We start from the raw sequence: 57671 nt of genomic DNA on the forward strand, positions 1-57671 counted from the left end.
TCCACCCGCACCGGCTCGTCCCTGCCCGGCGCGATCACTCCGCGCACTTCCTGCGCCATGGTGCTGCCCTTTCGTCGGCGGCCATCTGTCCCTGTCCCGACCCTACGCGCGACTGATCGGTAACGGCACACAACAAGGCAGGTCATCGCCCGGAACGCCGCCTTGCGGCCAAGCGCCGCGCACGCCGACGTAGCCTGAACGCCCCACCCCGACGGCCCCCGAGGAGCCCCGTGAGCAACGCAGAGACGGCCGCTGTCCCATCCCCGTGGCGCCTTCTGCTCGGTTATGTACGACCGCACCGCTGGGCGCTGCTCGCGGGGGCGCTGCTCTCCTTGGTCACCGGCGCCACGGGACTGCTGCTGCCGCTGGTGGCGCGGGGGCTGATCGAGGACCTCGCCGAGGACCGTGCGATCACGGGTGCGCTGCTCGCGCTGTCGGGGCTGGTGATCGCCAACGCGGCGGTGGGCGCGCTGGGTTCGTACGTGTTGCGGCGCACGGCCGAGTCGGTGGTGCTCGGGGCGCGGCGCGCGCTGTCGTCGTATCTGCTGCGGCTGCGGATCACGGCGGTGGACCGCAGCGAGCCCGGTGACCTGATGGCGCGCATCACCTCGGACACGACCTTGCTGCGGGAGGTCACCACCGACTCGCTGGTCGGCCTGGGCACCGGCGGGCTCACGCTCGTGGCGACGGTGGTGCTGATGGCGGTGGTCGACCCGGTGCTGCTCGGGGTGACGCTGGCCGTGATCCTGGGGGCGGGCACGGTCCTCGGGGTGATCGTGCCGCGCATCAACCGGGCCAGTCGCCAGGCGCAGGACGCGGTCGGTGTGATGGGAGCCTCGCTGGAGCGGGTGCTGGGCGCGCTGCGCACGGTGAAGGCGTCGGGCGCCGAGGACCGTGAGGAGCGGGCGCTGCACGCGGCGGCCGAGGAGTCGTGGCGGCAGAGCGTGCGGGCCGCCAAGTGGTCGGCGGCCGCGGGCAACACGGCCGGCCTGGCGATGCAGACCGCGTTCATCACGGTGCTGGCGGTGGGCGGGGCGCGGGTCGCGACCGGTGCGATCAGCATCGCGACGCTGGTGGCGTTCCTGCTGTACGTCTTCTATCTGATGTCGCCCATCCAGCAGGTCATCGGCGCGGTCATCCAGTACCAGGCGGGCTCCGCCGCCCTCAGCCGCATCCAGGAGGCGCTCGGGCTGCCCGCCGAACCGGCGGCCCGGACGGCACCGCTGCCGTCGTCCGCCGCCGAACCCGCCTCGCTCGCCTTCAGCGACGTCCGCTTCCGGTACGCCGAGGACCTGCCGTACGTCCATCACGGCGTGACCTTCGAGGTCCCGGCCCGGGGCATGACCGCGTTCGTCGGCCCGTCCGGCGCCGGCAAGACGACGGTGTTCTCCCTCATCGAGCGGTTCTACGACCCCGAGTCCGGCACGATCACCCTGGACGGCCGCGCCCTCACCGACTGGGAGCTGCCCCGGCTGCGGTCCGCCATCGGCTACGTCGAGCAGGACGCCCCCGTGCTGTCGGGCACCCTGCGCGACAACCTGCTGCTGGGCAACCCGGAGGCCGACGACGAGACCGTGCGGCGCGTGCTGAAGACGACCCGGCTCGACGACCTGGTCGGCCGGCTGCCCCAGGGCCTGGACACGCTGGTCGGGCATCGCGGGACCAAGCTGTCCGGCGGGGAGCGCCAGCGGGTGGCCATCGCCCGCGCTCTGCTGCGCAGCCCCCGCCTGCTGCTGCTCGACGAGGCGACCTCCCAGCTGGACGCGGTGAACGAGGCGGCCCTGCGCGACACCGTCGCCGACGTCGCCAGGACGACCACCGTCCTCTGCGTCGCCCACCGTCTGTCGACGGTCACCTCGGCCGACCGGATCGTCGTCATGGACGCGGGCCGGGTCCGCGCGGTGGGCACGCACCGTGAACTCGTGGCGGCCGATCCGCTGTACGCGGAACTGGCCGCGACCCAGTTCCTCGCGACGGCCGAGTGAGGACGCGGAGTTCTGCCGCGCGGGACGGTGGGGCGGGCCGTCTGCGCTTGCCGAGCCCGGTGGGGCGGAGGAGTCTCGAAGTGAGGGCCCTGCGGGCCCGTCCCCCTCGGTCCGCTGCCCTTCGAGGAGGTCACCATGGGCACTGCGGCAGGCTCCGCCTTCGACACCGAGACACTGCGCAGAGGCATAGAAGGACACACGTCGGCAGCACTGCTGTCGCTCTACGCCGAGGACGCGGAGCTGCGCGTCGTCGACCGCAACACCCAGCCCAGCCGTCCCAAGGTGCTGCACGGCCGTGACGAGATCGCCGAGATGCTCGACGACGTCTACAGCCGTGACATGTCGCACCAGTTGGAGGACTGCGTCGTGCAGGGCGATCGCGCCGCCTTCAGCGAGTCCTGCGAGTACCCGGACGGAGTGCGCGTCCTGGCCGAGTCGATGGTCACGCTGCGCGACGGCAAGATCGTCGAACAGACGATGATCCAGGCCTGGGACGAGTAGGCAGGAGGTTCACCCCGGCGCCGGGGCGGGCGCGTCCGGCTCGGCCTCCGCGGCCAGGACCAGCTTCCGCAGCAGGTCGGCCAGTGGGCGCCGCTCTGCTGCGGACAGCACGGAGAGCAGGCCGGTCTCGCCCGCTTCCTCCGTCGCCGCGTGCCGCTCGAACGCGGCGTGCCCGGCTTCGGTGAGCCGCACCCGCACGCGCCGCCGGTCACCGGTCTCGTGCGTACGGACGATCAGGCTTCGAAAGGCACCGCCGTGGGTCGGCCCCGGCTGGTCAAGGGGCAGGACGTCAAGCCGGGCGGCGTCGTGATCGACACGGGCCATCACGCGGGCGACGTCGGCGACGGCGACGTCGACTCGGCCGTGGAGCGGGCCTCGCTGATCACCCCGGTGCCGGGCGGCGTCAGTCCCCTGACGATCGCGTGACGATCGCGACGCTTGTGGAGCAGACCGTGGAGGCGGCCGCCCGACAGCTCGGGGTTCTCCGTCAGTAGCCGATCCTGACCCCGGTGACGGTGTGCCTGTCGGTGCGTCCGCCGGTGGCGGCGCCGAAGCCGACGAGCACGTTCTTCGGCAGGCCGACCACCCGGTCGAGGACCCGCTTGCCGTCGACGCTGACCACCAGGTGGCTGGTGCTCGTCACGTTCACGTCGATCGTGTGCGAGCCGGTGCGCAGGGCGGGGACGGCGGTGGAGGTGGCGACGTAGTTGGGCCGTCCGCTGGAGCTGCCGGTCGCGAGGCCCACGAAGTTGTTCGACGGTTCGGTGCCGTTGCGGTACGTGTCCAGGGCCACGGCGATCCCCCGCAGCCCGGCGTAGCCCAGTCCGGCGCCTCCCCCGCCGAGCGCCCTGGGGGTCGTCTTCGAGGCGTCGAGCAGCAGCAGGGCGAGTCCGTCGGCGCCGGTGCCGCCGCCGATGGTCGCGGTGAAGCGGGTGCGCAGGCGGGCGGAGGGGACGGGAGTGCCCTGGATGCCCGTGCCGCGGCTGCTCCGTGTGGCCGGGGTGAGCACCAGGCTGGTGCCGGACAGGGTGGCGGCTCCGTTGTAGGTCCAGCCGTTGGGGCCGGGCGGCGGGACGGCGTAGGAGGCGGCGGTGACGGCCACGTCCCGCACGGTGTGGATGTCGTTCCTCGCGCCCGTGCCGCCGGTGAAGGCGACGAAGGCGGTCGGGGGCAGCGAGTTCACGGTCGTCCTGAGCAGTTGTGCGCCGTCCATCGAGACGGTGATCGTCCTGCCGGTGACGGACAGGGCGACGGCGTGCGGTCCCGAGCGCAGGTCCGGTACGGCGGTGGTGGTGGAGGCGTACGTGAGGGAGGTGCCGCGGCCCGCGATGGCGATGCCGACGAAGTTCGCGGACGGGTCGCTGCCGTTGCGGTGGGTGTCGACGGTGACCGCCACGCCCGGCAGGCCGGTCCAGCCGAGGCCGCCGCCCGCGGCGCCGAGGGCGGCGGGGGTGGCCTTGGCGGGGTCGACGAGGGCGAAGGTGAGGCCGTCGGCGCCGGTGCCGCCGCCGACGACGGTGGTGAACGTCGTGTTCAGGCCGTCGGTGAGGACAGGCACCGGGAAGACCGCGGAGCCCGCCTGCCAGGCGGTGGCCTGGGTGAGCTGGAGGTCGTCACCGGCGAGGTGGGCGGAGCCGTTGAGCTGCCAGCCGCCCGCGCCGGGGGCGGGCAGGGTGACGCCCGTGCCGGCGGTGCCGCTGCCGGTGAGCGCCTCGTTGTGGGGGCCGGTGCCGTCGTCGGCGGTGAGTTCGTAGATGCCGCTGACCGCGCCGACGGAGGTCGGGGAGAAGGTGACGGCCTGGTGGATGACGTCCTCGGGGCCGATGACCTGGCCCTCGCTGAGCGGGTTGCTGACGTGGAAGGGGGCCGCGGGGGCCTTCGCCTTGGTGATGGTCAGCGGGATGTTGCCGGTGTTGCTGATGTCGAAGGTCTTCGTGACGGACCGGCCGACCTTCACCTGGCCGAAGTCGGTGGAGGTGGGGGTGATCGTGAGACGGGCCTCGCCGACGACGGAGTTGCCGGTCAGGCCGACGGTGACGGTGCCGGCCCTGCGGGTGCCGTTCTGGCTGGTGACCGACAGCGTCCCGGTGTGGTCGCCGGCCTCGGCCGGCGCGTACGTCACCTGGACGGTGACGGACTGCTTCGGCTGGACGACCGTGCCGGCGGCGGGCAGTCCCTCGGCGGTGAAGGGGGCGTCCGGCGCGGTGGCCGCGGTGATGGTCTCGGGTGCGGTGCCGGTGTTGGTGAAGGTGACGCCGAGGGTCTTGTCGGTCGTCGTGGGCACCATGCCGAAGTCCAGCGCTTCCGGGGAGGCGACCAGTCCGGGCCAGGTGCCGTAGCCGGTCAGGCCGAGGCCTGTGGTGCCGATGTCGGTGGAGAAGTTCAGGACGGCGTTGTCGGGTCCGGGTGAGGTGGGTGAGAAGGACACCGGCAGGGAGTAGCTCTCGCCGGTGCGCAGGGTGCGGGGCAGTCCGGTGGGCGCGGCGGAGAAGGCGCTGCCCGCCGGGGTGTCCACGGCGTTGATGGTGACGTCGCGGGTCGCCGTGACCGTCGCCGTGGCCCGGCCGGTGTCGCCGACGGGTACGTCGCCGAAGTCCACGGTGTCGCCGATCAGCGCCGCGTTGGAGGGCCGGCCGAAGGCGATCAGGTGTCCGTCGCGGGTGCCGACGTAGACGCGGCCGCCGTCGGTGGCGGGCACGGAGAACTTGGAGGCGATGCCGATGGGGGCGGACCACAGGCGCTTGAGGGTGCCGTCGACGGGGGTCGCCTCGTAGGCGCGCAGCTGCCCGTTGGCGCCGCTCGCGCCGTCGGAGTACACCGCCCAGACGACCGCGGAGCCGGGGGTGGTGCCGGTGGAGGTGATCACCGGGGAGCCCGAGGTGTAGCCGAAGGTCTCCGTGCTGCGGCCGGTGTTGGTGAGCGCGGGCAGGCCGGCGCCGGTGACGCCGTACTTGAACGCGCGCAGCGGGCCGCGGCTGCCGATCGTGTACACATAGCCGCCCTGGCCGCCGTAGACCCCGGGATGGCCCCAGACGCCCTCGTACGGGCCGAAGTTGCCGAGGGCCTTGTCGGTGCCGCCCGGGCCCTGCTTGCGGCCGCCGAGGTGGTCGCGGTCGTGGAGGAACAGGCGGCCGTCCTTGCCGATCTGCACCAGCAGGTGGGGGTACTGGGCGGTGCCGAAGACGTCGTCGGGCAGGGCGACCGGGCCGCCCGAGCCGAGGTCGGTGTCGTTCTGGTCGAGGACGGGGGCGTTGGCGGGGCTGAAGAAGTCCTGCGCGGACATCGTGCCGTCGCTGTTGACGCCGATACGGACGACGGACTCGGCGAGCTGGCCGGGGGGCCGTGAACCGGGGCCGGGCGCCGGGGAGATGCCGTTGCCGGTGGAGAACAGGATCCGGCCGGGCCCGTCGGAGACCAGGCCGCCGCCGCTCATCCAGATGCCGGCCATGCCGTTGGCGGCGGAGTCCTCGGTGGCCCACAGCCTGGTCCTGCGGTTCGAGGTGTTGACGCCCAGGACGTAGCCGACGTACGGGTTGCGGTCGCAGTGGGAGGCGAAGGCCGCGTACACGGAACCGCCCATCAGCAGCAGACCGGGGCGCTGCATCGCGGTGTAGGCGTTGAAGGGACGGCCCGGGTCGTTCGTCGGGGAGCCGGTGACCTTCACCGGCCAGCCGGTGCGCTCGGCGCCGGTGGTGGGGTTCAGGGCGTGGACGTACCAGTTGGGGTGCTGGACGTCGGCGCCGTCGTTCTTCTTGGAGGTGAGATATACGGAGTTGGTGGCCGGGTCGTACACGGGTGTCCCGGTGACGCCGATGTTCGGGACCAGGTCGCCGCAGCCGATGGCGGAGGCGGGCCAGGCGGGGCCCAGGTTCCTCGTCCACTTGATGGCGCCGGAGGCCGAGTCGATGCCGTACACCTTGTTGTTCTCGGTGGCGACGACGACCGTCTTCCCGATGACCAGGGGCTGGGCGTAGATCTGGCCGTCGACGGTGGTGGAGAACTGCCGGCCGAAGTCGGAGCTGGTGACCTGGTCGGGGGCGAGTCCGGGTTCGTTGGGGTCCCAGCCGGTGCGGTAGTTGTCCTCGGAGATCGTCGTCACGTCGGCGGCGTGCGCGGTGCCGGGAGCGGCCAGGGCCGGGGCGGTGACACCGGACGCCAGCAGACAGGCCGTCACCAGCGAGGCCAGGAGCCCCGGTCGGCGTCCGCCGCCGAACCTGTTCCGCATGTGCCGCTCCGCCCGGTTCCGTGGGCGGGGCCGTCCCGCCGACCGTCATGGTCGGCGGGACGGTGCGATTTACTGATGATTCCCGGCGGGTCCGGGGGCGTGGTCCACCCGGACGGGGCAAACCCGGGCCGTCAGGTCAGCGTCCACTTCTGGTTGTCGCCGCTGCCGCAGGTCCACAGCACCATCGGGGTGCGGTTGGCCGTGCCCGCGCCGGAGGCGTCGAGGCAGAGGCCGGCGTGGACGTTGGTCAGCGTGCCGTCCGCGTTGACGTTCCACTTCTGGTTGTTCTGGCCGTTGCAGTCCCAGATGACGACCTTGGTGCCGTTGGTGGTGCCCAGGTTGTAGGCGTCCAGGCACTTGTTGCCGTACACCACGAGTTCCTTGCGGGAGGTGTACGTCCAGGCCTGGTTGGTGCCGCCGTTGCAGTCCCACAGCTCGGCCTGGGTGCCGTTGGTGATGGTGTTGTTGAAGACGTCGAGGCAGCGTCCGGACTGCTTGCCGACGACCAGCGTGCCGTTCGTGCCGGGCAGCGGCCGGACGGTGATGTCGGCGAGGGTCGGGGCGCCGGTGAAGGTGAGGGTGTTCGACGAGCCCTTCGACAGGGCGACCTGGAGGGTGATCGTGCCCTGCGCGGAGCCCGTGGGCGGGAAGGAGACCGTCGTCGCGGTCTGGCCGTTGACCTTCAGGGTCGCGGTGCGGGCGGTGGAGGAGGTGTTGGTGTAGGCGACGTCGACGACCTTCAGGCCGGTGTTCCCGGCCACCACGCCGGAGAAGCCCGACGTGCCGGTGTACGTGCTGCCCGAGGCCTCGGTGCCGCCGGTGACGGTGAGCATCACCGAGCCGCCCGCCGGGACGTTCGCCGTGTAACTCGTGCTGTGGGTGCCGACGTCGGCGCGGGCCCACAGGTCGCGGACGGTCGCGGCGGCGTTGGTCAGGCCCAGGTCGGACCAGCGGACGGTGATGTTCTGCGCGGCGGAGGTGCGGTTGAGCAGGACGACCGCGCGCTTGCCGGTGCCGGCGAGGACCTTGCCGTAGACCTGTGCTCCGGCGGTGTCCTCGGCGACCTTGACGCCCTGCAGGCCGCGCGGGTCCTGGTCGACGGCGATGACCTCGGGGTTCTTGAGGATGGCGGCGGTTTCGGCCGTCATGGTCGCCAGGTTGTTGCCGGCGAGGAGCGGGGCGCCTGAGATGGCCCACAGGTTCATGTGGGTGCGGTTCTGGGCGGCGGTGAAGCCGTCCATGCCGACCATCAGCATGTCGGGGTCGTTGTAGTAGCCGGTGTGCTGGGCGGTGGGGTGCAGGCCCTGGTCGAAGTTGGACAGCAGGCTCGTCATCGAGGGCTTGTTGCCCCAGTAGATGATGTCGGTGCTGGTCCGGAACATCGGGGCGAGGCCGGGCGCCCAGTTCCAGGTGTTCTGGTAGCCCCAGTTGCAGATGGAGAGGGTGAGCGGACGTCCGGTGGTGGCGGTGGCCTTGGCGACGGCGTCGCTGATCGCCTTGTACGTCGTCGCCGCGTCGAGGCCCTCGGCGTCGCCGCCGCACCAGTCGACCTTCACGAAGTCGAAGCCCCACTTGGAGAACTGGAGCATGTCCTGCTCGTAGTGGCCCTCGCTGCCGCTGCCCGGTGCGGCGGGGCGGCCGGTCGGGAAGTAGTAGCCGCAGCCGTCCTTGCCGGCGTCGGTGTAGATGCCGGCCTTGAGGCCCTTGCTGTGGATGTAGTCGGCGATGGCGCTCATGCCGCCGGGCCACTCGGCCTCGTCGATGGTGATGTTGCCCGCGCTGTCACGCGTGCCCTGCCACCAGCCCTCGTCGATGTTGATGTACTTGTACCCGGCCGCAGGCAGGCCCGCCGCGACGAACGCGTCGACCTGCTGCTTGATGACGTTGTAGTCGATCTTGGCGGCGAAGCTGTTCCAGGACGCCCAGCCCATGGGCGCGGTCGGCACGGGGATCTGCCGCGCGGTCGCGGCCTGGGCCGGACCGGCCTGGACGAACACGATGGCCGCGGTCGCGGTCAGCAGCAGGGCGAGAGCGCGGGCGACGGCGTCTCTGCAGCGCCGGACGAGGCCGGGGCGGCGCGGGGGTGGGGGGTTCATGCGGCTCCTTCGACCGGGGCGAGCCCCGGTTCTCCTTCAGCGGCTGGGGGGTTCGGTGGCTTCCAGGACATGCGATGCATTCGAAATACCGAACGGGGATCGGCGAACCGAACGTGCTGCGCGCCGAAAGTAGAGCCGCGGGAGGGGGAAGTCAACGGCTGGGACAGGAGTCAAGTGGCCGTTTTTGCACGGTGGTTCGCCCCGCCGTCCGCTCGGCGCCTCCATACTGTCGGTCGTGCGAGTGGCGATCATGACAGCGGGCTCCCGGGGCGATGTCGCCCCCTTCACCGGACTGGGGCACGCGCTCGTGCGCGCGGGCCACGAGGTCACCCTGGTCACCCACGCGCGGTTCGCGCCGCTGGTGACCGGTTCGGGGGTGGGCTTCCACCCGCTGCCGGTCGATCCGCGGGAGGAACTGGAGTCGGAGCGGGGCCGGGGGCTGCACCGCAGCTCCACCGGTGCGGGCAAGTTGTTGCGGTTGGCGCGGATGGGGCGGGCGCTGGTGGGCCGCATGACCGACGACCTCGTGGCCGCCGCCCGGGCGAGCGACGCCCTCCTGCTCTCCGCCTCGGTGGCCCCGCTGGGGCACACCATCGCCGAGGGACTGTCGCTGCCGAGCCTCGGCCTCTACCTCCAGCCCGTCGCCCCCACCGGGGAGTTCAGGCCGCCGATGCTCGGAGGCGGCTCCTGGGGCGCGCTCGGCAACCGGCTCGCCGGGCACGGTGTGGAGCTCGCCGTGGAGCAGGCCTTCGCCCCGGCCCTGCCCGCCGTCCGCGCGCGACTGGGGCTGCCCGCCGCCCGACGCTTCGGCAGGGGGCTGCGGGCGCGCGAACGCCGGGACGGACCCGTCCTGCACGGGTTCAGCGCCCACATGGTGCCCCGGCCCCGCGACTGGCGGCCCGGCCTCGACGTCGTCGGCTACTGGTGGGCGTACGACCGCGAAACCCGACTCCCGCCCGCAGTACGGGATTTCCTGGACGCCGGTCCGCCGCCGGTGTTCGTCGGTCTGGGCAGTGCGACCGTGCCCGATCCGCAGCGGCTCGGCGCCGAGATCGTACGGGCGCTGCGGCAGGCCGGGCTGCGCGGGGTGATCCAGCGGGGCTGGGCCGGCCTCTCCGCCGACGGCGACGACATGCTGACCGTCGACGAGGTCCCCCACGCCCTCCTCTTCCCGGAGACGGCCGCGGTGGTCCACCACTGCGGCGCGGGCACGACGGCGGCCGGAGTACGGGCCGGGGTGCCCGCCGTGCCGGTACCGGTCCAGTTCGACGAGGGTTTCTGGGCGGACCGGCTGGTGGCTCTGGGGGTGGCCCCGCGGGTGGTCCCGTTGCGCCGGCTCACCGCGGACGCGCTGACCGCGGCGCTGATGCGGGTGACCCGGGAGCCCGCCTTCCGGGAGCGGGCACGGGAGGTGGGGGCGCGGGTGCGGGCGGAGGACGGGGCCGGGCGGGTGGTGGAGGCAGTGGAGCGGATGGGGTGACGGAGCGGCTGCCGTTGCATGGCCCGTCCGGGGCGAATTCCGTTGTCGGTGGACTCGGACGGCGGGTCCAGCGGGGGCATGACCGATCACCCGGGCCCACTGGGCGCAGCCGGAGTCCGGACGGGGGCGGTGGGCGGCCGGCCGGCTGAACCGACGGGCAGCGGCGCGCGCGTCAGGACTCGCAGGAGTCGCGCGGCTCCCACTCCGGGGGCCGCAGGATCCCCAGCAGCTGCCGGACCAGTTCGTCCACGACTTCGTCCAGGGTCGCGTCCACCCAGCCGGCGCTCCAGTCGTGGAGGAGGCCGTTGACGCTGCCGATGAAGGCCGTCGCCGCGAGGCGGTAGTCACGGGGGGCCGCCTCGCCGCGGGCGGCGGCCTCCGAGGCCTCGGCGCAGATGAGCTCGATCCAGCGGGAGCGGCGGGCCAGGCGCTGCTCCTCCAGGCGGGGGCTGACGCCGACGATCTCGACGAAGGTGATGCGGATGCGGCGCGGGTCGGCGGTGACATTGCCGGCGTAGGCGCGGAAGATCGCGGTGACCCGGTCGGCGAGCGGCAGGTCCTGGGCGGCGGCGAACGCGGCCACGACCGCCTCCTCGGCCCAGTCGTTGACCTGGAGGTGCAGCGCCGCCAGGACGTCCTCCAGGGTGCGGAACTCCTCGTAGAACTGGCGCGTCGACAGGCCGGCCGCATCGCTGAGCGCCGCGACCGTCGTACCCCGGTAGCCGGGGGTGTCGCCGAACAGTTGCAGCGCCGCGTCCAGGAATCTCCGGCGCCGCTCGGCCTGCCGCTCCTCGGCGGACTTGCCGGCGTAACGGCCGGTCGGCGCCTTCAGCCTGCCCACCATGACCCTCCCTCGTCGCTCCGTCGGTCAATTTTGTCGTGTCCGCGGTCTTGTGGCGAAGGGCGCTCCTTCCTTACTTTCCAGTAAGTCCATTCTGAACGAAGCCGTGTTCAGATTCGGGCCCTCCTTCCCCATGCCCCCCGCACCCGCCCGCAGAGGAGAGAGCAGCCATGGCTGCCTTGAGAACCAGGCACCTTTGCTCGATAGCCGCCGCCCTCGTCCTGACCGTCACCGCGCCGGCGACCGCCGCCACGGCAGCCACCTCCGCGGACGCCGCCGCGCAGCGCGAGGTGCTGTTGGTCGCCAACAACTGGGACGGCACGGCCGATGTCATCAAGTCCTCCGGGGACTTCGCGAAGATCGGCCGGATCAACGTCATCCCCGACAAGGACCAGCGGATGGCGGAGATCAACGCCGACCCGATCCGGTGGATCGCCTTCATGACGATCCGCAACAGCGTCGGCGAGGGCCACGACCAGTTCGTCGACGACATGTACTCCACGCCGGACGGCTCGTCGGTGGTCGTCTCCCGGCCCAGCTTCGCCGACGTCGTCTCGATCAACGTGTCGACGGGAGCCATCAACTGGCGCTTCCCGGTGTCCGGTTACCGCTCCGACCACATGGCCGTCTCCCCCGACGGCACCCGGGTCGCGGTCTCCGCCTCGACGTCGAACACCGTGCACGTGCTGGACATCAACACCGGCAAGCAGCTCGGTTCGTACTCCACGGGCGACAAGCCGCACGAGAACATCTTCAGCAGGGACGGCAAGTACATCTGGACCATGTCGATCGGTGAGGTGAACACCGCGCTCGACGCGCCCTGGCTGGACTGGACGAAGGGCGACCGGCGTATCACCGTCGTCGACGCGACCACCTACCAGCAGGTCAAGACCATCGACATGCGCCAGCGGCTGGACGCGATCGGCCTCACGGACTACTCGGACGCCGTCCGCCCGGCCGTCTTCTCCCCGGACGAGTCCAAGCTGTACTTCCAGGTCTCCTTCTTCAACGGCTTCTTCGAGTACGACATCGCCACCGACAGGATCACCCGGACGAAGACCCTGCCGAAGAACCCGGCGACCAGCGACGACCGCACCACGTTCGTCAACGACTCGCGCCACCACGGCCTGTCGATGAGCCCCGACGGCAGCAAGCTGTGCGTCGCGGGGACGATGGACGACTACGCGACGGTCGTCAACCGCACCACCCTCCAGGAGGGCCCGCTCGTCACCGCCTCCAAGCCCTACTGGGCCACGGTCAGCGGCGACGGCAAGAGCTGTGTCGTCTCCGAGAGCGGCGCGGACCAGGTCACGGCGATCGACTTCGCCACCGGGAACAAGCTCGTGTCGGTCCCGGTGGGTGACCACCCGCAGCGCGTCCGGCTGGGCCATGTGGCCGCCGACTGGACGGGCCCCGGCAACTGACTCAGCCGAACCGCTCCTCGATGACCTTCAGGGCGCGTCCCGCCCCGTCCTCCGTCGCCATGTGCCGCGCGGCGGCCTCGGCGGACGGCGCGCAGGACGGCCGGCGTACGACACGGTCGAGCGCGTCGGCGAGTTCCTCGGCCGTCAGGGACGCGAACCGCAGGGGCGCGGTGGCGGCGCCCAGCCCGGCCAGCCGTGCCGCCCAGAACGGCTGGTCCGCCGTCACCGGGACCGGCACCGCGGGCACCCCGGCGCGCAGTCCGGCCGCCGAGGTGCCCGCTCCCGCGTGGTGGACCACTGCGGCCACCCGTGGGAAGAGCAGCGCGTGGGGCACCTCCCCCACGGTCAGCACGTCGTCGCCGTCGGCGGCGAGCCCGGCGCTGCCGGTCTGGAGGATGCCCCGCAGACCTGCGGCGCGCAGGGCCCGTACGGCGATCGCGCTCAGCCGTTCCCCGTGCCCGGCCGCCATGCTGCCGAAGCCGACGAAGACGGGCGGCGGCCCGGCGCCGAGGAAGTCCTCGACGGCGGAGGGCAGTTGCTGGTCGGGGTCGTGGTACGGCCACCAGGTGCCGACGATCTCCAGACCGGGGCGCCAGTCGGCAGGGCGGGGGACGAGGGCGGTGCTGAAGCCGTGCAGGACGGGCCAGTGGGCCCGCTCCTGGCGCCGGCGTGCGGCGGCCGGTGTGCGTGGGGGCAGCTCCAGGCGGCGGCGCAGCTCGGTGACGGCCGGGGTGTAGACGCGGTCGGCCATGCGCAGGGAGAGGCGGCCGGCGGCGCGGTTGCCGTGGCGGCCCAGCGAGCGGGTGCCGGTGACGACCGGCGGGAAGTCGCCGGTGGGGGTGGTGGGCTGGAGATAGGCACCGACGCTCGGGATGCCGGTGGCCTCGGTGAGGTGCCAGCCCAGCGGGGCGGTGGTGGTCGACAACAGGAGCAGGTCCGTGTCCGGGGTCACCGCGTCGGCGACGCCCTGGCCCAGCCCGGTCACGAACACGGCAGCGGCGCGGAGGAGTTGACGGCGGCCGGACACATCGCCCTCGGGGCGTCCGGGCAGGCCGCGGAACTCGAGCCCCGCCTCTCGCACCAGGGGGGGCGAACGCCTCCGTCGCCGCGAGCGCGACGTCGTGTCCCGCGCGCCGCAGCTCAGCGCCCAGACCGGTGTACGGGGCGACGTCACCTCGCGAACCGGCGGCGGCGATCAGGATCCTCACGGCTGTTGTTCCTCCTCTGACGGCAGACGGGCCGCGTTGGCGTGCACGGCCTTGCACAAGTAGGCGGCGAGGCCGGGGCGTTGCAGCGACGGGGGCACCACCAGCGCGAAGGCGCGCGGGTCGGCGGCGAAGTCGTCGGCAATGCGCCGGTGCATGGCGGGCGGGCAGTCGGTGAACCAGCGCGTGATGTGGCCGCGGTGCCGCTCGGCGAGGTCCAGGGCGCGCTCACCGTCGGCGGGCTCCCCGGCGTCGAAGACGTCGAGCAGCTCGGCGCGCCACTCGGCGGCCTCGGCCATCAGCCGCCGCCAGTCCTCCTTGGTATGGGCGGCGGCGCGGGCCATTGCCTCGCGCTGTCCGGCCGATTCCGCCCACTCAGCCGGGCCTCGGTGGCGTAGCTGAGGTCGAAGGTGATGTCGCCGAAGACCTCGAAGCGTTCCTCGGGGGTCAGGGACACCCCGGTCTGCTGGACCTCGATGGCCCGCTCGGCGACCTCCGCCAGCCGCCGCAGCCGGGCGATCTCCTCGCTCAGCTGCCGTTGCCGAGCCCGCAGGTGTTCGAGGACGTTGGCCTGCGGGTCCTTGAGGATGGCGGCGATCTCGTCGAGGGAGAAGCCGAGTTCACGGTAGAAGAGGATCTGCTGGAGCCGGGCCAGGTCGGCGTCGTCGTAGAGCCGGTATCCGGCCCGGCTGCGGCCGCCGGGGGTCAGCAGGCCCGTCCGGTCGTAGTGGTGCAGCGTGCGCACCGTCACGCCGGCGAAGTCCGCGACCTGCCGCACGGAGTAACTCATCCGCCTGCCCTTTCGTCGGGGTACAGCGTCAACCCTGACGCAAGGGGAGGGTCAAGCGGCGGCTATTTGATCTTCTGGGCGACCCAGGCCGACAGTTCCGACCGGGCGGCGGCCAGCAGGGTCGCGGTCGGTGCGGTCGCCCCGTTGGTCACCAGCGCGTAGTGGACCGTGCCCGCGTCCGGTGCGCTGAGCAGCAGCCGTCGGCTGCCCGTGCCGCCGGGTTCCAGGGCCGCGGCGATCTTCGTGGTGGTCGTGTACGCCGGTGGGCCGTACACCGTGCCGAGGTCGGAGACCACGGTGGTGGACGCGGTCGGGAAGGTGGCGGGCAGGTGCAGTTCGGTGGGTGCGCTGCCGCCGTTGGAGCGCCACACCAGCAGGCCGTACTGGCCGGAGCCGACGAGTTGCGCCACGTTCGGCAGGGAGCTCGGCACCGGGTTCCAGGTGAGGGTCGTGGAGCCGTCGCGGGAGCGGTCCTCGTAGGTGAAGGCGAGGGTCGTGCCGCTGGTGGCGCTCGGGTAGATCCGGTCGAGGAGGCGGGCGTCCTGGCGCAGTGTCACCTTGCCTGTGTCGTCGAGACGTACGGCGGAGAGGTCCTCGTCGTTCCAGGCGTCGCCGGTGGTGAGCACCTTGTCGGGGTTGCCGTTCATCAGCTCGTGGTGGCGGCCGTTGTAGATGTCCCACTGCCACTGGTTGCCGGAGAGCACGGGTCCCGAGGTGGCCGGTGTCGTCCACCAACTCGCGCCCTTCACCCGGGAGTCGAGGGCCTGGTACATGGCTTTGAGGACGGTCGGCGCCTTGTCCGAGACCGTGCCCGCGAGGGGGTGGCCGAACTCGCTGACCACGGCCGTCGTCCCGGCAGCCGACGCCCGGTCGCGGACCGTGCCGAAGTCGGTGACGTACTGGCCGTCGGCCGCCTTGCCCCACATCAGGATCCCGGAGATGGCCTTCTGGTCGTAGAAATGGGTGTTGAAGACGTAGCGGGAGCCGAGGGTGCCCGCGTCGAGGAGGCCGCCCTCCTCCTTGCTGACGTTGCCGTTCCAGAAGAGGTTCGGTTCGACGAGGGCGGGCTTGTCCTGCCAGCCGGCCGCGTCCATCCGGGCCCGGAACTTCACGTAGAAGGGCCACAGCAGGTCGCGTTCCCAGGTGCGGCTGTTCTGGCCGGAGTCGTAGGTGCCGGCGTAGGGCTCGTTGTAGGGGTCGAAGCCGAGGACGCCCGCGAACTGCTCGGCGGTCAGGTTCTGCTTGACGTAGGTCATCGTCCGCTGGGCGGTGGTGAGGAAGGCGTCCTGGAGGCCGTACGCGTTGTGCCAGAAGTCGTGCTGGGCGGCCTTCACCGCGCCGTTCTGGGTGATGTTCTGGCCCCAGAGGAAGCAGATCCCGCAGGACTCGTCGGGGTAGTTGCCGAGGTCGACCGCCCACTGGGGGGCGCCGTCGCCCGTGTACCAGCTGTCGGGGTCGAAGAGGTACCGGGAGTACAGGTCCTGGTGGAAGTCGGGGTAGACGCGGATGCCGGCGTCGAGGAAGGCGCGCATCTGGTCGGTGGCGGCGGCCAGGTAGGTGGTGTCGACCTGGCCGCGCACCGGTTCGGCGTAGGCCCAGGAGAGCAGGAAGCGGACGGAGTTGCCGCCGCCGAGGGCGCGCAGGGCGGTCGCCGACTTCCTGGCGTCGGCGGCCGAGGCGAAGGGCAGGCCCTTGTTCTCGGCGAGCTTGGTCTCGCCGGAGACGTTGTAGCCGCGCAGCACGACCTCGCGGCCGGCGGCGTCGACGAAGCGACCGCCCGACACGGTGAGCGGACTGCCGTCGAACGGGAGGGAGTCGGGGACGGTGGCGGCGGTGGCGGTCGGGGTACCCGCCACCGTCAGGAATCCGCAGAGGATGACCAGAACAGCGAGCAAACGTGCCCGAATATTCGGCATGTCCACTACAGTCCGGCCATTTCCGGACACCGTCAATACCACCTGACCCCGGAGTAAGTTGACTAGCAGTCACCTCAGCCGCCCCGAGTCGCCTCAACTGCCCGTCCGGCCCGTCACGTTCAGCAGGTACTCCTTCCGGTTGAGCGGGTTGTGGTCGGTGCGCGGGCGCTCGGGGACCGTGCCGTGGACGACGGGCGCGTAGTGGTCGAAGGCGCTCTCCAGCTCGCCCTCGCCCCGGGTCAGCCCGGGCATCCGCTGTCCGAGGGCGTGCACCCGGGCGGCGGGCACCGCGCCCTCCAGCACGCACAGCGCGCCCCGGGTCTGCGTCGTACGCGGTACGGCCCGCAGCGCGGCGAGCACCGGCAGCAGCGCGCCGAGGGTGTCCGCCGGGGCCTCGATCCGGAAGTGGTGCATCGGCTCGTACACCCGCGTCCCCGCCCTCCGCAGCGCCTCGATCAGGACCAGCGGGGTCAGGCCACGGAAGTCGTAGCCGGTGCTGGACATGCTCTTGTCGAAGCCCTGGTGGGCGTGGCTCTGGCGGGGCGAGTAGCCGGAGTGCGTCATGGTGACCGCGCAGTCGGTGACCTGCCAGCCGTGCAGCCCCTGGCCGAGCGTCTCGCGGACGGTGTCCTCGACCGCCTTGAAGAACGCGTACGGCATGGAGCCCAGCTCCACCTCCAGGCCGAAGGTCACGCCGGTACCGGGTGGGGCGGGGTCGACGCGCAGGCCGACGGTGGCGAGGAAGGGATTCCCGCCCTTCTTGTTGAACTCGACGGCCGCTCCCGGGCCGGCCGGCCGCTCGACGCACAGGGGTGTCGTCTCCCGGAAGGTGACGTCGAGGCCGTACTCGTCGGCGAGGGTCGCCTGGACGACCTCTTTCTGCACCTCCCCGTAGAGGGACACGGAGGTCTCCTGGCGGACCTCGTCGTGCCGCAGGCCGATCAGCGGATCCTGTTCGGCCAGCTGGGTGAGGGCGAGATGCAGCGAGCGAGGGTCGGTGTCCGGGCCGGGCACGACGACCGTCTCCAGGGTGGGCGGCGCGAAGACCTGGCCGGGCGCGGTGCGCGGTACGCCGACGCTGTCGCCGATCCTCACCTCGGCGAGGCCCCACAGGCGGGCGATGCGGCCCGCCGCAACCGCCTCGTCCCGGACGTCGGTGCCGTGGTCGAAGACGCTGATCGCGGTGACCTTGCCCTCCCGGCCGCCGAAGAGGACGCGGTCGCGGGTGCGCAGGGTGCCCGAGAAGAGGCGCGCGTAGGCGATCTTCTCCCCCGCCGGGCCCCGCTCCACCTTGAAGACGGTGCCGGAGAGCGGGCCCTCGGGGTCCCCGTCGGCCGGAGGCAGCAGTTCCTTGATGCCGGCGATCAGCTCGGGCACGCCCGCGCCGGTCATCGCCGAGCCGAAGTACACCGGGTGGACGAGGCCGGCGCGGGTCTGCGCGACGAGGGCCGCGTGCAGGCGCTCCGGTGTGAGGGAGCCGTCGACGTACGCGGTCAGGAGGTCGTCGTCGTGGTCGGCGAGGACGTCGGGGGCGGGGCGGCCGGGCCGGAAGGCGGCCTGGCGCGTGCCGAGTCCCGTGGCCGTGCCCATCGGGACGACCGGCGCAGAGAGCCGGCCGGAGAGTTCCCGCAGAACACCCTCCTGGCGTGCCCCGCGTCGGTCGATCTTGTTGACGAAGACCAGCGTGGGGATGCGCAGCCGCCGCAGCGTGCGCATCAGGACGCGGGTCTGCGCCTGCACGCCCTCCACCGCCGAGACGACGAGGACCGCGCCGTCGAGCACGCCGAGGACGCGCTCCACCTCGGCGATGAAGTCCGGGTGGCCGGGGGTGTCGAGGAGGTTGACGGTGATGTCGTCGACCGGGAAGGAGACGACGGCCGACTTGATGGTGATGCCGCGCTGCCGCTCCAGCGCGAGGGTGTCCGTCTGTGTGCTGCCGGCGTCGACGCTGCCGATCTCGTCGATGATGCCGGCGGAGTGCAGCAGCCGCTCGGTGAGGCTGGTCTTACCGGCGTCGACGTGGGCGAGGATCCCGAGGTTGAGCAAGTGCACGAAGCGTCATGTCCTTCGGAGTGGGGGTCGTTCCTTCCTGGGGGGACATGAACGCAGTGCGCATCTGTGCTCCTGGATCTTCCGGGAATGGGTCCTGGGCAGTGCAACAGACGGGCGGGCCCAGCGGCAACGGATTAACGTTCAAACAAGCCGGTCCAGTAGCCGTGGCCGGAAAGGAGCGGACCGTGCGTGAGATTCTCCCGGTGCTGAACGGGTGGTACGCGGCCGGTGTGCCGTTCGGGCTGGCCACCGTCGTCGCCGTCAGCCGCAGCGCGCCGCGCGATCCGGGCGCGGCCATGGCGGTCGGGCCGGACGACGAGGTCGTGGGCAGTGTCTCCGGGGGGTGTGTCGAGGGCGCGGTGTTCGAGCTGGCCCAGGAGGTGGTGGCGAGCGGGGAGGCCCGGCTGGAGTCCTTCGGGTACAGCGACGAGGACGCCTTCGCGGTCGGGCTCACCTGCGGCGGCGAGATCACCCTGCTGGTGCGGCCGGTCACGCCCGCGCTCGACCCATCGTTCGGCGCGGTCGCCCGGTCGGTGGCGGCGGGCGAGCCGGTGACCGTGGCGACGGTGACGGACGGGCCCGCCCCACGCGGCGCCACCCTCGCGGTCTGGCCACAGCGCACGTCCGGCACGCTGGGCGCGAGCGGTCTGGACGTGGCGGTCACCGCCGACGCGCGCGGCGAACTCGCCCTCGGCGCCACGGGCGTACGGCACTACGGGCCGCGCGGTCAGCGGCGGGAGGACGCCGTCTCGGTGTTCCTGCACTCCTTCGCTCCGCCGCCGCGGATGCTGGTGTTCGGCGCGATCGACTACGCCGCGGCAGTGGCCCGGATCGGGGACTTCCTCGGCTACCGGGTCACGGTGTGTGACGCGCGGCCGGTCTTCGCCACCCCGAAACGTTTCCCCGGAGGCGTCGAGGTGGTCGTGGAGTGGCCGCACCGCTATCTGCGCGACACGGCCACCGACGAGCGCACGGTGATCTGTGTGCTGACCCACGACCCGAAGTTCGACGTGCCGCTGCTGGAGGTGGCGCTGCGCCGGCCGGCCGCGTACATCGGGGCGATGGGCAGCCGCCGCACCCACAACGACCGCCGGCGCCGGCTGGTGGAGGCGGGGCTGACGGACCGTGAACTGTCCCGGCTGCGCTCACCGGTCGGCCTCGACCTGGGGGCGCGCACGCCGGAGGAGGTGGCCGTGTCGGTGGCCGCCGAGATCGTCGCGCTGCGCTGGGGCGGCAGTGGGGCGCCGCTGACGGCGATGCAGGGGGCGATCCACCCCGCGTCGTGAGGCCGCCACCCGTCAGGCCCCGTCCTCCCGGTGATCCGCGATGATCTGCTCCAAGTGGCGCAGAGCCGCCGCGGTCCGGGCCGGGTGGTCGCGGAAGAAGGGGTCGTCCGGCACGGGCAGCGAGCTCGCCAGCGCCCAGCCGCGACCGCGCGCCCAGGTGGCGTCGTCGGCGCCGACCGCCTCCCGGAACACCCCGCGCGCCTCGGCGGGCAGGAACTTCCAGGCGGGCAGCAGATCCACCGCCGGGTCGGCCACGGCGAGCGTCCCGAAGTCGATGACCGCGCCGAGCCGGCCGTCGCGCAGGAGGAGGTTGCCGGCGTCGAGGTCGCCGTGGATCCACACGGGCGGCTTCTGCCAGGCGGGCGCGGCGAGGGCCGCCTCCCACACCTCGGTCACCGCGTCGGTGTCGACCAGCCCGGTCCCCTTCAGCGCCTCGATCTTGGGCCGCACGCGTGCCTCCACGGCGATGGAGTCGCGGGGGTCGCCCAGGGGCACGCCCCGGAAGGCGTTGCTCTGCTCGGGTCCGGGGCCGCCGCCGGCGTCGCAGGTCTGGAGGGCGGTCAGGAATCCGGCGAGGTCGAGGGCGGTGCGCACCGGGTCGGCGAGGGCCTCGGTGGTCGCGGTCTCCCCTTCCAGCCAGCGGTACACCGACCAGGGGTACGGGTAGCCCTGGCCGGGGACGCCCTGGGCGACCGGTTCGGAGACCGGCAGCGGAAGGTGCGGGGCGAGGTGCGGCAGCCAGCGGTGTTCGCGGGCGACCTGGCCGGTCCAGTGCGCGTAGCGCGGCAGCCGTACGGACAGGTCGTCGCCGAGGCGGAAGGTGGCGTTGTCCATACCGGACTGCGGGACCGGTGCGACGGGGAGATGGGCCCACTGCGGGAACTGGGCGGCGAGCAGACGGCGGACGAGCGGCGTGTCGATCAGCACATGGTCCATGTCAGCGGGCGCAGGGGTCGGGCGTCCACCGAATTACCGTGTGGGGGCGGGGAGTTCAGCGGGGCGGGAGCCGGTGCAGGACGACGTCCGTGAGCCGGCCGTCGTCCACCTCGGCCGTCAGGTAGGTGCAGTGCGGCTGGCGGCGGCGGTCGGTCGGGGAGCCCGGGTTGAGCAGGCGCAGTCCGCCGGGGGCGGTGGTGTCCCAGGGGATGTGGCTGTGGCCGAAGACGAGGACGTCGAGATCGGGGAAGCGGGCGGCGCAGCGCGCCTCGCGGCCCTGGGCCGGCCCGGTCTCGTGGACGACCCCGAAGCGCAGTCCCCCGAGGTCGGCGCAGGCGACCTCGGGGAGGCGGGCGCGCAGATCGGGGCCGTCGTTGTTGCCGTACACGGCGAGGAGCCGGCGGCTGCGGCTCTCCAGCAGGTCGAGGGTGGCCGTGTCGACCCAGTCCCCGGCGTGGATCACGACGTCGGCGCGCGGGAGTTCGTCGAGCAGCGGGGCGGGGAGCGCCTTGGCGCGCTTGGGGAGGTGGGTGTCGGACAGCAGCAGGAGGCGCACGCCCCCAGCGTACGAGGGCCGCTGTGCATCCACCCGTGGGGACGGAGGGTGCGGCGGCGACGGCGGGGATAGCATCGGGCCACGCACCCGCCGCCCGCCCACGGCAAGCGGCCACGCACACGGCAAGCGACCAGAGGGGGCCAGGAGCCCGATGCCGGTCAAGGTCAGCGTCATCGTCCCCGTCTACAACCCCGGTCCCTACATCGAGGACTGCGTCGCGTCGCTGCTGCGGCAGTCGCTGCCCCCGGACGAGTACGAAGTGATCTTCGTCGACGACGGGTCCACCGACGCCACCCCCGCCCGGCTCGACACGCTCGCCGCCGAGGATCCCCGGGTGCGCGTCATCCACCAGGAGAACTCCGGCTGGTCGGGCAAGCCCCGCAACGTCGGCATCGACGCCTCCAGCGGCACGTACGTCATGTTCGTCGACAACGACGACTACCTGGGCGACGAGGCGCTGGAGCGGATGTACGACTACGGCGTCGCCCACGACGCGGACGTGGTCGTCGGCAAGATGGCCGGCCGGGGCCGGGGCGTGCCGGTGGAGCTGTTCCGGGTGAACCGCCCTCGCGCCACCGTGGAGAACGCGCCCCTGATCGACAGCCTCACCCCGCACAAGATGGTCCGCCGGGCGTTCCTGGACCGCACCGGCCTGCGCTTCCCGGAGGGGCGGCGCCGCCTGGAGGACCACGTCTTCGTCACCGAGGCCTTTCTGCGCGCGCACAGCGTGGCGGTGCTCAGCGACTACGTCTGCTACTACCACGTGCGGCGGGACGACGCCTCCAACGCGGGCTTCCAGCGCTTCGATCCGGTGGGGTACTTCAAGAACCTCCGGGAGGCCCTCGACGTCGTCGAGCGGTACACCGAGCCGGGGCCGCTGCGCGACAGGCTGTTCCGGCGCTGGCTGCGCGTGGAGATGGTCGAACGGCTGCGCGGCCGGCGCTTCCTCGCCCTGCCCGAGGACTACCGGCGGCAGCTGTTCGACGAGATCCACGCGGTCGTCGTCGAGCGGTTCGGGCCGGGCGTGGCGGCGCCGATGCAGCCCACCCAGCGGGTGGTCGCCGCGCTGGCCGCCGACGGCCGGTACGACGACGTCGTCGACTTCGCGCGGTGGGAGGCGGGGGTCGGAGCCGTCGCGGTCCCGGAGGCCGTGGAGTGGTGCGACGGTGTGCTGCGCGTCGCCTTCGCCGCCGAGCTGACGCACGAGGGCGAGCCGATGACCTTCCCGGCGGCCTCGGGCTCCCCGCGGTGGCCCCCGCGGGACGTGGCCGAGGCGGTGCGCTGGCTGGGCACGGACGTCGTCGGCAGGTTCGGGCGGGCCGTGCCGGACGTGCTGTTGCGGGAGCGGGCCAGCGCGGCCCAGTACTTCCAGCCCGTGGAGGTCGTCCGGGAGACCGTTCCGGCCGGGGACGGCAGCCGGGTCCGGCTGGTGCTGCGGGCGACGGTCACGGTCGATCCGGCGGGCGCGGTCAGCGGCGGGCCGCCGGGCGAGGGCCTGTGGGACGTCCTCGTCCGCGTCCGCCTGGGCGGCTGGACGAAGGACGTCCGGCTGGGCCCGGCCCCCCGGCAGGACCGGCCCGCCCCGTACGCCGGTGTCGTCGCCGGCCGTGTGGTGCTGCCGTACTGGACGGACCGGCACGCGAGTCTCGCGCTGGACGTGGGCCGGGCGGGCCGGCGGCTGGGACTGGGCCGGCTCACCCCCGGGGACGTCACCGTGGACGGGGACCGGCTGCGCGCGACCCTGCCGCTGTACGTGCCCGAGGCCACCGGAGTGCTGCTGCGGCTGACGGCCCGGGGCGGCTCGCACGAGGTGCTCGCCGGTCTCTCCCCCGGCGGGCACCTGGAGGCCGCCCTGCCCATGGCCGACCTTGCGGGAAGGACGTGGCGGACGGAGCTCTGCCTCACCCCCGAGACCCCCGAGACGTCCGGGACCCGCGAGCCGCTCGGAACGCAGGAGCCGCGCTTCCACCCGCTGCCCGTGGCGCTGCGCGTCGGCACGGACGGCGTGCGCCCGGTGCGGGCGCCCACGCCGGGAAAGGTCCGGCGACTGGCCCGCAGGGCGCGGCGGGCGCTCCGCCGGCTCCTGCGCGGGGTGGCGTCCCGAGTCACGGCACGGAGGGGGTGACGGGCGTGCGTCCTCTGGGGATCGACGGGGCCTGGGTGCTGGAGCCCGAGGTCTTTCCCGACGAGCGGGGCAGCTTCCACGAGTGGTACCGCGCCCGGGAGTTGCGCGAGGCCACCGGGTACGGCCTGGACCTGGCCCAGGCCAACTGCTCCGTCTCCCGCCGTGGTGTCCTGCGCGGGGTGCACTTCGCCGATGTGCCGCCGGGGCAGGCCAAGTACGTCACCTGCGTGCGCGGCGCCGTCCTCGACGTGGTCGTCGACCTCCGGATGGGCTCGCCGGGGTTCGGGCGGTGGGAGACGGTGCCGCTGGACGACGACGCCCGGCACGCCGTGTTCCTCGCGGAGGGCCTGGGTCACGCCTTCCTGGCCCTCACCGACGACGCCACCGTGGTGTACCTGTGCTCGACCGGGTACGCGCCCGAGCGCGAGCACCAGGTGCACCCGCTCGACCCCGATCTGGGCATCGTCTGGCCCGAGGGCCTGCGGCCGGCGCTGTCGCCGAAGGACGCCCGGGCACCGTCGCTCGCCCAGGCACAGGCGTCGGGGCTGCTGCCGTCGTACGCGGCCTGTCTGGAGCGGTACGAGCGGCTCAGGGGACTCGGCGGCTGAGCCGGCGGAACTCAGTCGCCGGGGGTGATCCGGTCCAGCGCGCCGCGCAGCGGTTCCCAGCCGTGGGAGCGGCCGAGGCCCCGGTTGCGGGCCCGGATCAGCGGGCGCCAGAACCCCGCGCGCAGGAGCTTCTCGGGCGGGACCGCCCGCACCCGCTCCAGGACCGTCTCGGGCACCTTCTGCGGGTCGGGCACGTCGTACTCGGCGACGATCTCGCCGTACTTCTGGCGCAGCACGGGGTTGCGCGGGTCGGCGCCGAAGACGACCAGCTGGCCGGTGGGCTGGGTGTCGACGAGGACGGTGACGAGGTCGGGGCGGTGACGGGCCAGGATCTCGGTGAGTTTGTAGACGTCGCCGGTCCAGGCGGTGGTGTGCCGGTCGCGGGCGGCCTCGTCGACGCTGCGGGGCAGCATGTCGTCGAGGACGATCACGCTCGACCAGGCGGAGTGCTTCTCGATGCTGATGAAGTCGCGCAGCGCGTACTCGAACAGGTGCATGCCGTCGATGAAGGACAGGTCGAGGGTGGTGCGGCGCCAGTGGCCGAGGGGGTGACGGCCCCGGCGCAGGTTGCGCAGCGGGTGGCGGCCGCCCTTGAGGTGCGCGAGGGGGTTCCGGCGGGCGAAGAAGTCGTCGCTGGTGGCCTTGACCAGGTGGACGTCGCAGCGGATCTCGGAGGTCACCTTGAACGCGGGGTCGACGGCGATGCTGGGGACGCGGGACAGCCGCAGGCTGCGTCCGTCGTTGACGCCGATCTCGAGGTAGTTGCGGTTGGCGGTGACCTTGTGCAGTTCCCGCAGGAACTCGTGGCGTTTCACTGACGGACTCCTCGGTTCTCCTTGCGGATCAGGGGCAGGGCCTCGTGCAGGGCGGCGCGCCAGTCGCGCAGGGGTTCCAGGCCCACCTCCCGCCACCGGCCGTGGGCGAGGACGCTGTACGCGGGGCGGGGCGCGGGCCGGGGGTGGGCGTCGCTGGTCGTGGGGCGCACCCGGTCGGGGTCGGCGTCGATGGTCCGGAAGACCTCGCGGGCCAGCTCGTACCAGGTGGCCTCGCCGGACGCGGTGGCGTGGAGGACTCCGCCCGCCGCGGGGCCGACGCGCGGGCCGAGGTCGGCGATCCGGGCGGCGACGTCCGCGCTCCAGGTGGGCTGTCCGCGCTGGTCGTCGACGACGTCGAGGGTGTCGTGGCGGGCCTGGAGGTCGAGCATCGTCCGGACGAAGCTGCGGCCGTGGACGCCGTAGAGCCAGGCGGTGCGGACGATCGCGCAGGCGCCGGGCAGTTCGGTGAGGACGGCGCGTTCGCCGGCCAGTTTGGTGCGGCCGTAGGCGGTGCGCGGTGCGGGTGGATGGTCCTCGGGGTACGGGGTGGAGCGGGCGTCGCCGGCGAAGACGTAGTCGGTGGAGACATGGATCAGCCGGGCGCCGTGCGCGGCGCAGGCGCGGGCGAGCAGCCGGGGGCCGTCGCCGTTGATCCGCAGGGCGCGCGTCTCGTCGATCTCGGCGGCGTCGACGGCGGTGTAGGCGGCGCAGTTGACCACGAGGTCGGGGCGGTGCTCCGGGAACGCCCGCTCGACGGCGTCGGGCCGGGTGACGTCCAGGCCCGCGTGGTCCAGCCCGGTCACGTCCTCGCCGCGCCGGGCCAGCTCCTCGACCGTGTCCCGGCCGAGCATCCCGCCTGCCCCCGTCACCAGCCATCTCATGTCGTTCCCGCTCCCCGCTTCAGGGGCTCCCACCAGTCGCGGTGGTCCCGGTACCAGGTGACCGTGTCGGCGAGGCCGGCCGCGAAGCCGTGGCGGGGGCGGTAGCCGAGTTCGGTGCGGGCCTTGGTCCAGTCGACGCAGTAGCGCAGGTCGTGGCCCTTGCGGTCCTCGACGTACTCGACCCGGTCCCAGCCGGCCCCGCAGGCCTCCAGCAGCAGGCCGGTCAGCTCGCGGTTGCTCAGTTCGGTGCCGCCGCCGAGGTTGTAGACCTCGCCGGGCCGGCCCTTCGTCCGGACCAGGTCGACGCCCCGGCAGTGGTCCTCGACGTGCAGCCAGTCGCGGACGTTGCGGCCGTCGCCGTAGAGCGGGACCTTCGCGCCGTCCAGGAGGTTCGTCACGAACAGCGGGACGAGCTTCTCGGGGAACTGGCGCGGGCCGTAGTTGTTCGAGCAGCGGGTGACACGGACGTCCAGGCCGTGGGTGCGGTGGTGGGCCAGGGCGATCAGGTCGGAGGCGGCCTTGGAGGCGGAGTACGGCGAGGTGGGGTTGAGCGGGTGGTCCTCGGGCCAGGCGCCGGTCTCGATCGAGCCGTAGACCTCGTCGGTGGACACGTGCACGAACGGTCCGACGCCGTGCCGCAGGGCCGCGTCCAGCAGGGTCTGGGTGCCGAGGACGTTGGTGCGGACGAACGCGCCCGCGCCCTCGATCGAGCGGTCGACGTGGGACTCGGCGGCGAAGTGCACCACCTGGTCGGCGCCGGCCATCAGCTTGTCGACGAGGGCCGCGTCGCAGATGTCGCCGTGCACGAACTCCAGGCGGGGGTGGCCGAGCGGCAGGTTGGTGAGGGTGCCGGCGTAGGTGAGCTTGTCCAGGACGGTGATGACCCCTGGTTCTCCGGCGTCTTCGGCGTCCTCGGCGAGGAGACCGCGGACGTAGGTGGAGCCGATGAAGCCGGCCGCTCCGGTGACGAGGAGGTTCATGTGTGGATCTGCACCTTGCTGTGGTCGCCGAGGACGAGCCGGTGGGCACTGGGCACGGCGGGCGCCGGAGTGACCTCGACGTGCCGGCCGATCAGGGAGTTCTCGATGCGGCCCACCCCGTCGATCGAGGAGTCGCGCAGCACGATGGAGAACTCCAGCTCGCTGTCGGTGATCCGGCAGTTCTCCGCGACCGAGGTGAAGGGGCCGACGTAGGAGTCGCGGACCTCGGTGCCGGCGCCGATGACGACGGGCCCGACCAGGCGGGAGTTCACCACGCGGGCGCCCGCCTCCACGACCACCCGGCCGACGGTCTCGGAGGCCTCGTCGACCTCGCCGTCGATACGGCGGTCGAGGTGCTCCAGGACGGTCCGGTTGACCTCCAGCATGTCGCCGACGTTCCCGGTGTCCTTCCAGTAGCCCTTGATGATCGTGGAGCGCACGTCGGCGCCCGAGTCGATCAGGTGCTGGAGGGCGTGGGTGATCTCCAGTTCGCCGCGCCGGGACGGCCCGATCGCCCGCACCGCCTCGTGGATCACCGGCGTGAACAGGTACACACCGACGAGGGCGAGGTCGCTCTTGGGCTGCTCGGGCTTCTCCTCCAGGCCGACGACCTGCCCGGCGGCGTCGAGTTCGGCGACGCCGAAGGCGTGGGGGTCGGCGACGCGGGTGAGCAGGATCTGGGCGTCGGGCCGGGTGCGGCGGAACGCGTCGACGAGGTCGGTGATGCCGCCGACGATGAAGTTGTCGCCGAGGTACATCACGAAGTCGTCGTCGCCGAGGTAGTCGCGGGCGATCAGGACCGCGTGGGCGATGCCGAGGGGCCGCTCCTGCGGGATGTAGGTGACGTCCAGGCCGAACCGTGAGCCGTCGCCGACGGCGGCGCGTATCTCGTCGGCGGTGTCACCGACGATCACTCCGGCCTCGGTGACGCCGGCGGCGGCGAGGGACTCCAGGCCGTAGAACAGGACGGCCTTGTTGGCGACCGGCACGAGCTGTTTGGCCGAGGTGTGCGTGATCGGCCGCAGTCGTGTCCCGGCGCCGCCGGACAGCACGAGAGCCTTCATTCGGTTCACCCTAGCCCCGGTTGTCCGGTTCGGAACCCATGGAATTGTCTAGATGGTCACTTGTGCAGGAAGCCGTTCAGTCCTCACCCCTGACGATGTTCCTCTCCGGGCCCGACTGCGTGCCGGGCGGAGTCCCGGGGACCTCCACGGCCGGTATGCAGGTCCGCAGTGCCGCGTTGCCGCGGCGCAGGCGGCGGGCCCTGGCCCAGCCGGTCTCGGGTCGGCGGGTGGCTGGCTTCTCGTCGAGGTGCGCGGTCACGGTGTGTCATCGCCTTTCTTCTGTCACAGTCAGCGGACACCGGGGCCGCCGCTGCCGAACGAGCCGCTGGAGCCGCGGTCCCACCGCGGGCGGCTCTGGTCGTCGCTGTCCCGGCCGCCGGTGGGCCGCAGGTCGTGCGGGGTGAGGCGCTCGCCGTCCTCCGGCCGCGGCATCTCGTTCGGCTCGCGCGCCCGATGGCTCTGGCCGACCGGGCCGGACTCGGGCATCCGCGGCTGTTCATGGGGCCGTGGCGGCGCGGGCTCGCGCCTGCGGACGCGGTAGCCCAGCCGGAAGGCCCAGAGCAGGCCGAGGACGAGTGCGACGCCCACGACGACGAGGACGACGGAGGCCAGCGCGGACCCCCCGGAGGCGGCCAGGTGGGCGGTGGCGTAGGTGTCCATGGGCGCCGGGTACCCCGCCCGCGCCCGGGGACACGTGGCAGGCGCTCGGCTCACGTGTCCAGGGGGAGCTCGCTCCACACCTGCTTGCCGCCGCTGACCGGTACCGTTCCCCACGCGTCGGACACGGCCTCCACGAGGAGGATGCCGCGGCCGCCGGTCGCCTCCCAGCTCAGACTCGTCGGTTTGACGGGGGAGCGGGGCGAGGCGTCGGTGACGGCGATGCGCAGCCGGTGGTTGACCAGGGTGAGGTCGAGGCGGACCCGTCCGTCGGTGTGCACGAGGGCGTTGGTGACGAGTTCGGTGATGACGAGCAGGGCGGCGTCCATCGCGTCGGCGGGCACGCCCCAGGCGCGCAGGGTGCGGCGGGAGAAGCGGCGGGCGTGCCGGGCCGCCTCGGGCACCCGCCACACCGTCCAGCCCTCCCGCAGGGGCCGTACGGCCATGCCGTCGTAGCGCAGGAGGAGCAGGGCGACGTCGTCTCCGCGGTGGGCGTTGCCGAGGAGATCGTCGGCGACCAGGCCGAGGTGGGCGGGGTCGGAGAGGGCGAGGCCCTCGGCGAGGCGTTCCAGACCGGTGTCGATGTCGGACTCGGCGGACTCCACCAGCCCGTCGGTGGTCAGGGCGAGGATGGTGCCGGGCAGCAGCCGCAGCGGGGTCATCGGGAAGTCGGCCTGGGTGACCACGCCGAGCGGGGGGCCGCCGTCGGACTCGACGATCTCGGTTGTGCCGTCCGGGTGGCGCAGGACGGGTGGCGGGTGCCCGGCCCGTACGCACCAGGCGGTGCCGGCCTCCGTGTCGAGGTCGACGTAGCAGCAGGTGGCGAAGAGGTCGGTCTCCATGTCCATCAGGAGCCGGTTGGCGTGGGAGACCACCACGTCCGGCGGGTGTCCTTCGGCGGCGTAGGCGCGCAGGGCGGTGCGCATCTGGCCCATGAGGGTGGCGGCGGCGGTGCTGTGGCCCTGGACGTCGCCGATGACGAGGGCGACGTGGTGGTCGGGCAGCGGGATCACGTCGTACCAGTCGCCGCCGACCTCCAGGCCCGCGGTGGCGGGCAGGTAGCGGGCGACGGCGACCGCGCCGGGGAGTTTGGGCAGGCGGCGGGGCAGGAGCTGGCGCTGGAGCATACCGACGAGTTCGTGTTCGGCGTCGAAGGCGTGGGCGCGCAGCAGGGCCTGCCCGACGAGGCCGGCGGAGGCGGTGAGCAGGGCGCGTTCGTCGGGCCCGAAGTCGTGCGGGGTGTCCCAGCCGATGAGGCAGGCGCCGGCCATACGGCCCGCGGCGGGCAGCGGCAGAACGGCGAGCCCGCCGGGGCCGACCTCGGCGAGGGCGGGTTCCAGGGCGGTTCCCGCGGGCCAGATCTGGGCGCGGCCCTCGCGCAGCGCCGCGGCGAGGGTGGGCATGGCGCGCACGGGCGCGTCGGGCCACTCGGAGCGCCACTCCAGCCGCCACAGCTCGGGCCAGGCCTCGGGTTCGGGCGGGTCGAGGACGGTGACGACGAGCCGTTCGTTCTCCAGCTCGGCGAGCGCGATCCGGTCGGCCTGGAGGGGGGCGCGCAGGGCGGAGACCACGGCCTGGCTGACGTCGCGGACCGTACCGGCGGTGGCGAGCGCGGCGGCGAGGTGCTGGACGCGCGCCACGTCGGTGATGTCGGGACGCAGGGTCGAGACGTCGGCGACGGTGCCGAGGAGGCGCGCCGGGTGGCCGGCGCCTCCGGGCACGAGCCGGCCGCGCAGTCGGAGCCATCGGGGCGGGCCGGCGGGCTGCAGCACCCGGAACTCCAGCTCGCGGTCGCCGATCGACATGTGCCCGGCCTCGACCACGGACATCAGCGAGGGCAGGTCCTCCGGGACGGTGTGGCCGAGCAGGGTCTCCACCCGGCCGTCGAACGCGGCCCGGTTCAGTCCGAACAGCTCGAGGATCTCGTCGCCGACCTCGACGCGTCCGCTGTCCATGGCGAGGCTGAAGGCGTTGGCGTGCAGCTCCTCGCCCTCGGCCGGGGCGGCGGAGGCGGGGAGGGCGACGGCCTCGGCGACGAGGGCCAGGCACTCGCGGTCGTCGGGGTCGAAGCCGCCGGGGCTCTCGCTGACGGCGAGGAGGCAGCCGCCCACGCCGTCGTGCACGGGCAGGGCCGCGAGATGGATGTCCTGGGCGGGCATCCGACGCGATTCGGCCGAGTCGGCGATTTCCTCGGGGCCGAGCCACACGGGCCGTCCGGCGCGGTGGGCGTCGGCGGCCGGGGAGCGCCCGTCGACGGGGTAGCTCTCGCGCAGCCCGTAGAGGACGCGCGGGACACCGGCCGACTCGAGCAGGCAGAGCAGGTCGCCGTCGTCGCCGGGCGTGTAGACGGCGGCGAGGGACGCGCCCGTGAAGACGAGCGCCTGTTCGAGGACGCGTCGCACCCGTTCGGGTGAGGCGGGATCGGCTGCGATCGTTTTGAGGGCAACTTCGGCACGCAGCGTTCTCGTTCTGCGCTCCGCAGCACCCTGACTGACCACGTCCGTATTACAGCGCTTATGAGACGTTCGCGCAGCCCCTGTGACTGTTCCATGGAGTCCGGAGGGTGCGGCGCCGGTACGGCGCGGCACGCATCGACCGAGGGGCGCCGGGCGCGCGCGACGGGATGCAGCGGGGTGCCGGCCCGACGCCGTTCGCCGTGCGCGCGGGGGCGGCAGGGGGCAGATTTGGACCCTGGGACCGTGCGGCCGGGCGAGGAGGTGGTCGCCGTGTCCGACGGACGCAGGTCCGGCCGGCCGACGGCGACCGTCGGAACCCCGGTCGGCCATCCGCTGCTGTCGTTGGCGCTGACGGGGATGATGGACGCGGTCGGGGCGCACTCCGGGGCGGTCTACCTGCGCCTGGGTGACGAGCCGGTGCTGGAGATGGCGGTGATGGCGGGGCTGCCCCGGGCGTTCGCGGCGCCCTGGGAGCGGGTGGGGCTGAGCGCGCCGATCCCGGTCGCGGAGGCGGTGCGCGAGCGGCGGCTGGTGTGGGTGGGCGGTGAGGTGGCCATGGCCCGCCGCTATCCGCGGATCGCCGTCGCCTTGCCGTACCCGTTCGCGCTGGCCGCGCTGCCGGTGGCGACCGTGTCCAAGGTGTACGGCGCGGTCTTCGTGACCTGGCCGGGTTCGCATCCGCCGGAGCTGTCCGACCGGGAGCGGCGGGAGCTGGAGTCGGCTTGTGCGCGGCTCGGGGTGCGGCTGGAGCGGGCGGCGGCGGAGAACCGTGCGGTGCGTGCCGAGACCGATCCGCTGGAGGCCGGCCCCCTGGGCGGCGTCTCCGGCACCCTCGGCACGGTGGAGGCGGCGCGGATGGTGGCCCGGCTGCCGTACGGGCTGTGCTCGCTCGATCTGAGGGGGCGGGTGGGCTTCGCCAACGCGGCGGTGGCCGAGCTGCTGGGCGTCCCGGTGAGCGGGCTGCTGGGCACGCAGCTGTGGGCGTCGGTGCCCTGGCTCAACGATCCGATGTACGAGGAGCGGTACCGGGCCGCGCTGCTCAGCCAGGACGCCACGTCGTTCGTGGCGCTGCGCCCGCCCTCCGAGTGGTTGTCGTTCCGGCTGTATCCGAGCACCACCGGGATCAGCGTGCGGGTCAGCCGGGCCCGGGCCGTGTCCGAGGCTAGGGCGACCGGGCCGGGGAAGGGGGACGCGCCGACCCAGCTGGTGTCGATGTCGCAGGCGCTGAGTCTGGCCGGGGCGCTGACCGAGACGGTGAGCGTGCAGGACGTGGTGCGGCTGGTGGCGGACGAGATCGCCCCGGCCGTGGGCAGTCGGGCCCTGGCGCTGCTCGATGCGCGGGCGGGTCGGGTGCATGTGCTGGGACACGACGGCTATCCCGATCCGCGTGTGGTGGAGCAGTTCGACGGGATGCCGCTGAGCACCCCGACGCCGGACGCGCACGCCGTCGCGCACGGGGTGCCGGCGTTCTTCGACTCGCGGCAGCGGCTCGAGCACCTCTATCCGGCCCGGCGCACCACTCGCGACGGCTTCGCGGCCTGGGCGTACCTGCCGCTGATCGCCTCCGGCCGTCCGGTGGGGGCGTGCGTCCTGGCCTATGCCGAGCCGCGCACGTTCTCCACGCACGAGCGGGCGGTGCTGACCAGTATGGCCGGGCTGATCGCGCAGGCCCTGGACCGGGCGCTGCTCTACGACACCAAGCACCGGCTCGCCCACGGACTGCAGGCGGCCCTGCTTCCGCACTCGCTGCCGGCGCTGCCCGGCATCGAGGCGACGGCCCGCTATCTGCCCGCCACCCGGGGCATGGAGATCGGCGGCGACTTCTACGACTTGGTGCCCTCGCGGCCGCTGCCCGTGGCGGTGATCGGCGACGTACAGGGTCACAACGTGACCGCGGCCGGGCTGATGGGGCAGATCCGTACCGCCGTCCGCGCGTACACGACGGTGGGCCAGGAGCCGGCGGAGGTCATGCGCAGCACCAACCGGCTGCTGATCGATCTCGGGGCCGACCTGTTCGCCAGCTGTCTGTACCTGCGGCTGGACCCGGAGCGCGGACGCGCGGTCATGGCCCGGGCCGGTCATCCGCCGCCGCTGCTGCGCCGGGCGGACGGCCGGGTCCGCGTCCTCGACCTCGCGGGCGGCCCCCTGCTGGGCATCGACGGCGAGGCCACGTACCCGACCACGGAGGTCGACCTCTCCCCCGGCTGTGTTCTCGCCCTCTACACCGACGGCCTGGTCGAGTCCCCCGGCGTGGACATCGAGGACGCGATCACCGAGTTGGGCCGCCGGCTCGCCGAGGCGGGTGACCTGCCGCTGGAGGATCTCGCCGACGGCCTCGTGGGCCCCTTCGCGGCCGCGGAGGAGCGCATCGACGACGTGGCACTGCTGTTGCTGAGGGCGCGAGGCGACGACTGACGCGCCGCCGTCTGTTCGGGTGACAGCCCGCTCCGCAAGGCGGCTGACGTCGTGTCAGTCGCGGGAGGCCGGAAAAAGCCTCGGTCCGGCCCTCCCGCCGGAGGGCCGGACCGTGCCACCGATCGGCCGGAACCGCTGTCAGGCCGATCGGTGGGTCTGCGTCAGCAGCCGGGTCAGTGGTTCTCGTTCACCCCGGCGTCGTTCCCGGCACCGGCTTCCTCACCGCCGACTTCCTGGCCGGCCTCCTGGCCGCCGACTTCCTGGCCGGCCTCCTGGCCGCCGACTTCCTGGCCGGCCTCCTGGCCGCCGACTTCCTGGCCGGCCTCTTCACCGCCGACCTCCTGGCCGGCCTCCTGGCCGCCGACCTCTTCACCGGCACCGGCACCGGCCTCGCCGCCGGCCTCCTCGCCTGCACCGGCGTCCTCGCCCGCACCGGCCTCTTCACCGGCACCGGCTTCCTCGCCTGCGCCGGCTTCCTCGCCCGCACCGGCCTCCTCGCCGGCGCCGGCCTCGCCACCGGCGCCCGCACCGGCGTCGCCGAGGGTCGCGCCGACCGCCTCCAGGGCGGTGGTCACCGGCTGGAAGAAGGTCTCGCCGCCGACCGTGCAGTCACCGCTGCCGCCCGAGGTCAGGCCGAGCGCCTGGCCGTCCTGGGTGAACATGGAGCCGCCGCTGTCGCCGGGCTCGGCACAGACATTGGTCTGGATGAGGCCGGTGACGGTGCCCTCGGGGTAGTTGACGGTGGCGTCGAGGCCGAGGATCTCGCCGTCGGCGAGACCGGTCGTGCTGCCCATCCGGAAGACCTGGGTGCCGACCGTCGCCTCGGCGGCCTGGTTGATGGCGACCGTCTGGTCGCCGACGTTGACCTCGCTCGGGGCCTGAGTGGCGGGGTCGTCGTACTTCACCAATGCGAAGTCACCCTCGCCGGGGAACACCGCCTGGTCGACGGTGGCGATCGGCTCACCGTTCTCGGAGTCCGACCACTGCTCTTCCGCGACCCCGCAGTGACCGGCCGTCAGAAAGGCCGGGGAGCCGTCACCCGCGGTGACGTTGAAGCCGAGGGAGCAGCGCGCTCCGCCGCCGAAGATGGCGTCACCGCCGGAGGCGAAGGTCTTGAAGGTGCCGGCCGACTTCTTGATGGTCGCCATGTTCGCGCCGAGGCTCTGGACGGTGGACTCCAGCTGGTCCCACTTGCTGCCGGTGACCGTGGAGTCGGCGGTGACGAGGATCTTGTTCGTCCTTGGGTCGACCGCCCACGAGGTGCCCGGGATCGTCGCCTTGGCCTTCAGGGTCTGCGAGGCGGTCTTGAGCTCGGCCGTGCTGTTCTCGACCTCGCGGATCTTGGCGCCGGCCTTCTTGGCCTGGACGATGACGTTGTTCTCGTCACCGGAGACATTGATGACGTTGACCACCAGCTGCTGCTGGCCGGAGTCGTAGTACGAGCCGGCGAAGGCGTCACCGAGCAGTTCCTCGAGCTGCGAGGCGAGGTCCGAGGCGTCGCCCGCCTTGAGGGTCTTCACCGCGGCGGCGTCGTTGGAACCGCCGTCCTGGGAGGCGTTGGCCTGGGGAAGAAGGATGGCCGCTGCTCCGAGCGCCGCCACACCACCGACTGCGATGATGGCCTTACGCTTCGTAACTCGCTTGTGACTCAAAAAACTCGACCTCCTGGGGGACGGGGTCTGGCTGCCGGCGATCGGCAGCTCCGTACAGCGGCGCCTGGTTGGCCATGAGTACGCGGGGGGCTCGTGATGCGTTCAATCGCGTTTGCCAACTTCCTTTGCGAAACACGGAATCGGCCATGACCCGCGTCCGACCTCGCGCCCCGGGGAACAATCGCCCATATGACGATGACGATCACCGAAGCCGACAAGATCCTTTCCGCCTGCTTCGCGCCCTGGGTGCGCGCTCTGGGCCTGTCCGTCGAAAGCCTCGGAGACGACCGGGCGTTGCTGCGCCTTCCCTGGTCACAGGCGCTGGCGAGGGAGGGTGGGGGGCTGTCGGGGCAGGCGTTGATGGCGGCCGCGGACACCGCCACCGTGATCGCCGTGTCGGCCGCCCGGGGGGCCTTCGTACCGATGACGACGGTGCAGCAGTCCACCTCGTTCCAGCGGGCGGTGGCCGATTCGGATGTCCTGATCGAAGCGGTCCTGACCAAGCTGGGCCGCCGGATGGCGTTCGCGGACATCGCGATGACGGCCGAGAGGTCGGGTGAGCTCGCGGCGCGGGCGAGCACGGTGTACGCGCTCCTGGGCTGATACCGACGGTGACCAATCACTGACGGGCCGTTCCGATCAGAGAGCGGAATCCCTGCTTCAGAGAATCTGCACATCGATTGCCCAAGCGGGTCACGGGAAGCAGGGGTTCTGCACAACTCCACCGAGCCGGCCACGCCATTGGGGCGGGAGTGTCGGATTCGCCGCGACGGCACCCGCCGCTCATCCGAGCGAACCCCGCCCGAGGTGTGAAGAAGTCGCCGACAAGGCGTGGGCGTGCCTGCACGGTTCAACGCTCGTGTGACGCAAGTGCCCTGGTGAGAGCGGTGATTGATTGGCTGCGTCGGCGGTGGACCTGCTTTGATCCATCGCACCGCAAGGGCCGCGGGGTCCCCGGAAACGGGTGCCCGGCGCCTGCGGTCGCGGCCGTCGTCTGTCCCCAGAGGGGGCCGCTCCCCCTTGTGAGATATCCATATGAAGGGAAGTTCCACCATGAACTCCACCCCCCAGGTTGAGACCGTCGAGATCGCCGACGCGGACCTCGACAACGTCTCCGGCGGTCTGTCCGTGAACGCCCTGGGCACCGTCACCGGCCTGGTGGACGGCGTCGCCCCGGTTTCCGGCCTGCTCGACACGGCCGTCGGCACCGTCGAGGGTGTCACCGGTCTGAACACCGCCCCGGTCACCAACCTGGTCGCCGGTCTCTGATCGCGCCCTTGTGACCCCCTTGAGTCCCGGAGCCGTCACCCGGCTCCGGGACTCTCGGATGCTGTAGAACGCTCCGAACCCCCGAAGTCCCCGACGGGTTCCGACCGGTGAGGGAAGTCCCTTGCAGTTCCGCCAACAGGCCCTCGCCAAGCTCCAGTCGCCCGAGGAACTCGACCTGCCGGTGCGCTTCGCGCGCCCCCAGGGCTGGCTGGTGCTGTCCGTGACCGTGGTCGCCCTCGCGGCCGCGTCCGTGTGGGCGATGACCGGCTCGGTCGCGTCCACGGTGAGCGCCCCGGCCGTCCTCACCCACGGCGAGGGCAGCTACATCCTGCAGAGCCCCGCCGCGGGCCAGGTCACCGCCGTGCTCGCCGAGGAGGGCCGGCGGCTGCCCGCCGGCTCCCCCGTGCTGAAGGTGCGTACGGCCGAGGGCGACACCGTGGTGCGCACGGTCGCCGCGGGCCGGATCACCGCGCTGGCCGCCACCATCGGGCAGATCATCTCGACCGGCGCGAACGTCGCCGCCGTGGAGAAGGTCGCCCACGCCGACGACCCGCTGTACGCGACGGTGTACGTCCCGGCGGAGAACGCCGCCTCCATCCCGGCCGGCGCGGCCGTCGACCTGACCGTGCAGACCGTGCCGTCCCAGCAGTACGGCGTGCTGCGCGGCCATGTGAAGTCGGTGGACCGCACGCCCCAGTCGGCCCAGCAGATCGCCGCGTTCCTCGGCGACAGCCAGCTGGGCGAGCAGTTCACCGAGAAGGGCCGCCCGGTGGCCGTCCTCGTCCGCCTCGACACCTCCAGGTCGACGAAGAGCGGCTACCGGTGGTCCTCCGCGGACGGGCCGCCGTACGCCCTCACCTCCATGACCATGGCCACGGGCTCGATCCGGCTGGCCGATCAGCGTCCCGTCGATTGGCTGCTTCCGTGACCACCGCGCAGGAGACCCGCGGCAGACGGCGTGCCGCGCCGCCCCGGCGTTCGGTCCCCAGGAGCCGGGCGAAGGCCGTCCGTACGCCCACCGTGCTCCAGATGGAGGCCGTGGAGTGCGGGGCCGCCTCCCTCGCCATGGTGCTCGGCCACTACGGCCGGCACGTCCCGCTGGAGGAGCTGCGCATCGCGTGCGGTGTCTCGCGCGACGGCTCGCGGGCGAGCAACCTCCTCAAGGCCGCCCGCAGTTACGGTCTGACGGCCAAGGGCATGCAGATGGACCTGGCCGCCCTCGCCGAGGTGAAGGCGCCGGCGATCCTCTTCTGGGAGTTCAACCACTACGTCGTCTACGACGGCATGGGCCGCCGCTTCGGCCGCCGGGGCGTGTTCGTCAACGACCCCGGCAAGGGCCGCCGGTTCGTGCCGATGGAGGACTTCGACGGCAGCTTCACCGGCGTGGTGCTGGTGCTGGAGCCGGGCGAGGGCTTCGAGCGGGGCGGGCGCCGGCCGGGTGTGCTGGGCGCGATGCCGGCCCGGCTGCGCGGTACCGCGGGCACCCTGCCGGCCGCCGTCCTGGCGAGTCTGCTGCTGGTCCTGGTGGGCGCGGCCGTTCCGGCGCTGAGCCGGACCTACATCGACATGTTCCTGATCGGCGGTCAGACCTCGCTGCTGGACGTGCTGTTCCTGTCCATGGGCGCGTGCGTCCTGCTCACGGTCGCCCTGACCTGGCTCCAGCAGGCCAACCTCCACCACGGCCGGATCATCTCCTCGACGCTGTCCAGCGCCCGCTTCCTGCGCCATCTGCTGCGGCTGCCGGTGACCTTCTTCTCCCAGCGCAGCCCGGCCGACCTGGTGCAGCGACTGCAGTCCAACGACGCCGTGGCCGAGACCCTGGCCCGCGACCTCGCCTCGGCGGGCGTGGACGCGGTGGTCGTCGTCCTGTACGCCGTCCTCCTCTACACCTACGACCCGCAGCTGACGTTCGTCGGCATCGGCGTGGCCCTGCTGAACATCGTCGCCATGCGGATCGTCGTCCGGCTGCGCGCGACCCGTACGGCGAAGCTGCGCGCGGACAACGCGCGGCTGACCAACACGGCGTACACCGGGCTGCAGTTGATCGAGACGATGAAGGCGACCGGCGGGGAGGACGGCTACTTCCGTAAGTGGGCCGGGCAGCACGCCACCACGCTGGAGGAGCAGCAGCGGCTCGGGGTGCCGAGCGCCTGGCTGGGCGTGGTCGCGCCGACGCTGGCCACGCTGAACAGCGCGCTGATCCTGTGGATCGGCGGCATGCGGGCGATCGAGGGCCACATCTCGGTGGGTCTGCTGGTCGCCTTCCAGGCGCTGGTCACCCGCTTCACCGCTCCCCTGACCCGGCTCAACGGCGTCGCGGGCCGTATCCAGGACTTCGCGGCGGACGTGGCGCGGCTGAAGGACGTGGAGAACTTCCGAGCCGACCCGCTCTACGACCGCCGGGCAGGCGCCGACTCGACCCGTCGGCTGCACGGGCACGTCGAGCTGCAGAACATCACCTTCGGCTACAGCCCCCTCGACAAGCCGCTGCTGACCGGCTTCGACCTGAGCGTCGGGCCCGGTCAGCAGGTGGCGCTGGTCGGCGGCTCGGGCAGTGGCAAGTCGACGGTGTCGCGGCTGATCTCGGGTCTGTACACGCCCTGGGAAGGCGTGATCCGCATCGACGGGCAGCGCCTGGAGGACATCCCGCGCGGCGCCCTGGCCGCCTCCGTCTCCTTCGTCGACCAGGAGGTCTTCCTCTTCGAGGGCACCGTCCGCGACAACGTGGCGCTGTGGGACCCGTCGATCCCGGACGACGCCGTGGTCGACGCCCTGGGGGACGCGGCCCTGTACGACGTCGTGATGCGGCGGCCCGGCGGCATCCACAGCAGGGTCGAGCAGGACGGCCGCAACTTCTCCGGCGGGCAGCGGCAACGCCTGGAGATCGCCCGGGCGCTGGTGCGCCGGCCCAGCATCCTCGTCCTGGACGAGGTGACCAGCGCGCTGGACGCGGAGACCGAGCTGGTCGTCATGGACAACCTGCGCCGGCGCGGCTGCGCGTGCGTGGTGATCGCCCATCGGCTCAGCACGGTCCGCGACAGCGACGAGATCGTCGTCCTGGAGCACGGCACGGTCGTGGAGCGCGGGCGGCACGAGGAGCTCGTCGCGCGCGGTGGGGCGTACGCGGCGCTGGTCAGGGAGCGGTGAGATGACGGCCGTGCAGGAAGGCGACCACGTTCTCGCCGCGCTGGGGCAGATGGGCGCCCGCATCGACTGCGCGGGCTTCAGCCGCCTCGACCTCGAAGGCCCGCAGGTGCTGTGGCTGGTCGCGTCCGGCGCGCTGGACCTGTTCGCGGTGGACGCCGAACAGCAGGGTCACTGGCACCACTTGGGCCGCCTGGAGGCGGGCTCGCTGCTGTTGGGCCCGGTCGCCGGACCCCAGCACACCCTGGTGGCACGCCCGTTGCGCGACTGCGCCGTCCACCGCATCGGCCTGCGCGAGCTGTACCAGACCGCGAGCACCCAGACGTGGTCCTACGACGAGTACGGCAACCCCCAGTACGTGCCGCCGACTTCGAGCCTTCTGGAGTACGCGCTCGCCCTCGGCGTCGGCCGTGGCCTCTCCGTCCTCTTCCAGGCGCCGATGGCCACCGAGAAGCCCGCCGACGGCGGGGGCGCCCCCGTGCGAGCGTATTCGAGCACGGGGGAGGACGACGACGTCTTCTGGATGCAGGTGCCGCCCGGCAGCGTCCAGTACGGCTCGCTGTACGGCGCCGAGGCGGCCGCCGACCTGCTGATGGACCCGGCGGTGTGGCAGTCGATGGTGGATCAGCAGTACCGCCTGCTGACCACGCTGGACCGCTGGATCGAGCAGCTGGAGCGCACCCACGAGACCCGCACCGCCGACGGCATCAAGGCGGGCGAGGCGGTCCGCGCCCGGGCCGACCGGACCCTGCTCGCCTCGATCGGCAGGAAGGCGGGGCAGCGCACCACGTCCGCCGACGCGGACGCCACCTTCGCCGCCTGCAAGCTGGTCGCCGAGGCGGCCGGCATCACCCTCGCCGAGCCCTCGCGGATGGGCGCCGGCAACGACCGTCTCGACCCGGTCGAGCAGGTCGCCCTCGCCTCCCGCGTGCGCACCCGTGCCGTACGGCTGGACGGACGCTGGTGGCGGGACGACGTAGGCCCGCTGGTCGGCCACCGGGCGCTGTCCGGGGCGCCCGTCGCGCTGCTGTGGCGGCGCGGCGGCTATGTCGCCGTCCATCCCGCGACCGGGCGGGAGACGCCGGTGGAGAAGGCGAACGCGGAGGAGTTCGAGCCGCGGGCCGTCATGTTCTACCGGCCGCTGCCGGAGCGGAAACCGAGTCCGCTCGGCCTTCTCCGCTTCAGCATGCGGGGCACGGGCGGCGATCTGGCGCACCTGCTGCTGAGCGGGCTGGTGACGGTGGCGATCGGGGCGCTGGTGCCGATCGCCACCGGCAAGGTGCTCGGTGAGTACGTGCCGAAGGCCCAGCAGGGGCTGATCGTCCAGGTGTGTCTGGCGGTGATGGTCAGCAGCGTGGTGGCGGCGGCCTTCATGCTGTTGCAGAACCTGACGATCCTGCGGCTGGAGGGCCGGATCGAGGCGACGCTCCAGCCGGCCGTGTGGGACCGGCTGCTCAGGCTGCCGACGAAGTTCTTCGCCGAACGCTCGACCGGCGAACTGGCCAGTGCGGCCATGGGCATCAGCGCCATCCGCCGCCTGCTCGCGGGACTCGGCCCGTCGGTGGCGCAGTCGGTGACCATCGGCGCCATGAACCTGGGGCTGCTGCTCTGGTACAGCGTCCCGATGGCGCTGGCGGCGATCGGCATGCTCGTCGTCATCGCCGCGGTGTTCCTGGGACTGGGGCTGTGGCAGGTGCGCTGGCAGCGGCGGCTGGTGGTCCTGAGCAACAAGCTGAACAACCAGGCGTTCCAGACCCTGCGGGGCCTGCCGAAGCTGCGGGTGGCGGCCGCCGAGAACTACGCGTACGCGGCCTGGGCGGAGCGGTTCGCCCGCAGCCGTGAGCTGCAGCAGCGGCTCGGCCGGATCAAGAACCTCAACACGGTGCTGGGCGCGGTGTACCTGCCGCTGTGTTCGCTGCTGATGTTCATGCTGCTGGCCGGTCCGGCGCGCGGCGCGCTGTCGGCGGCGGACTTCCTCACCTTCAACACGTCGATGACGATGCTGCTGACCTCGGTCACCTCGCTGACCGGCGCGTTCGTGTCGGCGGTGGCCGCGCTGCCGCTGTTCGAGGAGATCCGGCCGGTGCTGGAGGCGGCCCCCGAGGTGCGGGCGGCGAGCACCCGGCCGGGCCCGCTGTCCGGCGCGGTCGAGGCCCGTCGGCTGTCGTTCCGCTACTCCGACGACGGCCCCCTCGTCCTGGACGACGTGTCCTTCGAGGTGCGCCCGGGCGAGTTCGTGGCGATCGTCGGCCCGAGCGGCTGCGGCAAGTCCACCCTGCTCCGGCTGCTGATCGGCTTCGACCGTCCGGTGTCGGGCAGCGTGCTCTACGACGGCCAGGACCTGGCGGCCCTGGACCAGTCGGCCGTACGCCGGCAGTGCGGGGTGGTGCTCCAGCACGCGCAGCCGTTCACGGGCTCGATCCTGGACGTCATCTGCGGCACCGAGTCCTACACGCCGGAGGAGGCGATGGCGGCGGCCGAGATGGCGGGGCTCGCGGAGGACATCAAGCGGATGCCGATGGGGCTGCACACGATCGTCTCCGGCAGCGGGTCGGTCTCGGGCGGTCAGCGCCAGCGGCTGATGATCGCCCAGGCGCTGATCCGCCGGCCGCGCATCCTCTTCTTCGACGAGGCGACCAGCGCGCTCGACAACGAGACCCAGCGCACGGTCATCGAGAGCACCCGCAAGCTCAACGCGACCCGCATCGTCATCGCCCACCGCCTGTCCACCGTCATGGACGCCGACCGCGTCGTGGTCATGGAGAACGGCAAGGTCGCCGAACAGGGCCCGCCCGCACAGCTCCTCGCGCACACGAACGGACGGCTGCACGAGCTGGTGCGACGGCAGTTGGCCTGACAACCCTCCCTGCTGATCGTGATCGGCGTGGGCCTCGGCCTGGTCGTGCCGCAGCGTTCCGGTGGCCGGCGGGCTTCTTCGCGGCGGGCGCGGCGATCGCGTTGCTGCTCCACCGCCGCGGCGGTGGCTCGCCGACGCCGGTGGGTAAGCGGAGTGCGCCTCTCCGTGACGTATCAGGGCGCCCGCTTGGGTACTCGCCCCGTCATGAGAATCAGCGTGCTGGACGTGGGATCTAACACGGTGCGGTTGGTGGTGGCGGACGCACAGGACGGCGTACCGCTGCCGGTGCACACGGCCAAGTGGCGGCTGCGGCTGTCGGAGCAGGTCAGGCCGGGTGAACCCATCCCCGACGAGTCGGTCGAGCAGCTCGTCGGCGCGGTCGCCGCCGCGGGCCGCACCGCGACCCGGTGGGGGGCGGCGAGCCCGCTGGCGTTCGCGACCGCCATGGTGCGCGGTGCCCCGAACCGGCGGGAGGTGCTACGCACGGTCCACTCACGGACCGGTGTCCCGCTGTGCACCCTGCCGGGCGAGGTGGAAGCCGAGCTGACGTTCCTCGGCGCCCGGCGCTGGATGGGCTGGCGCTCGGGGCCGCTCGCGCTCATGGACATCGGGGGCGGCTCCTTCGAGGCGGCGTTCGGGCGAGGCCGGCTTCCGGACTTCGTGGCCTCGCTGCCGCTCGGGGCGGGCCGGCTGACCCACGAGTTCTTCGCCGATCAGGACCCGCCGCCCCCGGAGCTCGTCCACGCGCTGCGGCGCAAGGTGCGCCACCAGCTCCGTGACGTCGCCGCCCGGATCCGCTGGGAGGGCCCGCGCACCGCGGTGGTCACCTCCCGTACGTTCCAGCAGCTGGGGCGGCTGTGCGGGGCGCCGCCCGGACGCCACGGACCGTTCGTCGCGCGCACCCTGGACTCCCGCGAGCTGGGCAGGGCGGTCACCAGGCTGGCCGCCCTGCCCGCTGCCGAACGCGCCCAGCTGCCCGGCATCTCCGCGCCGCGCGCAGCCCAGAGCCTGGCCGGCGCGGTCGTCGGGCACACGGCGATGAAACTGATCGGCCTGAAGACGGTCACCGTGTGCCCGTGGGCCATCCGCGAGGGCGTCCTGCTGCGCCACATCGAGGACGGCGCGTCCTGGTGGGCGGAGGTCACCCGGCTCGCCGAGGAGAACGCGCCCCCGGATCCGGTGCCCCTGCGCATCGCCTCCGCCAAGAACTGACCCGACGCCCCGTGTGAAAGGGACTCTCCGTGTCCGACGACGCCCAGCACTCCGAAGCAGAGCACGACCGCCCCAGGACCGCCCTCGAAGAGGTGATGCGGGAGATAGAGGACGCCGAACGCCGCGCCGACGACCAGCAGGCGGAGCGACGCCACAACGGTGAGGCCGGTGAGGCCATCACCCCCAACACCCGTGCGGAGGAGGAGTCCCGGGGCGACTGACACCCGGGGGCGGGCCGGGCGGCAAGGCCGGGCTCACGCCGCCGCTCCGCCCGACGGGCGGCGCCACCGGCGTGAGCCCGGCAAAGCCCGCCCGGCCGGGCGGTGCCCCCAGCGGCCGCTCGGCCGGTGCCCGGGCGACGCCGGCCGGGTCGGGGGTTCGCTGTCCAGGTCGACGGCGCGGACGATCTCGGCCTCCGCGCCGTCCCTCTCCAACTGCTCCACCACGACCCGACCCGGGCGAGCGCCTCGGTGTCGGAGGGGTCCGGCGACCTCTTGAGCGTGCAGTTGATCACGAGTGCCTTCATGCCGACCCGGAGTACCCGTCCCGGCCCGGCCCACGCGAGCGGATGGCCCGGTGACGGCGGGGTACCCGGCGCGCATGGCACACGAAGGACCACGGCTGCCGGCCGCCCGGGGCCCGCTCTCCGCGGCTGTCCGGGAGAACCTGCTGGGCACGGGCCCGCTCCCGCCCGCGGAGGCGGTCGCGGAGGCGCCCGTGTACGGCGACGACCTCCAGCTGGCCCTGTACCTCTGCTACGAACTGCACTACCGCGGCTTCGCCGGGGTGGCCCCCGACCGTGAGTGGGACCCCGAGCTGCTGCGTGTCCGCGCCGCGCTGGAGCACCGCTTCCTGACCGCCCTGCGCGCCGACACCCCGGTCCACGACACCGTCGACGACGCCCTCGCCGAGCTCCTCGTCGAGCCCGTCGAGGGCACCGGAGTCTCCCACTTCCTGTGCGACGAGGGCGAGTTGTGGCAGCTGCGCGAGTACGCGGCGCAGCGCTCCCTTTACCACCTCAAGGAGGCCGACCCGCACGCCTGGGTGCTGCCCCGGCTGTGGGGCCGGGCCAAGGCGGCCATGGCGGCGGTGGAGTTCGACGAGTACGGCGGCGGCCGCCCCGACCGCGTCCACGCCCGCCTGTTCGCGGACCTGATGACGGACCTGGGCCTGGACACCGCCTACGGCCGCTATCTCGACGCCGCGTGCGCCGAGACGCTGGCCACCGTCAACCTCATGTCCCTGCTCGGCCTGCACCGCTCCCTCCGCGGCGCCCTCGTCGGGCACTTCGCCACGGTCGAGATCACCTCCTCGCCCGGTTCCCGGCGGCTCGCCGAGGCGATGCGCCGCACGGACGCCGGGCCCGCCGCCGCGTACTTCTACGACGAACACGTGGAGGCCGATGCGGTCCACGAGCAGGTCGTCCGGCACGACGTCATCGGCGGCCTGCTGGACGAGGAGCCGCACCTGGCCCCCGACGTGGCCTTCGGCATCGGCGTCACCGGTCTGCTGGAGGACCGCCTCGCCGACCGTCTGCTCACCGCCTGGCGCGCGGGACGCTCCTCCCTGCACACACCCCTCAACACCGAAATAGCCCATATTTCCTGAATGCCGGGGTACCTGGTCGGCGTGAATCCGCTGGTACCCCCGGGTGTGTACGCCCCTCAGGAGGACACCGACCTGCTGGCCGGGGCGCTGTCCGAAGAACCGTTCCCGCCCGGCGCGGACGTCCTCGACGTGGGGACGGGTTCCGGCGCGCTCGCTCTGGAGGCCGCACGGCGGGGCGCCCGCGTCACCGCGGTCGACGTGTCCTGGCGGGCGGTGTGCGCGGCGCGCTGGAACGTGTGGCGGGCCCGGCTGCCGGTGCGCGTACGGCACGGGAACCTCTTCGACCCGGTGCACGGGCAGTCCTTCGATCTGATCCTGGCCAATCCGCCGTACGTACCGGCCCCGGCCGGCCGGCGGGTTCCGCGCGGTGAGGCCCGGGCCTGGGACGCCGGCGGGGACGGCCGACTGGTCCTGGACCGGATCTGCCGGGAGGCACCGACGCTGCTGCGCTCCGGTGGGGTGCTGCTGATCGTGCACTCCGCCCTCAGCGACCCGGACCGCACTCTGGCGCGTCTGCGGGCGGCCGGTCTGAAGGCCTCGGTGATCCGGCGCCGCCGCATCCCCTTCGGGCCGGTCCTGCGTTCGCGCGAGGACTGGCTGCGGGATCGCGGACTGCTGTCCCCCGACGAGAACAACGAGGAACTGGTGGTCGTCCGTGCCGAACTCCCCTGCTGACAAGCCCCGCAGGATCACCGTCCAGCGCAAGGGCCCCCTGCTGGTCGAGGGCCCGGTGGAGGTGGAGCTGGAGGACGGCTCGACGGTCGTCTCCGACCGCTTCCGGGTCGCCCTGTGCACCTGCCGGCGCAGCCGCCGCTATCCATGGTGCGACACCAGCCATCGCGACCGGGTCTGACGGAGAGCGGGGGCGCCCGCAGGTGATACCAGGGGCCGGCGGGCGGCCCCACTCCGCCCGGCCGGCCCCTGGTGCGAGATCGCGGTCGTCCCGTGTCAGTGGCCCGTGCTCCCCACGTCACGAGCCTCTCGCGGCGTCCACGGGGGCCACGCGATCCCGGTCTCAGAACGCGAAGAGGACACTCCCGGTGGAGTTCTTCACGCACTCGTTGGAGAAGGTCCGCTCATAGGAGACACGCTTGCCCTGCCAGACGCCGTCGACGGTGACGACGACGGGGTCGTACTCCCTGGTGCACAGCGCGTCGCCCGTCTCCGTCAGCACCTCGAGGTCGCCACCGCTGGCGCGCAGTTCGGCGCAGGCCAGGGCGGCGGCCGGGTGGCTGCCCGAGGGCCCCGGCGCGCAGGTCAGAGTGACGGCACGGGCCGGGCTGACGGCGGCGGCGCTCTCTCCGTGCCCCAGCGTCAGCACAAGGGCCGACGGGGCGTAGAGCGAGGCCGGAGCGGCCGGGGCGGCGAGGGCGGGCCCGGTGAGGGGTCCGCAGACGGCGGCGGCCGTGAGGCCGAGGGTCGCTGCCCAGCGCGCGGTGTTCCGCATTGTGTGCATCCTTCCGCTCGATACGGGGGTGTGCCTGCTCCGGCGCGATCGGTGCCGGACGCGGCGAGCGCGAGTCTGCCGAGTCCGCCGCCGAAACTCACATCGACCCCACGGGTTTCAGTAACCTTTCGTGTTGAATCAGTGGCGTGAAGTCACGGAATTCGAACGTTACAAGGCCGCAAGCAAGCGCTTCATGATCCCCCGGTTCGCCGGAGTGACCGGTTTTCATGGGTTCGTTAATCGGCCTGAAACATTCCGCTCCCGTCCTCGTTCCGCTCTCGGCGGACTCCTCGGCGTCCCCTTGTGTTCATGTACCAGCGGCGTAATCGTCATTACATGATTACAGAAGCGCAGAAGGAGAAGTTGCGGGGATGGTTCGCCGGGCGGCTGCCCGACGACCTCTTCGAGGAGCTCACCGAGGTGGCGGTCGACCGGGAGGAGATCACGGTCGTCGGCCGTGTCCCGGCGCCCCGACTCGCGGAGGACGCCCCGGCCGCCGAGCGCGAGGCGGCCGTGACCGCCCGGATCCAGGAGTTCCGGGAGCGCACCCGGGAGACCCGGATGGCCGTGGCCCGCGACGCCGAGCACCGGTTCCGCCGGAAGGTGTCGTGGGGTGTGGTGTGCGACGGGCAGCGCGCCCTGTTCACCCACGTGGCCGCACCTGTGATGACCCGGCTGCGGCAGCCCGAGCGTCAGGTCCTCGACACCCTGATCGCCGCGGGCGTGGCGCGCAGCCGCAGTGACGCGCTCGCCTGGTGCGTCCGGCTGGTCCAGCGGCACACCGACGACTGGCTCAACGAGCTGCGGGAGTCCCTGGAGCACGTTCAGCGAGTGCGGGCCCAGGGGCCGGATGCGGAGGAGGTGACGGATTCCCGGGATGATTCGTCCACTCAGGACGCGGAAGAAGGATGATTCGCCCGCTGGCCGGGGTCCTGCCCCAACCCGTAGGTTCGGCAGACCCCGTCCCGGACGGCATCTGCCCGCGTCGCCCACCCCGCGGCAGCGACGGCCGTTCGCCCCCCGCCGCGCCACCCCGCGCTCCACCGTCGACCGCCCGCTGCTGGAGCCCCCTTGACCCCGCCGTCCCCCGGACCCGCCCCGACCACGCCTCCCCCGTCCCTCACCGAGGTCGAGACCCACGGTGTCGACCGCATCCCCGACGCCGAACGCACCGCGACCCCCTTCGACCTGTTCCGGCTCGCCTTCGGCGGCGCGAACACCTTCTCGACCTGCGTCCTGGGCGCCTTCCCGATCCTGTTCGGCCTGTCCTTCTGGCAGGGCCTCGCGGCCACTGTGCTGGGGGTGGTCGTGGGGGCGCTGATCCTGTGCCCGATGGCGGTGTTCGGCCCGGTCAACGGCACCAACAACGCGGTCTCCTCCTCCGCGCACCTCGGTGTGCACGGCCGCGTCGTCGGCTCCTTCCTCTCGCTGCTGACCGCGGTCGCGTTCTTCTCCCTCTCGGTGTGGAGCTCCGGCGACGCCCTGGTCGGCGGCGCCCATCGGCTCTTCGGCGTCGACCGCGGCAACCTGACCTACGCCGTGGCGTACGCGCTCTTCGCCGGGCTGGTGCTCGCGGTGTGCGTGTACGGCTTCCGCTTCATGCTGTTCGTCAACAAGGTCGCGGTCACCTCGGCGACCGTGCTGTTCCTGCTGGGCGCGCTCGCGTTCGCCGGCGACTTCGACCCCTCGTACGCGGGCGTCTTCACGGACTCCGCGGACGCGGCGACGAAGTCCCTGTTCTGGCCGTCGTTCATCGGCGCGGCCCTGATCGTGCTGTCCAACCCGGTGTCGTTCGGGGCGTTCCTCGGCGACTGGTCGCGCTACATCCCGGCGGCCACCCCGCGCCGCCGGGTCGTCGGCGCCGCCTTCCTCTCCCAGCTCGCGACCCTGCTGCCGTTCCTCTTCGGCCTGTCGACCGCGAGCATCATCGCAACGAAGGCCCCCGAGTACGTCGACCCGGCCGCCCCCGACTTCGTGGGCGGACTGCTGGCGATCTCACCCACCTGGTTCTTCCTGCCGGTGTGCCTGCTGGCCCTGATCGGCGGCATGTCGACGGGCACGACCTCGCTGTACGGCACCGGCCTGGACTTCTCGTCGGTGTTCCCGCGGCTGTCGCGCGTGCAGGCGACCCTGCTGGTCGGCGTGGTGTCGATCGCGTTCATCTTCGCCGGCCGCTTCGGCCTGGACCTCGTCCGGTCGATCTCCACGTTCGCCACGGTGATCATCACCTGCACGACGCCCTGGATGGTCGTGATGATGCTGGGCTTCTACACGCGGCGCGGCTGGTACGACCCCGAGGCCCTCCAGGTCTTCAACCGGCGGCAGCGCGGCGGGCGTTACTGGTTCGCGCACGGCTGGAACTGGCGCGGCATGACCGCCTGGTGGGTGTCGGCCCTCGTGGGTGTGCTGTTCACCAACATCCCGGGCCAGTTCGTCGGCCCGCTCGGCGACCTGGCGAACGGCGTCGACATCAGCCTGCCGCTGTCCCTCGCCCTCGCCGCCGTGCTCTACGTGGCGCTGCTGTGGCTGTTCCCGGAGCCTCGGGCGGCGTACGGGCCCGAGGGAGCGCGGCTCGCCCGGACCGTAGAGGTGCCGGCGCCGCCGATCACCGGGCCGGGGACGGGAGTTGACGAAGGGCCGTTGTCAGACCCCTCGACTACGGTGCGGGCATGACGCATTTCGTGATGACGGCAGGGACCTGGCTCGGTGCGGGGGCCTGGGACGAGGTGGCGGCGGAGCTGCGCGCCGCCGGGGACGACGCCCATCCCGTGACCCTTTCCGGTCTCGCCGAGAAGCAGGGGGTCCCGGCAGGGCTGGAGACCCATGTCAGGGACGTCGTCGACGCGGTCGAGCGGCTCGGTCTGCGGGACGTGGTGCTGGTCGGGCACAGCTACTCCGGGATACCGGTCGGGCAGGCCGCGGAGCGGATCGGTGACCGGCTGCGGCGGGTGGTGTTCGTCGACGCGAACGTGCCCGTCGACGGGGAGTCGTTCCTGTCGGGCTGGCCGAGCGACCACGTCCGGGAGTCGATCGCGGCCCACGACGGCTTCTGGCCGCCGCTCACCGCGGACGACTACGCGGGCCAGGGGCTGACGGACGAGCAGATCCGCCGGATCGTCGAGGGATCCCCGCATCCGGGCGCCACTCTCACCGAACCGGCCACCCTGAGCCGCTCCCTCGGCGACCTCCCTGCCACCTACATCAAGTGCCTGCTGGACGGCGACGAGCCGATGCCCGCGGTGGCGGAGCTGCTCAAGAGCGAGAGGTGGGAGCTGGTGGAGATGGACACCGGTCACTGGCCGATGTTCTCGCAGCCACGCGAACTGGCCCGGATCCTGCGCGAGTCGGCCGGTAGGGGCTGACACCCCGCCGCGTACCGACCGGTATGGTCAGCGTCGGCGTGGTCTCGGCGACGAGAGGCGGGACATCCGGATGGCGAAGCACTGGGCGGACTTCCAGTACGAGATCTATCTGAACGGGATGACGGGTGCGGTCCCCCGGCTGCCCACCGATCTGACCCGGCTGGAGGAGCTGACCGAGCAGCGCCTCGGACCGGGTCCGGTCGGCTATGTGGCGGGCAGCGCGGGTGACGGCAGTACGGCCCGTGCGAACCGGGCGGCCCTGCGGCGCCGTCGGATCGTTCCGCGCATGCTGCGGGACGTGCACGAGCGCGATCTGTCGGTCGAGGTGCTCGGCCGATCCCTGCCCGCCCCGCTGGCGCTGGCCCCGGTCGGCGTGCTGTCGATCATGCATCCGGAGGCCGAGTCCGCGGCCGCCCGGGCCGCCGCCGCGCAGGGGGTGCCGTTCGTGCTGTCGTCCGCGTCGAGCACACCGATCGAGCAGGTGGCCGAGGCGATGGGGGACGCCGAGCGCTGGTTCCAGCTGTACTGGTCCAAGGACCGCGAGGTGACCCGCAGTTTCCTTCGGCGGGCGGGGGCGGCCGGGTTCACGGTGCTGGTCGTCACCCTGGACACCCCGCTGCTGGCGTGGCGGCCGCGCGACCTCGACCAGGCGTACCTGCCGTTCCTGCACGGCGTGGGCACCGCCAACTACTTCACCGACCCGGCCTTCCGGGCGGGCCTGGCCAAGCCGGTGCACGAGGATCGCAACGCGGCCGTGCTGCACTTCGTGAACCTGTTCGCGGATCCTGCGAAGACCTGGCCGGACCTGGCGTTCCTGCGGGAGCACTGGGACGGCCCGATCGTCCTGAAGGGCGTCCTCCACCCGGACGACGCCCGGCTGGCCGCCGACGCCGGGATGGACGGCGTGGTGGTCTCCAACCACGGCGGCCGGCAGGTGGCCGGCTCGGTCGCGGCAGCGGACGCGCTGCCCCGCGTCGCGGCGGCGGTCGGCGACCGGCTGACCGTGCTGTTCGACAGCGGGGTGCGCACCGGCGACGACCTCTTCAAGGCACTCGCCCTCGGCGCGCGGGCCGTGCTGCTCGGCCGGCCGTACGTCTACGGGCTCGGCCTGGACGGCCAGTCCGGCGTGGAGCACGTGATCCGCTGTCTCCTCGCCGAGTTCGACCTCACCCTGGCCCTGTCCGGCCACGCCGGCCCGGCGACCGTCGGCCCGGCGGACCTCGTGGAGGACGCGGGGTGACGGTCCACCGGACGGCCGTGTCAGGCCGTGCGGTCCGTCAGCTCGACCGGCTGCGCCGGCGGCGTCTCGGTCCCGGTGATCTCCAGTGAGCCGGGGCTGGCCGTGACGGCGTCGGTCAGCCAGCGCTGGTCGCTGGAGTGGTCGCGGACCTTGACCACGACGTCGGCTCCGGGGTCCTCACCGGTGGAGGCGAGGGCCAGCGTCTCGCCCCAGCGGGGCAGCAACTCCCCCTGCACGGTGAGGTCGTAGCGGACGTCGTCGGCACGGGCGTCGTCGGCCTCCGCGCACGCGCCCAGGATGACCACGCCGGCGTCCGCGTGGGAGTCCACGCACAGGTCGCGGTCGGCCACACTGCGCAGCTGCCCGTCCGCCTCGTACGCCCACAGCTGGGTCGACCCGGTGGAACAGTCGGCCAGCTCGACGGCAGCGCCCGCCTTCGCCTCGCCCCGGATGTCCAGGCACAGATCGGCGGCGGCATTGCGCAGTCTGGTCTGCCCCGGCACGGTGGGCAGTTGGGCGGTGTCCGGGGCCGTGGGGTCCGCGGTGGGTCCGGCCTGGGAGCCGGTGCCCGAGGCCGCGCCGCCGGCGGCGCTCGTGGAGGCGGCCGGGTCGGCACCGCCGTCGTCCGACCACATACCGGCGGCGAGCAGGGTGGTCAGCAGACCGGCGGAGGCGAGGCCGACACCCGTGAGCAGCGTCCGCGGCGACCGCGCGCCGTCCGCGGCGCGGCGGCGGGGCGACGGTATGCGGTCGAGGAGAGTGGTACGGCGCGCCGCGCGCCGGCCTCCGCCGCGGCGCCGGTTGGAACCTTTGAGGCGGACGGGCTGCTGGCGGTCGCGACCGGGGCGCGACTCGACGTAGCGGCGGGCGCCCCAGCCGAGCACCGCCTCGGCCAGCAGCACGCCCAACCCGCCCTCGAAATGGCCGAGTTGTTCCGCCGCGGCGCGGCAGTAACGGCAGGCGTCCAGATGCTGGCGGACGTCCGGCAGGAGGTCGCCGCCGCGGCCGATGGGGACGTCGAGGAGGCGGTTGTAGAAGCGGCACTCCTTGCTGGGCGCGAGTTCCCGGTGGGCGCGGACGCAGCCCTCGCGGAGCTTCTCCCGGGCCTGTTCGTGGGCGGCGGCGACGGTGGCGGGGTCCAGACCGAGCAGGCCGGCGGCGACGGTGATCGACTCGGCCTCGACCTCGACGTGCCACAGGACGCAGCGGGCGACCGGGGACAGGTTCTGGAAGGAGCGTTCCGTGAGCGCCCGGTTCTCGGGGATCAGGGACTTCGCGGTCCGCAACCCGCGGGCACCCGCCGGTTTCCGCAGCTCGGGCAGGACGGTGGACAGGCCCTCGTCGGCGGCCCACAGCCGGACCGTGTCCCGCACGGTCACCAGCAGCCGGGGGCGCAGGGCGGTGCCCGGCTCGCCCAGCTTCAGCCGGTCGAAGACCTGGTGGAACGCGGCTGTGGTGACCATGGACGCGGCGCCCGTCGAGGAGGCGAGGCAGATGGCCGCGTACTCGTGCACCGGCTGCCAGTGCCGCGCGATCAGCAGCGCGGTGGACTGGGCGACCTCGCTGTCCGTGCCGCTGCGGGTCCCGGCCGCGAGGGACTCGTCGGATTCTCCGGAGCCCCCGCCGGGCGGGGGGTAAGGAGGGCGAGGAGGTTGGGGGGTGAGCACTGAGCGGCGTCCTTTGGTACGTACCTGTTCGGCGCGGCGGGGAGCACGCGTTCGCCTCCGCCGGCGAAAACACGGGGCTCTCCCGGCCCCGGCCCCCCGCACGAGTGGTTCACCATTGCACAACTGAGTCGTGCGCAACAAGCCGCCGGAGATTCCCGGCCACTGTTGAAAGAAAGTCGATAAGGAGGCCGCGATTTCCGTGCCGATTCCGTTGCCGCCCTCCGTGCCGGTGCCGCCCTCTCCCAAGGCCTTTCGCCGCGCCTGGGCGTGCTTCCTGCGCCCCGTGTGAAACGCGCGCACGCGTCGGCGTGACGCACACGTTCCCGGGGCGCGGCAGGGCGTAGTGGACTGGGTCCGGCTCCTCCTCGGAGGCCCCGCGCGGGACGGCGGCTCTCCTGCGCGAAACGGCCGCCGGCCTTGTTCCTCCCGCCCTGGGCCGGCGGCCCTGGACCGTCCCGAGTCCTCAGATCTGCCAGGACCGCAGCCGGTCGGCCGCGCCGTACACGTCGGCCTTGCCGTCGATCAGGTCCCGGGCCAGGTCGACGAGTGCCCCGTAGGGCGGGTCGATCCCGACGCCGCTGACGAACATGTACGCCACCGCCGTCGCGCAGGCGAAGCGGGCGTTGGCCGACGGCAGGGGCTTGAGCAGCGTGATGGTGTGCAGCAGCGCGGCGGCCCGCCAGGCCGGGTCGGAGTTCACACCCAGGCGGGGCGGATCGACACGGTGCCGGGCGACGGCGGCGACCAGCGCGGAAAAGTCGTTGATGGTGGGCTGGTCCGGCAGTACCTCTTCGTGGCGCTGGAGGAGCCAGGGCACATCGATGTGGATGACAGGCGTCATCGGTCAGGCGACCCGTCCCTCGCCCTTGAGGGGCGCTTCGTCGTCGGGGAAGGCGGCCGCGAACTCGTCGGCGTGGGACGCGAAGAACCGGCGGAAGGCCTCCGCCCCCTCCTGCAGCGCCCGGTGGCGCGCTATGTCGGCGGCGGCCGCCTCCCGTACGAGCGCCTTCATCGACGTACCGCGTTCCTTGGCGATCTGCCGCAGGTCCTCCAGCTCGCGATCGCTGAACTCCACATTGAGGGCTGGCATGCCCTTCACGGTACCGCTCGGGTACTTGCCCGTAAATAGCCGCAGGTCACACCCACGGCAGGACGGTACCGTGAAAGGCGTTGCCGCTATCCCTGGTCCGCCACGAACGACGCCATCCGGGTCAGCGCCGCGTTCCAGTTGATCGCGGTCTCGTTCGTCGACCAGGACTGGATGTCGTCGATGTAGCAGAACTGCCCCACACAGCCCTTGAGCTTGGTCTGCGCGTAGGGGTCCTGGATGCTCGAGTTCGGGCCGCCGGCGAGCGTGCCGTCCGGCGGGCTCGGCAGGTCCGGGTCGAGCTGGTGGGCGTACCAGCGGCTGTGCTGCTGGTGGGCATTGGCCTCGCCGTAGCCGGTGACGTAGGAGATGTTCAGCGCGTTGCGGCCGAGGACGTAGTCCATGCTCTGCACGGCTGCGTCGCGGTACTTCGCGCCGCCGGTGATGTCGTACGCGGTGGCGAGGACCACGGCGTTGTTGAGGACCTGGTGCGCGGAGCCCCAGTCGTAGCGGTTGTCCACGGGGGCGTAGGGCATGCCGTACGGGTGGGCCCGCAGGGTGCCGAGGTACTTGTCGGCGCCGGCGATCACCGAGTGGCGCACCTTGTCGCGGCCGGGGAGCTTGTTCGGGACGGTCGCGAGGTCGAGGCGGCCCGCGGCGGCGGTCCTGGACCAGTCGAAGCCGTAGGGGACGAAGATGTCGGCCGTGTGGACCGGTGAGTTCAGGACGTGGTCGGCGAACTGCCGCTCACCGGTGGTGAGGTACAGCTCGGCGGCCGCCCAGTAGAACTCGTCGCTCACCTCGTTGTCGTTGTAGGCGCCGCCGCCGGTGCCGTCGTTCGGGTCGGCGTACACCGCGGGGTGGGCCAGGGCCGCCGTCCAGGCGTTGCGGGCGGCCGACAGGGCCCGCGCCGCGAAGGCCTTGTCGTACGGCTTGTACAGGCGTGCCGCCTGAGCGGCGGTCGCGGCCAGGTTCAGGGTCGCCGCGGTGGTCGGCGGGTGCAGTTCGCGCTTCTGCGGGTCGTCGCTCGGCAGCAGCGGCAGGCCGGTCCACTGCTCGTCGTGGATCTTGTGATGGGCCATGCCGGCGAGCGGCTGCCCGTCCGGCACCTGCATCCTCAGCAGGAACTCCAGCTCCCAGCGGGCCTCGTCGAGGATGTCCGGCACCTTGTTGCCGCTCTCGGGGAGGGCGAGCGTGCCGTCGCCCAGCTTCGCCGGCCGGCCGGTGCGGGCGGTCAGCGAGCGTTCGTAGGTGCTGAGCACCTCCCAGGTGGCGATGCCGCCGTTGACGACGTACTTGCCGTGGTCGCCCGCGTCGTACCAGCCGCCGCTGACGTCGAGGGTGTAGTCGCAGACGCCCGGCTGGCAGGGGACGGCGGTGTCGCCCTGGTTGGGCGCGACGCCCACGTGGCCCGCGGCCCTGCCGTAACCGGGGCGCAGGTCGTCGCGGATCGCGATGCCGCTGCGCTGCGTGTAGTAGTACTTGACGGCGTCCAGCCGCAGTCGCTCGTAGGCGGCCGTGCCGATGTCGAACGGGCGGCTGGTCTCACCGTCGGCGATCAGCGTGAAGCCGGTGCCGTTCTTGCGATAGGCGCCGAAGTCGATGGAGTGGACGTTCTGCCCGGAGGAGGCGTCGACCCCGCGGGGCACGGTCCAGCCCCGCGCGACCGTCGTGCCGGCGGCGCTCTTCAGCTCCCAGGGCAGCTTCCCGGTCGCGTCGGTGACGAGCGTGGCGTTCTTCGGCCCGGCGGGCAGATAGGCGACCTGGTTGACCCGTACCCGCGGCCCGGTGTCGGGCTCGTACACCTCCGGCGGCACCCCGCCCAGCAGGGAGACGTCGTCGAGGCAGAACCGCCAGGGGTCCGCGCTGCCGCCGACCTGGAAGGCGACCTGCCCCTGGGCGGAGTCCACCGGCGAGGTGAAGGTGTAGGAGTACGAACCGGCGGACTCCGCGAGCACCGGACTGGCCTCGTGCCAGGTCTCGTACGGCGCGACCGACTGGCCGACGATGGCGCGCACCACATGCCCCTCGGGCACGCCGGACGCCTTGAAGGAGAACCGGTACGTCTCCCCCTTCACCAGGGTGATGCCGTCCTGGCCGACGGCGGAGTCCCAGCGGTTGACGGTGCCGCCCGGCACGTCCGCGCACAGCCGCCCCTCGGCCGGGCCCGCGCCGACGTTGCTGGTCCACCACGAGTCGGTGGTCGTGTCGAAGGTGCCGTTCCTGACCTGCTCGACCTCCTCGGCCGCGACCTGCTGCACGGGCAGCGCGGTGAGCGCCGCGCCCAGCAGGGCGGCCAGGGACAGCAGGGTGGTTCTGCGTCGTTTCACGTCTGGGCTCCTCCGGGAGTGCGGAACGCTCCGTGGGCGGGAGCACTGCGGGTGGGAGCGCTCCCAAAGACGGTCGGAGTCCATGCTTGTTGCAGTCATGACACCCCGTCAACGGTCCGGACGGGACGGCTTCCACCGCTCCCCGCCACGGACCGTCGAGGTGCACGCCTCGCCGAGACGAACGCGCCTGTCGGGAGCTACGCCTCCAGCTTGCTGATGCGGACCGCCCCTTGGACCTCACCCGGACGGCTGCTCGTCAGAACAAGCCGCAACCGGGAGCCGCGCACGGCGTCGAAGTCGGTGAGCCGTCGCTCCCGACGGTCCGAACGAAGCGGTGGGCAGTTGCTGCCACGTACAGCCCGACGTCGACACGAACACGATCGCGGCCAGCACCTCACGGTCACCGTGCCGGCGCCGACCGCCGCCCTGAGGCCGAGTCGGCGCCTCAGGCACCACCCGCTGGAACAGTTCCCACAACTCGTCCGGCACCAGCCGCTCAACGATCCCCACCACAGGCCACAGCCTACCCAGCCAAATGAGATGACTTGTAAGAGATCGCCCTTGGTTGTACCTGGCGCAGGACCCAGACGGCTTCGAGGGTTCGCCCGCCGTTGCCGGTGACGGGCTACAACGTCTTCATTTGTGGTCGTGCAGGAAGGAAGGGATCTCGTCGCGGGTCGGGTAGTTCGGCAGGGGGGCTGGCTTGTCCTGAAGGAACGCAGTGATGACGGCGACGGCCCGGTCGTTGTTGTCGTCGAGGCCGTTCCACATGTGGTGTCCGACTCCGGGCATGTACTGCGTGCGCTGGATGCCGGGGTCATTGGCAAGCACGGCGGTCGCCCATTGACGAACCTGGGAGGAGCACTCGGCGATCAGCAGCATCGCGGGGGTCCGGGAGCGCCTCAGTTGTGAGGCGATGGAGGGTGAGTCCTTGACCGTCTGCTGGATGCGGAGGCTGGCGGCGGGGCTGAAGGAGAAGTTCTGGGAGGTGTCCTCGGTGGGGATGCGGTGCGCGTCGCGCGCGCAGTAGGCGGATGCGGTGTCGCTGCCGAGGTCGGCGGCGGTGAAGGCGTTGTCGCCTTCGGCTTGTCCGATCAGTCCGGTGTCGGGGGTGAGGAGTCCGAGTCGCATGAGGCCGAATGCCACGGCGTACCGGGGGATGTGCGTCGATCGCGGTCCGGTCGGGGCCGGCGCGAGGCCGCGGGCGGATTTTCGACCCTTGTGCCCGGTGATGTGTGCGGTGGGGCCGTCCATGGGGCCGGGCTCGGCGATGATCGCCCGATGCAGGCGTGCGGCGACGCGTGGGTCGGCCAGGGCTCGGGTGAGCACGACTCCGCCTGAGGAGAATCCGAGGATGTCGGCCTTTCCCTTGTCCAGGCGGTCGACGAAGGCGGCGAGGTCGCGGACCGACCTGGAGATCGTGTACTGGTCCATGGGGAGCAGGTCACTGCGTCCGCCACCGGCCTGTTCGTAGGCGTAGACGTCGTAGCCCTGGCGTGCCA

44 protein-coding genes and 4 pseudogenes (1 of these 48 running past the window's edge) are annotated in these 57671 nt (G+C 72.5%); 23 read left to right on the forward strand and 25 right to left on the reverse strand.

The window, feature by feature from the left end; translation table 11 throughout:
* Positions 1 to 230 precede the first annotated feature (230 nt).
* Positions 231 to 1985, forward strand: a complete 1755-nt coding sequence (locus IE263_RS27130; RefSeq protein ID WP_189940427.1) for an ABC transporter ATP-binding protein — start codon at positions 231 to 233, stop codon at positions 1983 to 1985.
* A 135-nt stretch (positions 1986 to 2120) separates the two neighbouring features.
* Positions 2121 to 2486, forward strand: a complete 366-nt coding sequence (locus IE263_RS27135) for a nuclear transport factor 2 family protein (protein ID WP_189940428.1) — start codon at positions 2121 to 2123, stop codon at positions 2484 to 2486.
* Positions 2487 to 2495: 9 nt separating this feature from the next.
* On the opposite strand, the gene IE263_RS27140 is transcribed toward IE263_RS27135, so the two are convergent.
* Positions 2496 to 2678 carry a hypothetical protein gene (locus tag IE263_RS27140; RefSeq protein WP_229911186.1) on the reverse strand — a complete coding sequence of 61 codons (183 nt, stop codon included), beginning with the start codon at positions 2676 to 2678 and terminating at the stop codon, positions 2496 to 2498.
* Positions 2679 to 2738: 60 nt separating this feature from the next.
* Here IE263_RS27140 and IE263_RS27145 point away from each other — a divergent pair.
* A pseudogene (locus IE263_RS27145) lies at positions 2739 to 2980 on the forward strand (bifunctional 5,10-methylene-tetrahydrofolate dehydrogenase/5,10-methylene-tetrahydrofolate cyclohydrolase); the annotation flags it as partial.
* On the opposite strand, the gene IE263_RS27150 reads toward IE263_RS27145, so the two are convergent.
* Both IE263_RS27150 and IE263_RS27155 read right to left on the reverse strand, forming a co-directional pair.
* Positions 2974 to 6711 carry a choice-of-anchor D domain-containing protein gene (locus tag IE263_RS27150; protein WP_189940429.1) on the reverse strand — a complete coding sequence of 1246 codons (3738 nt, stop codon included), beginning with the start codon at positions 6709 to 6711 and terminating at the stop codon, positions 2974 to 2976. The pseudogene IE263_RS27145 and the gene IE263_RS27150 overlap by 7 nt on opposite strands.
* Before the next feature lie 131 nt (positions 6712 to 6842).
* Positions 6843 to 8807 carry a ricin-type beta-trefoil lectin domain protein gene (locus IE263_RS27155; RefSeq protein ID WP_189940430.1) on the reverse strand — a complete coding sequence of 655 codons (1965 nt, stop codon included), beginning with the start codon at positions 8805 to 8807 and terminating at the stop codon, positions 6843 to 6845.
* A gap of 250 nt (positions 8808 to 9057) precedes the next feature.
* Here IE263_RS27155 and IE263_RS27160 point away from each other — a divergent pair, with 250 nt between their 5' ends.
* Positions 9058 to 10287, forward strand: a complete 1230-nt coding sequence (locus IE263_RS27160; protein WP_189940670.1) for a glycosyltransferase — start codon at positions 9058 to 9060, stop codon at positions 10285 to 10287.
* Between the two features lie 172 nt (positions 10288 to 10459).
* On the opposite strand, the gene IE263_RS27165 is transcribed toward IE263_RS27160, so the two are convergent.
* The gene (locus IE263_RS27165) at positions 10460 to 11131 is read right to left on the reverse strand and encodes a TetR/AcrR family transcriptional regulator (RefSeq protein ID WP_189940431.1); all 672 of its coding nucleotides are present in this window, start codon (positions 11129 to 11131) and stop codon (positions 10460 to 10462) included.
* A gap of 167 nt (positions 11132 to 11298) precedes the next feature.
* Between IE263_RS27165 and IE263_RS27170 the strand changes: the two genes are divergently transcribed.
* Positions 11299 to 12552 carry a YncE family protein gene (locus IE263_RS27170; RefSeq protein ID WP_189940432.1) on the forward strand — a complete coding sequence of 418 codons (1254 nt, stop codon included), beginning with the start codon at positions 11299 to 11301 and terminating at the stop codon, positions 12550 to 12552.
* Between the two features lies 1 nt (position 12553).
* On the opposite strand, the pseudogene IE263_RS27175 reads toward IE263_RS27170, so the two are convergent.
* From IE263_RS27175 to IE263_RS27190, 4 genes and pseudogenes are all read right to left on the reverse strand, one after another.
* Positions 12554 to 13760 (reverse strand): annotated as a pseudogene (locus IE263_RS27175) (glycosyltransferase).
* Positions 13757 to 14547, reverse strand: a pseudogene (locus IE263_RS49780) (MerR family transcriptional regulator). Before IE263_RS49780 ends, IE263_RS27175 begins: the two co-directional pseudogenes overlap by 4 nt.
* Positions 14548 to 14609: 62 nt before the next feature.
* On the reverse strand, positions 14610 to 16463 hold the full coding sequence (locus IE263_RS27185) for a cellulase family glycosylhydrolase (RefSeq protein WP_189940433.1): 1854 nt from the start codon (positions 16461 to 16463) through the stop codon (positions 14610 to 14612).
* A gap of 93 nt (positions 16464 to 16556) precedes the next feature.
* The gene (locus tag IE263_RS27190; RefSeq protein ID WP_189940434.1) at positions 16557 to 18515 is read right to left on the reverse strand and encodes an elongation factor G; all 1959 of its coding nucleotides are present in this window, start codon (positions 18513 to 18515) and stop codon (positions 16557 to 16559) included.
* A gap of 185 nt (positions 18516 to 18700) precedes the next feature.
* Here IE263_RS27190 and IE263_RS27195 point away from each other — a divergent pair, with 185 nt between their 5' ends.
* Positions 18701 to 19801, forward strand: a complete 1101-nt coding sequence (locus tag IE263_RS27195; protein ID WP_189940435.1) for an XdhC family protein — start codon at positions 18701 to 18703, stop codon at positions 19799 to 19801.
* A 12-nt stretch (positions 19802 to 19813) separates the two neighbouring features.
* Here IE263_RS27195 and IE263_RS27200 read toward each other — a convergent pair whose 3' ends face one another.
* Together IE263_RS27200 and IE263_RS27205 are read right to left on the reverse strand one after the other, a co-directional pair.
* Positions 19814 to 20737, reverse strand: coding sequence for an aminoglycoside phosphotransferase family protein (locus IE263_RS27200; RefSeq protein ID WP_189940436.1), 924 nt, complete (start codon positions 20735 to 20737; stop codon positions 19814 to 19816).
* Positions 20738 to 20792: 55 nt separating this feature from the next.
* Positions 20793 to 21293, reverse strand: coding sequence for a metallophosphoesterase family protein (locus IE263_RS27205; RefSeq protein ID WP_189940437.1), 501 nt, complete (start codon positions 21291 to 21293; stop codon positions 20793 to 20795).
* A gap of 151 nt (positions 21294 to 21444) precedes the next feature.
* On the opposite strand from IE263_RS27205, the gene IE263_RS27210 reads away from it, so the two are divergent.
* Together IE263_RS27210 and rfbC are read left to right on the forward strand one after the other, a co-directional pair.
* Positions 21445 to 23418 (forward strand): glycosyltransferase family 2 protein, encoded by a 1974-nt coding sequence (locus IE263_RS27210; RefSeq protein ID WP_189940438.1) that lies wholly within the window; start codon positions 21445 to 21447, stop codon positions 23416 to 23418.
* 5 nt (positions 23419 to 23423) lie between these two features.
* Positions 23424 to 24026, forward strand: a complete 603-nt coding sequence (gene rfbC / locus IE263_RS27215; protein WP_189940439.1) for a dTDP-4-dehydrorhamnose 3,5-epimerase — start codon at positions 23424 to 23426, stop codon at positions 24024 to 24026.
* An 11-nt stretch (positions 24027 to 24037) separates the two neighbouring features.
* Here rfbC and IE263_RS27220 read toward each other — a convergent pair whose 3' ends face one another.
* The 7 genes from IE263_RS27220 to IE263_RS27250 all read right to left on the reverse strand — a co-directional run bounded on the left by IE263_RS27220 (position 24038) and on the right by IE263_RS27250 (position 30921).
* Positions 24038 to 24841, reverse strand: a complete 804-nt coding sequence (locus IE263_RS27220) for a class I SAM-dependent methyltransferase (protein ID WP_189940440.1) — start codon at positions 24839 to 24841, stop codon at positions 24038 to 24040.
* Positions 24838 to 25722 carry a dTDP-4-dehydrorhamnose reductase gene (gene rfbD / locus IE263_RS27225; RefSeq protein WP_189940441.1) on the reverse strand — a complete coding sequence of 295 codons (885 nt, stop codon included), beginning with the start codon at positions 25720 to 25722 and terminating at the stop codon, positions 24838 to 24840. Before rfbD ends, IE263_RS27220 begins: the two co-directional genes overlap by 4 nt.
* Positions 25719 to 26702, reverse strand: a complete 984-nt coding sequence (gene rfbB, locus IE263_RS27230; protein ID WP_189940442.1) for a dTDP-glucose 4,6-dehydratase — start codon at positions 26700 to 26702, stop codon at positions 25719 to 25721. Before rfbB ends, rfbD begins: the two co-directional genes overlap by 4 nt.
* The gene (locus IE263_RS27235) at positions 26699 to 27766 is read right to left on the reverse strand and encodes a glucose-1-phosphate thymidylyltransferase (RefSeq protein ID WP_189940443.1); all 1068 of its coding nucleotides are present in this window, start codon (positions 27764 to 27766) and stop codon (positions 26699 to 26701) included. Before IE263_RS27235 ends, rfbB begins: the two co-directional genes overlap by 4 nt.
* A 76-nt stretch (positions 27767 to 27842) precedes the next feature.
* A complete protein-coding gene (locus IE263_RS27240) occupies positions 27843 to 28025 on the reverse strand; it encodes a hypothetical protein (RefSeq protein ID WP_189940444.1) in 183 nt (60 codons plus the stop codon).
* Between the two features lie 29 nt (positions 28026 to 28054).
* Complete coding sequence (locus IE263_RS27245; RefSeq protein WP_189940445.1) at positions 28055 to 28426, reverse strand: DUF6479 family protein; 372 nt, start codon at positions 28424 to 28426, stop codon at positions 28055 to 28057.
* A gap of 50 nt (positions 28427 to 28476) precedes the next feature.
* Entirely contained in the window at positions 28477 to 30921 is a 2445-nt protein-coding gene (locus IE263_RS27250) for a SpoIIE family protein phosphatase (RefSeq protein WP_189940446.1), read from the reverse strand.
* A 219-nt stretch (positions 30922 to 31140) separates the two neighbouring features.
* On the opposite strand from IE263_RS27250, the gene IE263_RS27255 reads away from it, so the two are divergent.
* The gene (locus IE263_RS27255; RefSeq protein ID WP_189940671.1) at positions 31141 to 33294 is read left to right on the forward strand and encodes a SpoIIE family protein phosphatase; all 2154 of its coding nucleotides are present in this window, start codon (positions 31141 to 31143) and stop codon (positions 33292 to 33294) included.
* Between the two features lie 173 nt (positions 33295 to 33467).
* Here IE263_RS27255 and IE263_RS27260 read toward each other — a convergent pair whose 3' ends face one another.
* Entirely contained in the window at positions 33468 to 34946 is a 1479-nt protein-coding gene (locus IE263_RS27260; protein WP_189940447.1) for a S1 family peptidase, read from the reverse strand.
* A 189-nt stretch (positions 34947 to 35135) separates the two neighbouring features.
* On the opposite strand from IE263_RS27260, the gene IE263_RS27265 reads away from it, so the two are divergent.
* The 10 genes from IE263_RS27265 (at position 35136) to IE263_RS27310 (ending at position 45889) form a co-directional block, all read left to right on the forward strand.
* Positions 35136 to 35549 carry a PaaI family thioesterase gene (locus IE263_RS27265; protein ID WP_189940448.1) on the forward strand — a complete coding sequence of 138 codons (414 nt, stop codon included), beginning with the start codon at positions 35136 to 35138 and terminating at the stop codon, positions 35547 to 35549.
* 450 nt (positions 35550 to 35999) lie between these two features.
* Positions 36000 to 36215 (forward strand): type A2 lantipeptide, encoded by a 216-nt coding sequence (locus tag IE263_RS27270; protein WP_189940449.1) that lies wholly within the window; start codon positions 36000 to 36002, stop codon positions 36213 to 36215.
* A gap of 121 nt (positions 36216 to 36336) precedes the next feature.
* Complete coding sequence (locus IE263_RS27275) at positions 36337 to 37143, forward strand: HlyD family efflux transporter periplasmic adaptor subunit (RefSeq protein WP_189940450.1); 807 nt, start codon at positions 36337 to 36339, stop codon at positions 37141 to 37143.
* A complete protein-coding gene (locus tag IE263_RS27280; RefSeq protein ID WP_189940451.1) occupies positions 37140 to 39362 on the forward strand; it encodes an NHLP family bacteriocin export ABC transporter peptidase/permease/ATPase subunit in 2223 nt (740 codons plus the stop codon). Before IE263_RS27275 ends, IE263_RS27280 begins: the two co-directional genes overlap by 4 nt.
* Before the next feature lies 1 nt (position 39363).
* A complete protein-coding gene (locus IE263_RS27285) occupies positions 39364 to 42216 on the forward strand; it encodes an NHLP bacteriocin export ABC transporter permease/ATPase subunit (protein ID WP_189940452.1) in 2853 nt (950 codons plus the stop codon).
* Between the two features lie 204 nt (positions 42217 to 42420).
* Positions 42421 to 43428 (forward strand): Ppx/GppA family phosphatase, encoded by a 1008-nt coding sequence (locus IE263_RS27290; protein WP_189940453.1) that lies wholly within the window; start codon positions 42421 to 42423, stop codon positions 43426 to 43428.
* A gap of 29 nt (positions 43429 to 43457) precedes the next feature.
* Positions 43458 to 43649, forward strand: a complete 192-nt coding sequence (locus IE263_RS27295) for a hypothetical protein (protein WP_189940454.1) — start codon at positions 43458 to 43460, stop codon at positions 43647 to 43649.
* Between the two features lie 379 nt (positions 43650 to 44028).
* Positions 44029 to 45036, forward strand: coding sequence for an iron-containing redox enzyme family protein (locus IE263_RS27300; RefSeq protein ID WP_189940455.1), 1008 nt, complete (start codon positions 44029 to 44031; stop codon positions 45034 to 45036).
* On the forward strand, positions 45037 to 45711 hold the full coding sequence (locus IE263_RS27305; protein ID WP_189940456.1) for a HemK2/MTQ2 family protein methyltransferase: 675 nt from the start codon (positions 45037 to 45039) through the stop codon (positions 45709 to 45711).
* Positions 45692 to 45889, forward strand: coding sequence for a CDGSH iron-sulfur domain-containing protein (locus tag IE263_RS27310; RefSeq protein WP_189940457.1), 198 nt, complete (start codon positions 45692 to 45694; stop codon positions 45887 to 45889). The genes IE263_RS27305 and IE263_RS27310 overlap by 20 nt, the downstream gene beginning before the upstream one ends.
* A 162-nt stretch (positions 45890 to 46051) precedes the next feature.
* On the opposite strand, the gene IE263_RS27315 is transcribed toward IE263_RS27310, so the two are convergent.
* Positions 46052 to 46483 (reverse strand): protease inhibitor, encoded by a 432-nt coding sequence (locus tag IE263_RS27315; protein ID WP_189940458.1) that lies wholly within the window; start codon positions 46481 to 46483, stop codon positions 46052 to 46054.
* A 336-nt stretch (positions 46484 to 46819) separates the two neighbouring features.
* Between IE263_RS27315 and abmR the strand changes: the two genes are divergently transcribed.
* The 4 genes from abmR (at position 46820) to IE263_RS27335 (ending at position 51085) form a co-directional block, all read left to right on the forward strand.
* Positions 46820 to 47395: an ATP-binding transcription factor AbmR gene (gene abmR, locus IE263_RS27320; RefSeq protein ID WP_189940459.1), complete on the forward strand. Its 576-nt coding sequence runs from the start codon at positions 46820 to 46822 to the stop codon at positions 47393 to 47395.
* A gap of 159 nt (positions 47396 to 47554) precedes the next feature.
* On the forward strand, positions 47555 to 49156 hold the full coding sequence (locus tag IE263_RS27325; protein WP_189940460.1) for a purine-cytosine permease family protein: 1602 nt from the start codon (positions 47555 to 47557) through the stop codon (positions 49154 to 49156).
* Entirely contained in the window at positions 49153 to 49845 is a 693-nt protein-coding gene (locus IE263_RS27330) for an alpha/beta fold hydrolase (RefSeq protein ID WP_189940461.1), read from the forward strand. Before IE263_RS27325 ends, IE263_RS27330 begins: the two co-directional genes overlap by 4 nt.
* 70 nt (positions 49846 to 49915) lie before the next feature.
* Entirely contained in the window at positions 49916 to 51085 is a 1170-nt protein-coding gene (locus IE263_RS27335; protein ID WP_189940462.1) for a lactate 2-monooxygenase, read from the forward strand.
* A gap of 20 nt (positions 51086 to 51105) precedes the next feature.
* Here the strand turns inward: IE263_RS27335 and IE263_RS27340 are convergent, their stop codons facing one another.
* From IE263_RS27340 to IE263_RS27365, 6 genes and pseudogenes are all read right to left on the reverse strand, one after another.
* Positions 51106 to 52752, reverse strand: a complete 1647-nt coding sequence (locus IE263_RS27340; RefSeq protein WP_189940463.1) for an RICIN domain-containing protein — start codon at positions 52750 to 52752, stop codon at positions 51106 to 51108.
* Positions 52753 to 53215: 463 nt separating this feature from the next.
* Positions 53216 to 53593 carry a toxin Doc gene (locus tag IE263_RS27345; protein ID WP_189940464.1) on the reverse strand — a complete coding sequence of 126 codons (378 nt, stop codon included), beginning with the start codon at positions 53591 to 53593 and terminating at the stop codon, positions 53216 to 53218.
* 3 nt (positions 53594 to 53596) lie between these two features.
* A complete protein-coding gene (locus IE263_RS27350) occupies positions 53597 to 53842 on the reverse strand; it encodes a hypothetical protein (RefSeq protein ID WP_189940465.1) in 246 nt (81 codons plus the stop codon).
* An 86-nt stretch (positions 53843 to 53928) separates the two neighbouring features.
* Positions 53929 to 56169 carry a glycoside hydrolase family 9 protein gene (locus IE263_RS27355; RefSeq protein WP_189940466.1) on the reverse strand — a complete coding sequence of 747 codons (2241 nt, stop codon included), beginning with the start codon at positions 56167 to 56169 and terminating at the stop codon, positions 53929 to 53931.
* Positions 56170 to 56466: 297 nt separating this feature from the next.
* Positions 56467 to 56682 (reverse strand): annotated as a pseudogene (locus tag IE263_RS27360) (transposase); the annotation flags it as partial.
* A gap of 123 nt (positions 56683 to 56805) precedes the next feature.
* Positions 56806 to 57671: the 3' portion of an alpha/beta hydrolase gene (locus tag IE263_RS27365; RefSeq protein WP_189940467.1), read on the reverse strand. 469 nt of this gene lie beyond the right edge of the window; the window shows 866 of its 1335 coding nt (coding positions 470-1335); its start codon lies beyond the right edge, outside the window — the gene reads right to left on this strand; it ends in the stop codon at positions 56806 to 56808.

Source organism: Streptomyces aurantiogriseus, from assembly GCF_014649375.1.
In the GTDB taxonomy this organism is placed as follows: domain Bacteria; phylum Actinomycetota; class Actinomycetes; order Streptomycetales; family Streptomycetaceae; genus Streptomyces; species Streptomyces aurantiogriseus.

What these genes read in the sequence shown, in the direction of transcription:
- IE263_RS27150 (WP_189940429.1), bottom strand. Translation starts at nt 6,711, where the DNA reads ATGCGGAACAGGTTCGGCGGCGGACGCCGACCGGGGCTCCTGGCCTCG.
- IE263_RS27235 (WP_189940443.1), bottom strand. Translation starts at nt 27,766, where the DNA reads ATGAAGGCTCTCGTGCTGTCCGGCGGCGCCGGGACACGACTGCGGCCG.
- IE263_RS27185 (WP_189940433.1), bottom strand. Translation starts at nt 16,463, where the DNA reads ATGCCGAATATTCGGGCACGTTTGCTCGCTGTTCTGGTCATCCTCTGC.
- IE263_RS27245 (WP_189940445.1), bottom strand. Translation starts at nt 28,426, where the DNA reads ATGGACACCTACGCCACCGCCCACCTGGCCGCCTCCGGGGGGTCCGCG.
- rfbD (WP_189940441.1), bottom strand. Translation starts at nt 25,722, where the DNA reads ATGAGATGGCTGGTGACGGGGGCAGGCGGGATGCTCGGCCGGGACACG.
- rfbB (WP_189940442.1), bottom strand. Translation starts at nt 26,702, where the DNA reads ATGAACCTCCTCGTCACCGGAGCGGCCGGCTTCATCGGCTCCACCTAC.
- IE263_RS27330 (WP_189940461.1), top strand. Translation starts at nt 49,153, where the DNA reads ATGACGCATTTCGTGATGACGGCAGGGACCTGGCTCGGTGCGGGGGCC.
- IE263_RS27290 (WP_189940453.1), top strand. Translation starts at nt 42,421, where the DNA reads ATGAGAATCAGCGTGCTGGACGTGGGATCTAACACGGTGCGGTTGGTG.
- IE263_RS27165 (WP_189940431.1), bottom strand. Translation starts at nt 11,131, where the DNA reads ATGGTGGGCAGGCTGAAGGCGCCGACCGGCCGTTACGCCGGCAAGTCC.
- IE263_RS27350 (WP_189940465.1), bottom strand. Translation starts at nt 53,842, where the DNA reads ATGCCAGCCCTCAATGTGGAGTTCAGCGATCGCGAGCTGGAGGACCTG.
- IE263_RS27345 (WP_189940464.1), bottom strand. Translation starts at nt 53,593, where the DNA reads ATGACGCCTGTCATCCACATCGATGTGCCCTGGCTCCTCCAGCGCCAC.
- IE263_RS27270 (WP_189940449.1), top strand. Translation starts at nt 36,000, where the DNA reads ATGAACTCCACCCCCCAGGTTGAGACCGTCGAGATCGCCGACGCGGAC.
- IE263_RS27285 (WP_189940452.1), top strand. Translation starts at nt 39,364, where the DNA reads ATGACGGCCGTGCAGGAAGGCGACCACGTTCTCGCCGCGCTGGGGCAG.
- abmR (WP_189940459.1), top strand. Translation starts at nt 46,820, where the DNA reads ATGATTACAGAAGCGCAGAAGGAGAAGTTGCGGGGATGGTTCGCCGGG.
- IE263_RS27305 (WP_189940456.1), top strand. Translation starts at nt 45,037, where the DNA reads ATGCCGGGGTACCTGGTCGGCGTGAATCCGCTGGTACCCCCGGGTGTG.
- IE263_RS27170 (WP_189940432.1), top strand. Translation starts at nt 11,299, where the DNA reads ATGGCTGCCTTGAGAACCAGGCACCTTTGCTCGATAGCCGCCGCCCTC.
- IE263_RS27155 (WP_189940430.1), bottom strand. Translation starts at nt 8,807, where the DNA reads ATGAACCCCCCACCCCCGCGCCGCCCCGGCCTCGTCCGGCGCTGCAGA.
- IE263_RS27265 (WP_189940448.1), top strand. Translation starts at nt 35,136, where the DNA reads ATGACGATGACGATCACCGAAGCCGACAAGATCCTTTCCGCCTGCTTC.
- IE263_RS27300 (WP_189940455.1), top strand. Translation starts at nt 44,029, where the DNA reads ATGGCACACGAAGGACCACGGCTGCCGGCCGCCCGGGGCCCGCTCTCC.
- IE263_RS27135 (WP_189940428.1), top strand. Translation starts at nt 2,121, where the DNA reads ATGGGCACTGCGGCAGGCTCCGCCTTCGACACCGAGACACTGCGCAGA.
- IE263_RS27160 (WP_189940670.1), top strand. Translation starts at nt 9,058, where the DNA reads ATGACAGCGGGCTCCCGGGGCGATGTCGCCCCCTTCACCGGACTGGGG.
- IE263_RS27315 (WP_189940458.1), bottom strand. Translation starts at nt 46,483, where the DNA reads ATGCGGAACACCGCGCGCTGGGCAGCGACCCTCGGCCTCACGGCCGCC.
- IE263_RS27335 (WP_189940462.1), top strand. Translation starts at nt 49,916, where the DNA reads ATGGCGAAGCACTGGGCGGACTTCCAGTACGAGATCTATCTGAACGGG.
- IE263_RS27200 (WP_189940436.1), bottom strand. Translation starts at nt 20,737, where the DNA reads ATGGACCATGTGCTGATCGACACGCCGCTCGTCCGCCGTCTGCTCGCC.
- IE263_RS27210 (WP_189940438.1), top strand. Translation starts at nt 21,445, where the DNA reads ATGCCGGTCAAGGTCAGCGTCATCGTCCCCGTCTACAACCCCGGTCCC.